Raw genomic sequence first — 57,671 nt, 5'->3', positions numbered from 1 at the left:
ATATAAGGCCATAAACGAGCAATACAATATATAAAAGGAAAAAAAGAAGAAAGGTTACACGCCAAATTCCTTTAAATACTTTTTTGTATTGTATTTCCTCTTTAAACTTCCAATGAATAATAACAAATAACATGCCAATCAACAAGATAAATATCACAATATACAATAAGAGCGAAGTATACCAGATGGATTGAATAAGAAAATGGACAGAAACAATAAAAAAGATGGTACTTATATCTAGGGCTAGATGTATAGATAGACGGTGCTTTTTTGTAATCAACTTACTAATAACAAAAACAATAAACAATGTAAAGATAGGAAAAACCACGAGAAAACTAATGAGCTGTGAAGTTAGATTAATCATGGATAAACACCTCTCTTTCTCGTTCTTTTCCTTTAATCATCCGATAAACCACCTTTGCAATAGGCACACTCTGCTTTTTCTTTTTTGCTTCCTCTATTATGTATCCTAAAATTGCATCTATTTCCGTAGGCCTTCCCGCCTCCATATCCTTTAGCATCGAAGATTTATTTAAAGCTGTTTTTCGTATGACTTCCAAACAATACTCTCGATAAATTTCTTTATCAGCTTCATTTATCGTTAAAACATCTAATACCTCATTCATAAACATAGTCATCACTTCAGAATAATAAGCGTTTTCCAGCAAAACACCATTTGGCACCTGCAAAATACTAGTTAAACTATTTACAAGACAATTTACGACTAATTTTTTTTGCAGCATTATTTCATAATTATGCTCCATTATAAATAAAAAGTCTTTATTGGTCGCTGTTGTGAGCTTGGTAAGTATATCGTCCATTTCTCCTTTTAAGCAAGCTATTTTTATTGCTCCTACACCAGTATGTATGACAGTTTGCTCATCTTCCTTCATCGCTCCATGTTCGACAATTCCTATCAATATATTAGCAACTCGCGAATTCCTAATTGTCTCTATGTGTCCCATTCCATTTTGTAAAAAGCACATTGCCTTTATTTTATCACCCATTTTTTCCATCTTCTCGTAAATGGACGATAATTGATATTGCTTCACTGCCACGATTGTCAGCTCTTCTAGTCCATTCCACTCTTCAAAAAACCGTACGTGTACTGTTCGATTTTTCTTTTCGTCATTTACTTTATAATATATTCCTTCCTCTAAGATTCGCTCGTATTGCTTCTTTGACCGAACATATAAGGTGATATCATGCTTTTCCTTTAACTGGTATGCACATAATAAGCCAATTGCCCCAGCTCCAATAATTGCAATTTTCATCAGAAGCTCCTTTATCGTTTCAAGTTATCGTTAGTTATATATTAACATTTTCTGAAATGTTTGTAGTACGAAAATCACAGCAATAGAAAAAAATAAAATATTATTCTTGCCCTAAAAAACGAAACGAAAGCTAAAAAACGAGTGGAATCACACAGTTATTGAAAGATAATCTATAAAAGAGATTTTTTAAGGTTTAATAGTATAGAAGGAATAAAATTAGAGAAGAATGTGACAACTTTAATGGGGAAAACGCGGTATTATACTCACAAAATCAAATTGATTTTGTTTTCTTTACATAGGGAGATTTTGATGGTTTATATAAAGCAGCCGCTCATATTCTCCTTGGGAGTCAAGTGAATCCATTGATTCTCCTCTGCCTCACCTTTTATATACAGGAGTTTTGAGCGGATGCTTCCTAACTGACAGGATTCCTCCTGCAATATAGAATATTTATTTGATCTAATTATTATAGAAATAGATGCCATTAGCATTTCAGCTAAAGAAAATCTTACTTATACCTTGGGAAGTTTATCCTCATCTTTAAAAACCACCATTTGTCTTGCTTTTTCCATCAGCTCCACTAATGCTTTATAAGCACCTTCCATGGAATCTAATTCACTTTGCAGTTCTTCATTTTCCTTCTTTAATAACGCTAGCTTTTCCTCTAATTCTTTCGTTTTCTCTTTAACGGTGGAAGAGTCTATATTTTCTTGTTCCCACTTAGTTGCTTTATCATATAAATCTTTTAAATATATCATCATTTCATCAAATTGATTCTGTATAGGAGTTGGAGATATAGCAGGCTGGCCAGTTACTTCTTCTTGAGAAAACTCTTCTGCTACATTTGTCTTTTTCAATTGCTTTCTTTGTTTTTTGGCAAGTTCTATACCAGATTTATATTGTTTGCGTACATATGAATTCCAGCGAAATCCACATGCTGCACTTGTTCTTGATAATAACTTCCCCACTTCTTCAAATGCTTGAAGCTGTGTACCGCCTTCTCTAATATGACGAAGAACAATTTCAGCAAGTAAAATATCTTCATCTTTTGACCAAGCATCTTGTCTTGTTGTTGTCATCAGTGTACCCTCCTAGTGTTTTTTATTCATACATATGCATCTACTAGAAAAGATAGACTGATTTATTCATATTACAGAAAGAAAAATTAATGGCACGCAAAACTGCTTAAAGATCTATTCAAGAAAATAATTCGTCTTCCGATACCACTTTGATACCGTTTCTTCTTAAAAGCGCTGTGGTTACACCCACACCGTCCATTCTTGTGCCATCAAAGCTCCCTGAATATATACTACCACTACCACAAGAAGGACTATTTTCTTTTAAGACTACCATTTCTGCCTCCAAGTCTTTAATAAAAACTAACGTTTTATTAGCCCCTTCGATATACATTTGTGTCACATCATTTCCTTTAGCATCTTTAACAAACGCTCTTCCATCGAGAACATCATAACCATCCCCTCCGACTATCTCGGCTGGCTCCCTCGGAGTAGAGAAGCCTCCCAATAATTCCGGACAAACCGTTCTTATGCTTTCTTTTTTTATAAACGCTTCTATGTTGGCATCTAAACAATCCGTCCCATTATACCGAACTTTCAGACCAGCTAAACAAGAACTTACGACAATCATTGCTCAACACCTCATTAATATGTATTTTCTTCTAACTTTCAAAACTTCCTTTTATTTTACCTCAGCTATTTTATAAAAATAACGATAACATGGAAAAAAGCACAAGAACTTAAGTTCTTGTGCTTTTAATCAACAAAAAAGATAATTAGTTGCTTACAACTTCTTTCCCTTTGTATGTTCCGCAAGCGCTGCATACACGGTGAGCAAGTTTCATTTCACCACAGTTAGGGCATTCTACCATACCAGGCACTTGTAATTTAAAATGTGTACGACGTTTTCTCTTTGCAGTTTTAGATGTTCTTCTAAAAGGTACAGCCATTCGTCCCACCTCCTTAAAGAGTATTAAGAAAGTAATGAGAAAAGATATTTCCAATCTCACATTTTTCTTTTGCATAATTAAATATGAGTTTATTTACTCATTTTCAAAAAACTTAGCAAGTCCTGCAAGACGAGGATCAACTTTCTTCTCCTGTAAATCTTGCTCTTGGATTACTTCCCAATCATTTCCTGATTGCGGAGCTCCCTCTTCTGTTACATCTTCACAGAAGACTTGCATCGGTACCTCAAGTAAAAGTATTTCGGCTATAATTGGCTTTAAGTCAATTACATCCCCTTTCACCTGATGAACTTCCTCTTCGTCTGTTTCATATTCCGAAACTTTTAATAGGAAGGTTTCTGTTGTTTCAACATTAATTGGATAATCCACGTCTACTAAAGTACGAGAGCAAGGTAGCACGAGCGATCCTTTTATATTTAAATGAAAAGTCACTTTCGTTGAATCAATATCCGTACGTCCTGTTATATGAATAGGAGATACTTTTCTTATGGTTGGATCTGTTTCTTTGATCTCATCCATATTTATTGTTTCATCAATTGGCAATCCCTTACTTCGAAATTTTTGTAACTGGCTTAACGTCCATTTCATATATATCACCCCAAGGCAACAAAGGTAATTATAGCTTTCATATAATTATTTGTCAATATTTTTTCTTTACAGTAAATAATAAGAGATATGTCCTGAATCACGACCATATTTCGTGATTTCTTTTCTATTCTACCCATATTCATCAGAATTGCAACCAAAACTTCCTAAATGATTTTTATTTCTCTCCCCTTTGCTTTCCATTTAAGCTATTAGCAAAGCTTTACCTTCTAAAATTCGTAGAATAGAAACTATATTAGAAAGTAGACAGCCCTATTAAAACCTCGGTTCTATTAAAACAAGCAAATCATATAGGTTTCTCTTTTATAACCACTATTTTTAGGATAAACTTTTATTAATACAACCATAAAGAAACTAGTTAGGGAGAATGTGATGAAAGCAGTTGGAATAGTAGTAGAATATAATCCATTTCATAATGGACATTTGTATCATATCCAAAAAGCGAAAGAACTAACACAGGCAGATATTGTGGTTGCTGTTATGAGTGGTCCTTTTCTGCAGAGAGGAGAACCTGCCCTTGTTTCTAAGTGGGCTCGAGCAGAAATGGCTTTGGAAAGTGGAGTAGATCTTATTGTGGAGCTTCCTTATGCTTTTGCCACACAGCATGCTGCCGTATTTGCTTCTGGCGCTGTTGATATTTTGCAAAGCTTAAGTTGTAATTTCTTATGTTTTGGCAGTGAATCAGGCAGCATTGATGCTTTTCATCAGATTTTTACCAAGCTGCAAGAGCAAAAGACAGAAGAGGATTTACTTGTTAAGAGATTTATGAAACAAGGAATAAGCTATCCGAAAGCTAAATCATTAGCGATAAAAGAATTAACAAATAGTGATGATCACACCACGCTAAATCTTAGTATGCCAAATAACATCTTAGGATATGAATATTATAAGGCGGTGCATACCAATAAGTATCCTATGGAAATTTGCACAGTTGCCCGCATGAAAGCAGACTATCATGACAAAACATTTACTTCGGATACGATAGCTAGCGCAACAAGCATTCGTGAAGAATTATTGCATGCCAAGGGAGACATAAAAAAAATAGAACCCTTCCTCCCCGCAAGTAGTTATCAAATACTACAGCAGTATAAGGAAACATACCTCGCTTATCATACTTGGGAGAATTACTGGCACTATTTAAAATTCCGTCTCCTTCAGTCAACAGCAGAAGAGCTAGCTACCATATATGAGATGGAGGAAGGTTTAGAGTATCGCTTCCTCAAATATGTAAAAACAGCATCCTCTTTTCAGGATTTTATTCGTTTAGTAAAAACGAAAAGATATACATGGACAAGGCTGCAAAGAATTTGCGTACATATTTTAACAAACACCAAAAAGGCAGAAATGCAGTCTTCATTGAAGCCAAGTTTTATTCGTTTACTTGGTACAACTGTAAATGGCCGTCTCTATTTAAAAGAAAAAAAGAAGCAGTTTCAGCTGCCAATTATCAGTAAGCTTTCTGCTTTTGATAAAGAAAAAATCGCATTAGATATTCGCGCTTCGCAAATTTATGCTTTAGGTGTTCCTAATCTTGTTCAGCATCAACTATTAGAGATGGATTACACCAAACCTCCAATCATGAAATAATTCCTATGCAAGGACTAGTTTATTGGTTGGAGTTCTTTATAAACAGCTTAAAGATTAAAGGCCCTCCACTGTAGTAAATCGAGAACCTTTAATCTTTATTTGTTTACTCTATTAATTCTTTTTTTCCTTCTTTCTTTTTTTCTGATTTCCTTTTTAATCCCTTCTATATATCTTCTCGTTTCTGTTTCCCCTATTTTAATAATTTTCTCCAAATCAGTAAATGCCTTACTATTAAACATTTCAACAGGCGGCTTAATCATCACATCACTTGCTACCTCGCGTGATTCTACTAGTTCCATTTGCATGATATCTAATGAACGCATAATTACATCATAAATATTAGAAATATCTGTATGAATGTTTACTTTTGCTACATCGACAGCAATTACAATATCTGCTCCCATTTCCTTCACAACTGAGACAGGAACACGATCGATTACTCCTCCGTCTACAAGCAATCGCCCGTCAATTTTTTCTGGAACAAATATGCCTGGAATAGAAATACTTGCCCGAACAGCATCAGCAATGGGCCCTTTTGTAAAAACTACTTTTTCTGCTGTTAACAAATCTGTCGCAACAATGGCAACAGGGATATCTAACTCCTCTAAATTTTTTCCATAGGTAAACAAATGAATTAATTCCTTTACACGGTTCCCAGCGATAAACCCCATTTTAGGCACAGTAAAATCCAAATAGTATTTTCTTTTAAAGAACTTGGATAAAGTGTATAATCGCTCAATATCGGATCCTGCTCCATATAGACAGCCAACTATAGCACCTATACTGCTACCAGCAATATAATCTATTGGGATGTTCTCTTCTCTAAGTATTTTTATTACACCAATATGTGCAAATCCTCTCGCTCCACCTGACCCTAACGCTAATCCAATTTTTGGGCGTTCCATATTGTCCCACCTATTCTTATCAAAATAATAATCTATATATTCTTATGGTCTTTTTTTTTATGTTATGAGTATATTGATTGGTAGAGGGATATTCTTCAGGCTGTTTGTGTACAAGTATTCTTTTTTATTAAATATGTTTCTTAAACAGTCTTTCTTCTATAAAAAAGAATACTTACCTACTATTTTCTATTTGAAGGGGGAGCAATATAATTTGTTACGCTCAAAATTTAAGACAATCGTACTCGCTTTATCTGCGTCCCTATTAGCTCTTGCTCTAATTTCTTTTCCAGGAGTTGCAGTTGACGCTTCCAAAAATGGACTAAACACATGGTGGACGATTGTTTTTCCTTCACTTCTTCCTTTCCTTATTTTATCCGAAATTTTAATCGGTTTTGGTGTAGTTCGTTTTATTGGTGTTTTATTGGAACCCATTATGCGACCTCTCTTTAAAGTTCCAGGTGTAGGTGGATTTGTTTGGGCAATGGGCATGGTATCAGGCTTTCCTACTGGAGCAAAATTAACAGCAAGAATGCGTGAAGAAAAACAATTAACAAGAACAGAAGCTGAAAGACTCGTTTCTTTTTCTAACGCTTCTAATCCAATGTTTATTATTGGTGCAGTTTCAGCTTCTTTTTTTCATAGTCCCAAACTAGGACTACTTCTTGCCTTTTCTCATTACTTAGCCAACTTTACAGTAGGACTTTTTATGAGATTTCATGGCAAGGACACAGAAATAAAGAAACAGGAGGCAACTGAAAAAGCCTCTATCAAAAGAGCATTACGGGAATTACATCAAACTCGATTAAAAGACAAGCGTCCGCTTGGCAAATTAATGGGTGATGCCGTTACTTCTTCAATTCAATCATTATTAATGGTCGGTGGCTTCATTATTCTTTTTTCCGTTATTAATCGATTACTATTTCACTTACATATTACTTCTTTTGTTGCTAAATTGTTAGAATCTATTTTCCAGCTATTCACTTTTTCTGGCGAATTAACGATTCCATTCATTGCTGGGATATTTGAAATTACATTAGGAAGTCAATTAACAAGTGAGGTAGAAACTTCTACCCTTATGCATCAAGCAATCCTAACTAGCTGTATTCTCGGCTTTAGTGGTTTGAGTGTACAAGCGCAGGTTGCAAGTATTCTAGCACAGACAGATATTCGCTTTAAACCATTTTTTATAGCAAGAATAATGCAAGCAATCTTCTCCGGTATTTATACATTTATCGCTTGGGATTTCTTTAACAAAACCTTTTTGGCAAAAGATGCTCCAACGATTGCAATTCCAGGATTAAAACAGGAGGGAGCTTTCTTTCAACAAATATTTGAAAATATTAGCACATGGGGTCCAATTGTAACGATTATTTCCTTGACAATTTATTGTTTTATCTTAGTAAAAAGATTATCTCCAAGAGAAGAAGTATAAAAAAGACTTATTGCCATAAAGATATAAAAATCTTTTAGGCAATAAGTCCTTTTTTATTCATATTACTGGAGAGAAAGCGTTAGGGACGATTTTTATGAAACTTTGCTCTTAACGCATCATGAACAATCTTTGGGACAAGCTCCGAAATGTCACCATCATACTTACTGACTTCTTTCACTATACTTGAACTTAAGAAAGAATATTGATTATTTGTCATAATAAAGAATGTCTCAATATCATCTGATAAAACTCGGTTCATAGAGGTAATCTGCATTTCGTATTCAAAGTCTGATACAGCTCGTAACCCTCTAATAATTGCATTTGCATTTACACTTTTTGCATAATCAATCAAAAGCCCTTCATAGGACGACACAGAAACATTTTTAATATCTTTTGTTACTTCTCTAATTAACGCTAATCTTTCCTCTACTGAAAAAAAAGGTTTTTTGGCAGAATTATTTAATACACATATGTATACATGGTCAAATACCTTTGCTGATCGTTTAATAATATCAATATGACCGTACGTTATCGGATCAAAACTACCTGGGCAAACTGCTATACTAGCCATTTCTTAGTCCTCCATACCATTTTGTAAGGAATAAATAGAAACCGCAATTATTCCATATTTTTCATGTTTCACTTGTTGAAGTCTGCTAACTGCCTCAGGCAAAGAAATTTCCGAACCGTGTTCACAAACAATAACTCCGTCTTCCTTTAAGAGACCTGCTTCATCAATAAATGTTAGCATTTTTTCCAACTGCTGCTTTTTATATGGCGGATCTAAAAAAATATAATCAAATCTTTTTTCTCTTTTTTGTAATGCTTTTAAAGCACGATCCGCATCGTTGCGATATACCTCTGCTTGGCTATCTAATTTGCATATAGAAAGATTTTCTTTAATCGTATGTATCGCTTTTCCTTCTTTGTCTACAAAAATAACAAGATCCAATCCTCTACTTAAAGCTTCAATACCTAGTCCACCACTCCCAGCAAATAAATCAAGGCCTTCTCCTCCTTGAAAGTAAGGACCTATCATGTTAAAGATGGCTTCTTTGACTTTATCTGTAGTAGGTCTAGTCGAGTTACCAGGCACTGCCTTCAATGGAATCCCCTTATTTTTACCGGAGACAACTCTCATTTCAATCACCACAACCCTAATTTTACTTTAACTGCTTTTACCTTCCCTATCCTACCATAAACCTTATAGCGAGCCAACATTTTAAAGATTTTTTACTATTTATACCATGAATAGTTTTATTCCACCTATTAACTAAAAAAGAAGACTATCTTACTTTATCCAAAAAAATTATTTTGATTAGGTATAAGTGTTCCATGGTTGGGGATAATGTAATTAACAGCATCTATTCGAGGATGTTGTTGCCAACCGCGGAGAAGACTTACGTTTCCCCTAAGTTTTCCTCCGGTTTCTCCTCTCCCTTTACCTTCTTTCCTTATGAATAATAAGGATGTGGAAGGAGCCTGCAGGTATTTGCCTGCAGGCTTTTTTTACTCCCCTTCCCAATTTAAATGGAATTATATTAAAGAAAAAAACAGTATGGATGATGACTTAGTCGCAGAAGTTAATCCTTCTAACTAAGCTTCGTCCATACTGCTCTTATTATCTTTTAAGCAGCTATTAAATTCCCATTTTATAATCATATTCTTTCGCTTTATCTGGCCGCGAATTTTCAAATTCCATTTTTAAAAATGGTTTATAGGAAGGTTCTACCTTTTTAACAAAAGAATGAGCATTTATTTTTTCCATTATGCTTTCTACGTCACTTTGGTTTGTGTAGAGCACAACATATTTTAACCTTTTGGAAATAAAATGAACATTCCCATATCTTCTTAACATTTTTGCTTGTTTTAGTGAAAATAACCAAACAATAATCCCTTGTCGTTGCCCTAGCATAATTTAACCCCTTTAAATACCATTATTTATCATAATAGCATAGGAAAAGAAAATAGAAAAGCAATGATCATCTAGGATCATTGCTTTTAAGTATATTATGCAGAACAACTACAGCTTCCACCACTACCACAACCTCCGGAGCAGCCAGAAAGTTCATCAAAAAATGGATTACCTGTTGGTACTTTAATGAAAGTAGAAACAGAACGTCCAATAATAACACTAACATCATCTAAAAGCTTTTGTAAACCATTCTCAGCAATTTTAAATGCTGCTACATTATCATCTAAATCCATCTCGCGTTTAAGCTGTCTTATTTCCATCATCACTTTTTTATATTCAGGATGATATTTTCCAAAACGCTGAACTTCTTCATATAGCTCTTTCATTTTGTTAAAAGAATGAATTTTCCGCTGTGTTTCCTTATTTGATTGTATATTGGCCAAACAAATACGGTATTGTTCTGCAACATCTGATTCTAATATCATTTCAGCAATCTCTTCTGCTTCCTCTTGAATAAGGAGTATTTCAGTTGTCGCAAGCACGTATTCGCTCACCTCCACCTCTTATTCTACATGAAAGACACTAGAAAGAAAAGGAATGTGATATCCTTTTTTATCTAACTTTTAATCATTACTTGAAATGACTTCTGATATTGCATTTCCTTACTTGCTGCATCTATAACAGAAAGATTAATCGTATGCTTTCCTGCTTTCAGTCCTTCAATTACAAAGGCAGCAGAAGAATATTCATACTTCTGACCATCAACTTCTAAAACTATTTTACCTAATTTCCCCTGGCTATCTTCTCTGAATGAATAGTCCTTTACTCTGCATTCTACAAATACTTTATTTCCCTTCACTAAATGATGCACAGCCATCTTTTCTGTATCTCTATAAGTAGTAGAGGCTTGTACAGCCATATTTGATGAGATTACACCATTTACTGCTTCCTTATGAGGTTTTACTTTTGGATCAGGTATATCATGGCTACACCCAGTTAAAAGGAGAAAAGCAGGAATACAAATCAATCCGAATTTTTTCAACATAAACACTCCTGGTAATTTTAATAATGTTTTCGTTAGTATTACCATTCCTGTTTGTTTTACTCAAAGTATTTATTGACTTCTAAAGACCTAAGATTGTGCATTCATTGCCTGAAACATGCTAACCATCATAGACGCCATTTGTACACCATTCGAAAACTTTTCCACATGATCTGGGATGGTTTTTTTATAATAATGAAGGGAAGCAATCTCAAAGACTTCTAACTGATTTGGATTTCTGCTTAATTCTCTATACCATTGTGGCTGTTCTCGTATAAACTGTTGCAATTCTGTATTCTGCGCAATATATTCTTTAATATTCTGTCTCATATAATCCTCCTATTTAATCTTTCCTAAAAGAAAATGGTCCAGAAGGTTTTTGTTCTGTTGGCGCAGATGTTCCACTAGAACCACTATTGGGAGCGAATTGAGAGATAACACCTTGCAACGTACCTAAAGCTTGGTTTAAGTTTGCCAAGTATCCTTGGATTTGATTTTGGTCCATATTCTTTAATGTATCAACAATATTAGACATCCATACAGTCCGATTACCTGATGCCTCTTCTTTCTTTTGGGTGGACTCAGCACTACCTTCTAATAAACCATCCCATCTAGTATCATTTGGACCTAATAAATACCAATCCTCATATAATTCCTGTAATGTCACATTCCCACTTCTTGCCTCTTTCAATATTTTAGGGTTTGCTTTTACAAATGCTTTAAATTCTTCTACAGAAGGATGAAGTTTTTTATCAGCCATCATTATTTCACCTCTAATTTGATACATCTGCCTATATTACTTTATGACAGCTTTGTAAAAAGTGTGCATTTCTCTTCATATTTCCCTAAAACCCTGTAACTAATAAGATTGGTTAAAGATAACCAAATCCTGCTATGTAATTATCCCTACCATACACCAACAACTCAGATAAAAAAAACAGCCGACCACTCCTCCGCTGAGTTTGCCGACTGTTTCTTTTTCTACTCTTACCATTTTTCGATAAAATTTTGTGTATAGTATTTATCAAATACTCCTACTCCAAGATGTGTAAATTTCTCATTTAATAAACATTCTCGATGCCCTTTGCTATTTAGCCAACCTTCCATTACTGCGGGAGCATCTGAATACCCTGCAGCGATATTCTCCCCAGCAACTTGATATAAGATGTCACCTGCTTTTAAGCGGTCCTCTAAATCACCATACTTCTCAGATGTATGAGAAAAGTTTTCGGTATCAAACATATCCTTACTATGGCCTAATGCTACTACCGCAGTAGGCTGATCCCATTCAACTGTATTTAACTTGAATCTTTTTCTTAATACATTTGTCATATCTAGAATTTGTCGCTCGTTTCCTTCTTGTATTGCTTCATTATTCTCCACATTACTCTGTGTCTCTAATAGTTCTCCCCGATAAACTAATTCATATGGTCTTAAATGAAGTAACGTTCGGGCATCCATATACCGAATACTTGATAGAGTACCATTAAATTTATCAAAGTATAGCTGTGCATAATAATCTCCAATTTGAATAAGTGGGCGGTTATTTATTTCATCCTCCGATAATTCAAAACGGTAGGAGGAATTTTCGTAGTTAAAGCTAATATTGGTTTCAATTGGAGTCATTGTATAAATATCTCCAACTTCTTGTCCAATTTTATAAGGCGTAACATTCACTGAGCTGCCAATTGCATAAATGGTAACTACTTTGTCATCAAGAATACCAGCTTGAAAATACTTAGAGTCATCCTTATTGAATATCCACCAGTCATATTCATAAGCGGAAGGATCAATTCTCGCTGGCTTCCCATACTTCTTTTTGAGTTCACTTGTACTCTTACCGATTAAGCTCCCTAACCCCTCTTTAGGAGCTGGCAAAACTTGCGTATTTTTACTTGCTTCTTTGAGATTATCCTCTACTTTTTTAGGATTATCACCATTTTCAACTAATACATCTGGCTGATTATTATCATCTGCTATACTAAAATAGAATCCAATCGCCGATAATATTGCAATAATTATGACAGTTCTTAATAAAATTTTCAGAGGATTCCCCCCTCTCTAGCATTGTTTCTATTAATATATGTGGCTTTCTTACTAAATAGTATAACTTAATTTAAATAATTTTAATAGAAGAAGTAGTTTTTCAATTATGTAAATAAAGTTACATTTAAAACCATCCATTTCGCCATTAGAAACCAATAAAAAAAATGCTTCTGTTTTTTAGAAGCATTTTTACATGTTATTTTTAAAAACCTAATATTGCTTTAATAACAGATGTCGTTTCTCCTCCATGATAAAAAACATAGAGTAGTAAATAAACCGCTGTTCCTGTAATAGCTGTAATAAACCAAATAATACTTGTGATCGGTCCTAACTTTCGGTGCTTTGCATATTGCTGCTTATAACCTGTATACAACATAATAATTCCTAATACAGCACCTATTGTGGCCAAGGTGATATGAAAGATAAGAAATATAGTATAGTAGATCTTAATATCATCTGGTCCTCCAAAAGAAGTGTTACCAATAAAAATCGTTCTTGATGCATAAATGACGAAAAAGATTACCGCGAAAATCGCTGCAAATAACATGACAGTCTGGTGTTGTTGTCTTTTTTTCTGCTTAATTAATCCCCAACCAATCGCTACAAAAATCGCACTTAAAATAATAAACGTAGTACTAATTGTCGGCAATATCGGTAATGTAAATTCCATTTAGCTACCCACTCCATAAAGTATTTACCTCTTTGTTTAACAAACTCCCAAAATTCCCTTTTCAATAAGACTGGTTCGCAAATTTAGTGCCGTTAACCAGGCAACACCCTCGACCTTTCTGACGAAAGCGAGCCTTGCTCGGTCTCCTCTGTCTCACTAATCCCATCGAAGTCTATATGTATTCAGACTGCTCCAAGTTTCAGGATATTAATGTTTCTTATCGGAAAAAGCATCAAGCTTTAACCAATAAGAAATCAACCATTATTCTCCTTGAAATGTTCTCCCCTATAAACAATTCCTTTTTAGAATAATGTAAATACTACCATTGAGACAAATAATATTGTTAAATATTGAATGGAATAAATGAACATTGCTGTTGCCCATTTGTATTCATCTTCCTTTTTACTTGCTCGTATCCCCGTAATAACCCACCCGATATTTAATAATGTTGCTAATATTAAAAATGGAATACCGATTTGGTATAACAAAAATGGCAGCGGAAATAAAGCAATAATCCATATATACGTATGCCTTTTTGCTACCTCAAAACCTTTAACAACAGGGAGCATTGGAATTCCTGCTGCTCGGTACTCTTCTGCTCTTCGAATTGCTAAAGAATAAAAATGTGGCGGCTGCCAAACAAACATAATTAAAAACAAGCTCCAAGCCATCACATGGAGGCCAGGATCAATGGCAGCCCATCCAATTAGTGGTGGAAATGCTCCTGAAAAGCTTCCTATTACGGTGTTAGATACTAGTCGACGCTTTGTCCACATAGTATAGACAACGACATAGCTAAATGCACCGATTAAAGCAATGACAGTTGCAGTTATTGTTGTTAATAACAGGAATAAAGTACCAATGAAGAGAAAACCAAAACCTAAAACAGCAACTTTTGCAGGCTTCACTTTTCCTGTTACTGTTGGTCTGGACTTCGTTCTTTCCATTAATGGATCAATATCACGATCAATAAAATTATTTAAAACACAGGAACCTGCCATAATTAATCCTGATCCGATTAAAGTATATAATACCGTATCAATTTGCTCTAGAAACTTTGCATCTGTGAAGACTATTGCAAGCCAGATACCGGTAAACACGGTGATTAAATTTGAATTTACGATTCCTATTTTAATTAATGCGAGAAAATCCTTCCAAGCACTTGTTTCTGATTGTTGATTCGTCAATTTGGCTTCAGGATAAACGCGAGAATTAGCCATTTGATCATATCTCCCCTTTCATTACATACAAAAAGATATCATACTATATAAAATACCGTTCATTTTATTGTGTCATTATTCACATTTAACATCATAGCAATGTTAAAAAAAGACTCTTTTGCTATTAAACCATATTTTCATGAATATTTCTCTCTTTTTACACTAAAAACTTCAGTTGTCACATTATTGGTAAACTTTAACATTTATCACAACTTCCTCGAGAGCGTTTTACAAATAAAAAGACACTCTATTCATTATAGCCTTTTTTAGCAAGGAAGCAAATGAATCAACCTGTTTTCTTAGTATTACTTCTATAAACAAAGATAAAAAAACCAAAATCAGATACGAAATGCTTTAATATCTTCGTATCATGGTTTTGGTTTTTCTTTAGCTGGAAAACTTATATCCCAGCCATTTTATTGAATTGTTTAAAAATGACGGTTTGGTCGAACAAAACTGGAAGTAGGCTGTTTCTTCACTGCTATATCTGAAACATTCTCTTCTTTCGGCTTATAAACTCTTTCATATTTCACGAACATGGAAACATTGACAAGAATCCCCATTCCAATGGACAATTGTAATAAAGATGATCCTCCGTAACTAATAAAAGGTAACGGGACACCTGTTAATGGTATTAATCCAGAAACTCCTCCAATATTGATAAAAGCTTGGATTCCTATCATACTGGAAATACCGATTGCTAATAAGCTCCCAAACGGGTCTTTACACTTTAATCCTGTATAAATGCCTCTTAAAACAATATAGCTGAGCCCTACCACTACAAATCCGACACCAAAAATACCCAGTTCTTCAGCAATTACTGCCATAATAAAATCAGTATGGCCATCTGTTAAGTAACCCAGTTTTTGGACACCTTGTCCCAAACCTACCCCTTTTAGACCACCAGATCCAATAGCGATAAGAGAGTTACTCATATGGTAACCAGATTCTTGTACAACATCTTCAGCAAAAGGCGAATCTAGAAAAACGAAAATTCTCGCCATTTGCTTTTCTGTAAAAATACTCTTTCCTGCAAGCTGGAGGATTAAAACAAGTAATAATAGAAACGCCAAGCCAATCAGCATCAACTTGGACAAGTTTTTCCAGTTCATTCCTGAACATAAAATAACCGTAGCACCAATCATAAATATAATCGCTGCTGTACCAAAATCCGGCTGAAGAATAATCAATGCACAAACAATAACCAAATATGCTAGCGGGGGAACAACGCCTCGATTAAATTCATTTATATACGCCTGTTTTTTAGAGTAAATTGCCGATAGATAAATAATCACACCCAATTTAACAAACTCAGCTGGCTGAAGACTTGCTGTTCCTACTTTATACCAGCTTTGCGCATTTCCAAAAACACTACCGAATAAAAAGATTCCACTTAAAAAAATAATAGAGCCAAATACCATTGGTACTAATATTTTATTGCTTAACAATGCCTTATATGGAAAAATTGCCACTATCACAAAAGCAATCCCGGCAATGATAATATATTTTAGTTGTCTTTTATAAAAAAAATCACTACTGTCTTCTCCATAATATTGGACTGCTGAAACCATGCTAGCACTATAAATCATAATCAATCCAAATAGAATTAATAATACCATTGCTATAATTAATGTATAATCATACGATTTTAATATCTTCTTTATCATTCAACCGCATCCCTTATTCAATCTCCTCATTTAGAGTATTCGTTGTGTCTTATCTTTTTCCTGCTGAAAAGGATAAACTTCTAATTTTCATTCTCATAAAATATTGGGCCGCTTTCTGTTATTAATCATAACAAATTGCTTATTCTTATCCGCTACTTACTCTACATCGGATGTTACTTACAAGCTTATGGGCTCAAGTGAGCTTATAAATTGCCAAAAGATTTGCCTTTGTTCGTATGTACTTCCCTTATTTACAAATAATACACATAGCCACTAAAAAAACTCAAACAATACATGCTTTTGTTTGAGTTTACTTTTTATTTTCTTATAGATGCTTCGTGCAAAATCGATAGCTCTTTTTCCAATTCATCTAAAATTTTCTTACCAACCTGTTCTTCTACTAAACCTAATCGAATAGCAAAATCTATCTCTTTAGACAATCCATACATTTGCGTATCCAAAACCTCTTCATATAGAGGGCATTGTGGCATTGTTAAATTATCCATCTGAACTTTAATTAGTTTTAATATTTTTTCAGCATCTGCTTTCAATAACTCATTTGCTTTTTCTTTATGATTAATAATCATTTCAGAAGTCAATCTTATCCCCCCGTTTCCGAGCGATTATCCTATCTATAAAGTTTAAACTCAACCTAGAAAAATTGCAAGAACAATCCCTTTTAAAAAATTTAAAAGTTTGCGTTCTATCATCTCGAATGACAGAAAGACAAGAAAAAGCTATACTTAACATAACAACTGTTTTAATCTGCCAATTAAAATTTAGCCAATTTAAGATATTTTCTTTTAGAAGCAATACTAATTTGCAGAACTTTTATACATAACAAAGAACACACATACGGAGGAGATATAAAAATGAATAGTATTATTCAAGTTTCTGGGTTGGTAAATTTTCCGATTACTATTGATCCTACTGTCTGGATCTTTGATGATCGAAAACAAACAGCTGATACTGTATTTGCCCCAGTTGAAGTAAAGGACGAATTAGAAGCGTATACAAAAGAAGCCTCCAAGCACTGGGATCAAGAAATTACAGAAGGAGCGAAAGCCCCAGAACAATCCACAAAAACCTATAAAAAAGTGGAAATGCTAACCGGAACCTTCTATATGGCTTTAGCTCCCTTTATAAAAAATGCAGAACCGCAGGAAGAGGCAAAAACTCTTTTAATCACAACAGAAGAAGAAGAATATGCGATTCCTTTAGAAGAAATCGGTTCGATCTTCTTATTATTTTGCGTAAAAGGAAAACCGCTTACAGAAGATGGTCCTGTACATATTTTCGATCAAACAAAAGGCCCAGAACAAACTCCTATCAAAAATGTCAGAGCATTTAAAATTACATAATGTTATTCATTCACACATACGCCATCTAGCTATTAACAGATGGCGTATCATTGTTTCCCGTTAAATTATAATAAATCTGCGGCAAGCTGAGCTAAAGAAGATCTTTCTCCCTTAACTAATTTTACATGACCTGCTATCGGTTGGTCTTTAAAACGTTCTACTACATAGCTTAATCCATTATTAAAAGCATCTAAATAAGGATGATCAATTTGTTCAGGATCTCCCATCAAAACAATCTTACTACCTTCTCCAACCCTTGTTAAAATCGTTTTCACTTCATGCTTCGTTAAGTTCTGGGCCTCATCAATAATAATAAACTGGTCTGGAATACTTCTTCCTCTAATATATGTTAATGCCTCTACTTCAATAGATCCCATTCCCGCCAGAATTGCTTCTAGTTCTCCTGGTTTCTTTGTATTAAACAAATACTCAAGATTATCAAAAATAGGCTGCATCCACGGTCGTAATTTTTCTTCCTTTTCTCCAGGAAGAAAACCTAAATCCTTTCCCATCGGGACAATCGGTCTTGCCACTAATAATTTTTTGTAGTCTCCAAAATCTTCTGTCTGCATTAATCCAGATGCTAATGCCAATAGTGTTTTTCCTGTACCTGCTTTTCCTATTAACGTCACTAATGGCATGTCTTTTTTTAATAGCATTTCAATCGCCATCGTTTGCTGCACATTTCTTGGACGGATCCCCCAAATATGCTCATGATCAAACACTAGCTTTTTAACAAACTTCCTCGATGAATCTACAATAGCTAATGCTGAAGAGGAAGATCCCAATACATCCTTTAAAATAAGAAACTGATTTGGATAATAATTTCCATTCCCAATTTCTGCAATCGGGAGTTGACCATTTTCATAAAAGTTATTCAATATATCTATGGTTACTTGTACATCCATAAAACCAGTATATAAATGTTCATTTTCTACTACTCGATCACTTAAAAAATCCTCACTCTTCAAACCAATTGCATCTGCTTTTACACGGACGAGTGTATCTTTACTAACAAGAATAACGGTTCGTCCATTTTCTTTTTTACTTTCTTCTATTGATAAATTTTTTGCGACTGCTAGTATGCGATTATCATTTGTTTTTTCGACAAATATTTCTTGCAGTTCGTGAAAAGAACGGTGGTTTAATTCTATCCGTAAAGTTCCACCATTCTCCAATGGAATTTTATCGTGCAACTTTCCTGACTCTCTTAAGTTATCGATCAATCTAGATATTTGTCTTGCGTTCCTTCCGATTTCATCCATGTACCGTTTTTTGCTGTCTACCTCTTCTAAAGCTACTGCTGGAATTACTACATCATTGTCACTAAAAGAAAAAATAGAATAAGGATCCTGTAACAAGACATTTGTATCCAATACGTAAATTTTACTCAAACCGATGCCCCCTGCTCTAAAACGTCATATATTGCTGCACTTATCCGTGTAACGGAAAGAACCTTGGTAAAATATATGTTTTATCGAATAAAGATAGAAGATATTTTGCACAATAAAGAGAGAGGAAGTGTAAAAAATCGTAAAAATGCTCATTTCCATCTACAAATCAGGGGAAATGTACACTTTTAATTGTAGGTTTCAATATTAAAGGAGGGAATTTTATGAAAAAATGGTTTTTCTTCATCGCAGTCCTTTTTCTTCTTACAGGATGCACAAATAATAACGCAGAAAATAGCCAGCAATCTGAGAATAGAGAAAACAGCCCTCAAGTTACAAATGTAAAAAATTCTACCAACCAAAGGGTTGACCGGAAGACTGGACAGGATATCGCCAAAAGGCTCGTAGCTCTTGCAACAAGCATTGATAATGTTAATGATGCAACAGCGGTAGTAATCGGTAAATATGCGCTCGTAGGGGTTGACGTCAACGCTGACCTAGATCGTTCTGAGGTTGGTTCAATAAAATACGCAGTAGCCGAGAGTTTAAAAAATGATCCTGATGGCGCCAATGCAGTTGTCATTGCCGATCCTGACATTAATGCAAGACTGAAAGAAATTGGGGAAGATATTCAAAATGGAAAACCTATTCAAGGTATATTCAATGAACTAGCTGATATTAGTGGAAGACTTATCCCAGAGGTACCAGCGGATATGATTCGAAATGAGCCAGATAGAGATCTCAAAAAATCAAATGAAAAATTGAATGATAAAGAAGAAAAAGAGCTGAAAAATAACCAAGATGAACAATCAAATAATCATATAAGAGATTAAAATTCGATTTTCTATACGATTATATATTATAATGTGCCTATAATCTATTTTATGATTAGAGGTGCAACTATTGAAAGTTAAATGTGTGATATGTGATAAAATTGAAGATATAGACGAAAACTCCTTTCAGGCAAAACGACTACGAAATCGGCCAATCCATACGTATATGTGTAATGAGTGTGATGATAGAATCGCCAAAAACACAAAGAAAAGAATCGATTCGGGTAACTTTGTTCTTTATCAAAACAAAACTCAAGAAGATGATTGGTAAGTAGACAAGCATTATAAATAAAAAGAAGATCTTTTAGTAAGGTCTTCTTTTTTATATGCTCTTCTCTTTTAATGGTATCATTAAATCAGGCATTATCTCTTCACTTTCAATAACGATGGCTGTTAAGCTAATATCTGTTTTCGTTTCATGCCATTCCTCTTTATCCCAATACACCGCCTCTCCACTTCTAACTTGAAACCTTCATTCTTTTCTCCTCGAACATAGCCTATGCCGCTAACAATTAACAGAAGTTGTGGTATTACAGCTTGATGTAAACCAATAATCCCATTTTCTTCAAGATACATACATCCAATATATGCTTCTTTCTTAGTTTCCAGGATGCGATTCATAATAAAACAGGAATTAAATTGAGTGATTTGCTTTCCAGACTCTTTATTAAATCGAAAAATTTTCATTTCCCATTCCTCATTTTCCTTTATTTACTAATTATAAGTTTAGAGGTTGGTTGAAGAATACAACTAATTTATTTTTGAATATGTGCTTCTATTACGATTAGAGATTGGGTTTAACTTATGAGAGCTACGAGAGATGGTCTCCATGACCTTTCACTCTGATTTCTTTGTCCTCATGCAAAAAGTGACTTTCATTTCCTTGATGAACGCCATTTTCTGCACTCTCCATGTTGATTGTGGCTTTCATTCCCTCGATGAACACCATTTTCTACATTCCCAATGCTGAATGTTGCTTTCATTCCTTCGATGAACACCATTTTCTACACTCTCCATGCTGAATGTTGCTTTCATTCCCTCGATGAACACCATTCTCTACATTCCCAATGCTGAATATGGCTTTCATTCCTTCGATGAACACCATTTTCTGCTCTCCCCATACTGAATATGGCTTTCATTCCTTCGATGAACACCATTTTCTACACTCTCTATGCTGAATGTGGCTTTCATTTCCTCGATGAACACCATTTTCTACACTCTCCATGCTGAATGTGGCTTTCATTTCCTCGATGAACACCATTTTCTACATTCTCCATGCTGAATGTGGCTTTCATTCCCTCGATGAACACCATTTTCTACATTCCCAATGCTGAATGTGGCTTTCATTCCCTTAATGAACACCATTCTCTACACTCTCCATGCTGAATGTGGCTTTCATTCCTTCGATGAACACCATTCTCTACATTCCCAATGCTGAATGTGGCTTTCATTCCCTCAATGAACACCATTCTTCTGCTCTCCCAATGCAAAAATGGTGTTCATTTCTCCATGAACTCCGTTTCCCTCTCTCACAATTCAAAATAATGAACACCATTCTTCCAACTTCCTTACAGTCACAGAAGACTCTTCTTTGTTCACAATCACTTAGTTTCCTTGCTTGCATTCTCAGTTAAAGCCTATACCTCCACTTCACTCAAAATAAAAAAAAGAAGCCATCAACAGATGACTTCCTTATCTATTATTATTCAGCAGATTTTTTCTTCTTGCCAGCTCTTTCACGTTCTGCTTTATTTAAGATTTTTTTGCGTAAACGAATTGATTCAGGAGTTACTTCACAATACTCATCATCGTTCAAGTATTCTAAGGATTCCTCTAAAGTCATAATTCTTGGTTTTTTCATTGTTGCCGTTTGGTCTTTGTTTGCTGAACGGATGTTTGTTGCTTGTTTTACTTTTGTGATATTAACAGTGATGTCATTTTCACGAGTATGTTCCCCAACAATCATTCCTTCGTAAATTTCAGTCCCAGCTTCAACAAAGATAATTCCACGATCTTCTACTTGCATAATTCCATAAGTAGATGATTTTCCAGACTCCATGCTTACTAATACACCTTGGCGACGTCCACCAACTTGACCTGATGCCATTGGTTGATAACTATCGAATGTATGGTTGATGATACCATAACCGCGTGTTAATGTTAAAAATTCAGTTGTATAACCAATAAGTCCTCGAGCAGGTACGTTAAAGATTAAACGAACTTGTCCATTACCGTTGTTGATCATATCTAACATTTCACCTTTACGAGCACCGATCGATTCCATAACTGAACCTGTATGCTCTTCAGGAACATCGATTTGTACACGTTCAATTGGCTCACAACGAACTCCATCAATAGTTTTAACGATAACTTCAGGTTTTGACACTTGAAGCTCGTAACCTTCACGACGCATATTTTCAATCAAGATAGATAAATGAAGTTCTCCACGTCCTGATACCGTCCATGCATCTGGTGAGTCTGTATTTTCAACACGTAAACTTACATCTGTTTCTAATTGTGCACGCAATCTTTCTTCAATTTTTCTTGAAGTTAAATATTTACCTTCTTTACCTGCAAAAGGAGAGTTATTAACTAAGAATGTCATTTGAAGAGTTGGCTCATCGATACGTAAAACTGGTAGTGCATCTTGATGTTCAAATGGACATACTGTTTCACCAACGTTTATATCTTCCATTCCTGATACTGCGATTAAATCTCCAGCGTATGCTTCTTCAATTTCTTGACGTTTTAATCCGAAGAAACCAAAGATTTTTGTTACACGGAACTGCTTCACTGTTCCATCTAATTTCATTAACGCTACTTGTTGACCAACCTTCATCGTACCGCGGAATACACGACCGATACCGATTCTTCCAACATAATCATTGTAATCTAAAAGAGCTACTTGGAATTGTAAAGGCTCTTCGCGATTGTCAACTGGTGCAGGAATATGATCTACAATTGCATCATATAATGATTGCATGTTTTCATCTTGTTTTTCAGGGTTTGTGCTAGCTGTACCATTAATAGCTGATGCATAGATAACAGGGAATTCTAATTGTTCTTCTGTCGCATCTAACTCAATAAACAAATCTAATACTTCATCAATAACCTCAGCAGGACGAGCAAAGTCACGGTCAATTTTGTTAACAACAACAATTGGAGTTAAGTTTTGCTCTAAAGCTTTTTTTAATACGAAGCGTGTTTGTGGCATACAACCTTCATATGCATCAACAACAAGTAGAACACCATCAACCATTTTCATGATACGCTCTACTTCTCCACCAAAGTCAGCATGTCCTGGTGTGTCTAGGATATTAATACGTTTATCTTTATATTGAATAGCAGTATTTTTCGCTAATATTGTTATTCCACGTTCTCTTTCTAAATCGTTGGAATCCATTGCACGTTCTTCCACATGTTCATTTGTACGGAATGTGCCGGATTGTTTTAACAGCTGGTCAACCAAAGTTGTTTTCCCATGGTCAACGTGAGCAATAATAGCAATGTTACGAATATCTTCTCTAATTTTCAAAAATTTCACTCCTACCTAAATATGTCTATCTGGATTAATTTATTTTTTTAATAATATTATAACTGAGTCATTATATCACATAATTTCACAGAAACCTAAAACCTTTTATCAAAATAACAAATGTAAACGTTATTTTGATAAAAAAATTTATTTTATCATCATTTTATGCTTGAATATAACAATTTATTTACATTATGGCTGTTCTTTCCATTCCATAACATAGTATGATAGAGGAGACACGGTTAAAAAATACCCACAACATTTCGCTGTGGGATTTCTTTACTATCATACGCTATTAATTTTGATAAATATAGACCATAATAAAGGAAGATAAACATGAATTTTGATAATTATCCATATTTTTACTATAACGTTTATGGGGCATCTAGTTTTATAAGCATCGGAATATGTATTTTAGAAAAAACATTAGCTGGTACTCTTATTTGTTTTTGCCTATTCTGTGGAATTTGGTTCTTAAAATCCCATAAAAAAAAGAAAGTTCTTCATGTAACCGAAAACTAGCCTTAACAACTCTTACCAGTTTCCATCTTTTAGATATTTTTGAAGTATTTCATCATGTAATCCAGGTTTGGATGCAAAAAAAGATTGTTGCGTTAATAAATCAAGCGGTTCGTTTCTTAAAGTTGTTACCTTGCCGCCTAGCTCTTCAACCATTATCTTACCTGCTGCATAATCCCAAGGCGATAATCTTAAGGTTAAATAAGCATCCATTCTTCCGGCTGCTATGTACGCTAATTCTAAACAGGCAGATCCAAAAGATCTCGTTCCTCTTGATGCTTTTACAAGTGGTTCTAAGATAGTCGGATCAATCCGTTTATTTTTTGTTACCCATGTAGCATTTAATCCGATAATAGCCTCATCCACGGCCGTATCTTTTAAAGGTAATAGCTTTAAGTCATTCATAAAAACACCATTTCCCTTTCGAACATGGTACAGCTCGTCTGCCACTACATCATATATTAAACCAATCTTTCCTACTCCATCTTCATAAATTCCAATAGAGATGGCAAAATCCCGCTGCATATGGACAAAATTCATCGTTCCATCAATAGGATCAATAATCCAGACTATCCCTTTCAAATCTTCTAGTGCCTCACATACTCCCTCTTCGCCTAAAATACGATGGGAAGGAAAAACTTTATTGATCTTATTAATCAAAAATTCTTCTGTCCCCTTATCTATTTGGGTGACCAAGTCATTTTTATTTGATTTCGTTTGAATAATGAGCTCAGAAGAAAAAGACTTGATAATTCTTGCTCCTGCCTCTTTAATCCATTCTTTCGCATATTTATCGATTTCCAGCCAATTTGTCATCTTCTCAACCCTTCTTTACATTCTTTTTTTCATCGTTTCCTATATTTTAGCTTAGATCATCCCTAAACATACTTCTAAAAATCTATCCTTCTTCTATATAGTATCATAAAATAAGAAAATTCTATGAATACAGGTTCTTTGGATAATATTATGTATTTTCTTCTTAAAGTCTATTACTAAGAGCCCAGCCTATACCCCCTTCCCTTTCCATCTCTCTTCGTCAATGCGGTGACAACGTCCATTTAAGCTAAACAATATTTCCAAAGCTCATTTTTCTATTGGTATGCAAAATCATGCAGCTGACTTTATAGGAATGAAAGGTTGCTTCCTATAGAGTCAGCTGCATGATTACCTATCAGCTTATTCATTAGTTATAATGCTTTAAGTCTTAGAAGTTCCTGCCTAATTCTTTCTAACTTTTGCTTACTTAATTTTTTTTGTTTTTCATCCTTTTCATTCATCGCATCGAATAAGGTAGCCAATTCATAATCCATTTCTAGACGAAGAACAGCTTTTTTTTCCTTTTCCACTTCCATTTTCTTCGCTAAATTCATCAATTGTTTCACTGACAGAACACCCCTTTCATCGACTTGCATTTCTGTTGATTTCATATATATTATGTGGAAACTAATTAGCTTGCTCCTATTTTGTGCTATAACCCAGCGCAATCCAAATTCCTTCATAATATTATTTATGTATGCTACAATATTTGCGAAAAGGCTAGCTAAGTTGAAGCTACATTTTAAGTGACTAAATAGCTTACTTGATTTTATATACAGTATTTACCCGTAAACAATGGAGATAAACTAAAAAGGAGATAAGAAATAATGGCATTCACTGGTTTTACACAAAAAGATTTTGATACCTTTACAATTGATGGACTAGATGCTCGAATGGAAGCGATTCAGGAAAGAATTCAGCCAAAGTTTCGCGAAATTGGCACACAGCTTACTGAAGAGCTGTCTGGAAAGCTTGGCATGGAAATGTTTCTACATATTGCAAAACATGCAAGACGAACAGTTAACCCGCCGAAGGATACTTGGCTTGCCATCGCAAGTAATAAACGAGGCTACAAACAACATCCACATTTCCAAGTCGGCTTATTTGATGACCATGTCTTTATATGGTTAGCATATATATATGAACTTCCAAAAAAGAAAGAAATCGCTGAAGGTTTTTTGGCAAATTATGAGATTCTGCAGTCCACTTTGCCACAAGATTATGTTCTATCCATGGACCATATGAAAAAAGATGCAGTTAAAATTGGAGAAACAAACTTAGAAGCAGCCTTAACAAGATTCCGTGATGTAAAAAAAGCTGAATTTTTAGTAGGTCAGAAAATCGCTGCTGGAGATTCTATTCTATCAAATGGAGAAGAACTGCTTGCATTAATTGAAAAAACTTATGATACCCTGCTTCCCATTTATAAATTATCATTGGAGTATTAGATTTGGATTAACTATGAAAAAAGAGGCCGTTATACAGCCTCCTAGACTGTAAGCAAACTAAAATCAGCGGTTTGTTTACAGTTTTTCATTATCTTTTTGTAAAAAGTTACAAGCAAAATATTTTATATCACCTATCATGACATCTTTATTCTACTATCATCCGAAGCTTCTTTCGCCTTTTTGATGGTTCGATAGGTTGAATAACCACTTACTTCTTCAAATTCATCACATACTTTTTTTTCTTGCGCTTTTCCTGGGACAATTTTTTTAAAGGCACGGTATTGCTCCATTAATTCTGCCTTCTCTACCCCTTTTTCATATGCTTTTTCAATGCATTCAAAAAATTTAACGACAGTAATAATTTCATCCGTTGACCAATCAATATCGATTGGGTATTGATAATCCATATTTCCACATCCTATTAATTGAAGTTTTTCAGATAAAAACTATTGTAATTTAAGTAGCTAAGAAAGTAAAATATTGATTCTTTTCCCAAGTTCCTTTCCTCTGCTAGCTAAACTGAAGAAAGAAAAAATAGAGAAAAAAAATAATTCTTTTTCCTATAGTGAAAACTAATTGTATGCAAAGAAAATAAAAAATGCTATAATTCTTTTGTTTTCTGATTTTTATATTTTGAGATTAGGGTAAAACTTGTTAAGAGTAATGAAATTAAAGACAGAATAGCGGCAGCAATGTACAATAAAATTTTTAGATGTACATAAGAAATTTAAATAAAGTTCGCTTAAAATTGCATAAAAATACTAAATAAAGAGGTGTGGTAATAAATTGTCACAACACGAAACACCGTTATACCACGGATTATTGGAACATGTTAAAAGGGATCCGATTCAATTTCATATACCCGGTCATAAAAAAGGGAATGGAATGGATCCAGAATTTAGAAACTTTATCGGAGAAAACGCCCTTTCGATAGACCTTATTAATATTGGTCCTCTTGATGATCTTCATTATCCAAAAGGGATGATTAAACATGCACAGCAGCTTGCTGCTGAGGCATTTGGAGCAGATCATACTTTCTTTTCCGTTCAAGGCACAAGTGGTGCTATCATGACGATGATCATGAGTGTTTGTGGCCCAGGAGATAAAATTATTGTTCCTAGAAATGTCCATAAATCTGTTATGTCTGCCATAATATTTGCTGGAGCAATTCCAATTTTCATCCACCCTGAAGTAGATAAGAATCTTGGAATTTCTCATGGAATCACCGTCGAGTCTGTTCAACATGCTTTAGATATTCATCCAGATGCTAAAGGGCTTTTAGTTATTAATCCAACTTATTTTGGCATCTCTGCTGATTTAAAGACGATTGTAGATTTGGCGCATTCCTATGATATCCCTGTCCTTGTAGATGAAGCACATGGAGTTCACATTCATTTTCACGAGGAACTGCCTATGTCTGCAATGCAAGCCGGAGCAGATATTGCCGCAACAAGTGTGCATAAACTCGGTGGGTCGATGACACAAAGCTCTATTTTAAATATGAGAGGCGACCTTATTAGCTATAAACGTGTACAATCTATTTTAAGTATGTTGACAACAACTAGTACTTCCTATTTGCTGCTAGCCTCTTTAGATGTTGCCAGAAAGCGTCTTGCAACAGAAGGAAAAGAGCTGATTGATAAAACGATTAATCTTGCACAATACATTCGAAGACAGATTAATGACATAGAACATCTATATTGTGTGGGCGAAGAAATTCTGGAATCAGATTCTGCTTTCGATTATGACCCAACAAAACTCATTATATCTGTGAAAGACCTTGGCTTAACTGGCCACGATGCGGAAGAATGGCTTCGGAAACATTATCGCATTGAAGTAGAAATGTCCGATTTGTATAATATTCTGTGCATTATTACACCAGGGGATTCCGAAAGAGAGGCCAATATTTTAATTGACGCCTTAAAAGCTCTTGCAGTAGAACGAAAAGATAAGGCTTCAAAAGTAGAAGCACGAGTGATGCTGCCAAACATCCCTTTACTGGCACTAACGCCGAGAGATGCATTCTACTCAGAAACTGAATTAATCGATTTTGATGATTCAGTGGGAAGAGTAATTGCGGAGTTTATTATGGTATACCCTCCAGGAATCCCTATTTTCATTCCTGGCGAAATTATTACAGAAGATAACCTTGCTTATATAAAAAGAAATATGGAGGCAGGATTGCCTGTTCAGGGGCCTGAGGATTACGATTTCAAAAAGCTTCGTGTTATTAAAGAGCATCGTGCAATAAGATAAATAAATTTTGGAGAGCAGGGATGCCATATATAGGGTATTCCTGTCTTTAATTTGGAGATAAATGAAAAGACAGCATTTGTTTATTGTATATAGAAAGATTGGAGTTTTCCTTTTTGAAAAAATATATTGTTATCATGATTATCAGTTTACTAATTAGCCTAGTTTCTCCGTTTATTTTTAAAAATTATGTGGCACAAAAACCTGAACAATTAGAACAGGCTTTCCATTTCGGTGGTCCAATCCCATTTGCTGAACAAAAAAAGCTGCTGCCCACTTCCGTTGAGGCATACCCTTTAGAAATTACATTCGAATCGCCGGTGCAATCAAAAACTATTTTCCATCCTATTCCGTTTATTTTTAGTTTTCTTGTATTTTTCTTATTAATTCTAGCGATTTCCACCGTTTTTAGTAGCTTTTTTGGAAAAAAATCAACAAAAAGGAGATTATAACTACTTAAGAATTTAGTTGTATTAAAAAATGCCTTTATTTTTAGATTAAGGCATTTTTTGTGCTGAATATTTGTATAGGAGGAATTTCATAATGAGAAAAAGTCTGCTCTTTTCGCAATATTAGGTTAAAGAGAACTGTTTTCTTCTTCACTTCTAAAGAAAGACTATATTTAAAATAAATCATAGTGTTATGTTTATATGATTTATACAACTGATATAATTGTCATAATTAAATGAAAAGAACCGTAAATGGATAAACTGATCATGGTGGCTAGCATTGTTTTTCTTGTTGATTTTATAATTGTATTTCCTATGATAATCGCTAAATAAAAGAACACACCAAACATAAACACCTTATATAAAATTAAATCATATCTTGATAACCATTCAATAATAGAAAACCCACTCCAAATGATTAGCTGAAATAAAATTGCTGTATAAACCTTCAAGAAAAACACCACCTTTCCTCCATTAACAATTAATACTAGTATATGTACCAATCTTTTGTTTTATTTTATAATTATTTCATTTCAAAAAACAGTATTATGTCTAAATTCTACTAGCTAATTTTCTTCCCTAAAACTAGATTAGATACAAAAAAAGTTTTCTCGAATCGTTTTTAAGATAAAAAAAAGAAGCCCTCGGGACGAGGACTTCTTTTTTTTAATTAGCGTAAGATATGAATTGGGCTGCCAATTGCAACTTCCGCTGCTTCCATTGTTACCTCACCTAAAGTTGGATGAGCATGGATAGTCATAGCTAAATCTTCAGCTGTCATACCAGCTTCGATTGCTAAGCCTAATTCAGCGATCATATCAGATGCACTTGGACCAGCGATTTGCGCACCGATTACAAGACCATCTTCTTTACGTGTAACAAGCTTCAAGAAACCTTCAGCATCGTTAAGTGCTAACGCACGACCGTTAGCTGCAAATGGGAATTTAGCAGCTTTCACTTCGATACCAGCTTCTTTAGCAGAAGCTTCTGTGTGACCAACAGTTGCTAATTCTGGCTCAGAGAATACTACTGCAGGAATTCCTAAATAGTCGATTTCTGAGTTATGTCCAGCAATAACCTCAGCAGCAATTTTACCTTCATAAGAAGCTTTATGCGCTAATGGAGGACCAGAAATAACATCACCGATAGCAAAGATATTGCTTACAGTTGTACGGCATTGCTTATCTGTTTTAATGATTCCGCGTTCGCCTAATTCAATACCAACTTGTTCTAAACCAAGTTCGTCTGTATTAGGTTTTCTACCAACCATTACGAATACATAATCAGCTTCCACTGATTTTTCTTCGCCTTTAACTTCATATTTAACAACAACGCCAGTGTCTGTTTCTTCCACACCTTTAGCCATTGCTTTTGTAATGATTTCAGCACCTTTTTTCTTAAGGTTGCGAGTAACTAATGAAGACATTTGTTTTTCGAAACCACCAAGAATTTCATCAGCACCTTCAAGGATTGTTACTTGTGTACCAAAGTTAGCATAAGCTCCACCTAACTCAGTACCAACGTATCCTCCACCGATTACTACAATTTTCTCTGGAACTTCTTGAAGTGCAAGTGCACCAGTTGAGTCAAGAACACGTTTAGAGAATTTGAAAGTAGGAATTTCGATTGGACGAGATCCAGTTGCGATAATTGCATTTTTAAAAGTATAAGTTTGAGATGATTTTTCATCCATTACTTTTAAAGTGTTAGCATCTACAAAATATGCTTCACCGTATACAATATCAACTTTGTTCCCTTTTAATAGACCTTCAACTCCACCAGTAAGCTTTTTAACAACACTGTCTTTCCAAGCTTGAACTTTAGAGAAGTCAACTGTTACGTTTTCAGTTGTAATACCCATGTCTGCAGAATGTGCAGCATGCTCGTAACGGTGTCCAGCAGAGATTAAAGCTTTTGAAGGAATACATCCAACGTTTAAGCAAACTCCACCTAATACGTTTTTCTCAACAATTGTAACTTTTTGTCCTAATTGTGCTGCACGAATTGCTGCAACATATCCACCAGGACCCGCACCAATGACTATAGTATCTGTTTCAATAGGAAAATCTCCAACTACCATGTTTTTACGCCTCCATTAACAATAGTTCTGGATCGTTCAATAAACGTTTAATATGATTCATTGCATTTTGAGCAGTAGCTCCGTCAATCATTCTGTGGTCAAAGCTTAAAGAAAGTGCTAATACAGGAGCAGCGACAATTTCTCCATCTTTAACGATAGCTTTCTCAGCAATACGACCAATACCTAAAATAGCAACTTCAGGATGGTTGATTACTGGAGTAAACCATTGTCCACCAGCAGATCCAATGTTAGAAATTGTGCAAGAAGCACCTTTCATTTCAGCTGGAGCTAATTTACCGTCTCTTGCTTTAACAGCAAGTTCATTAATTTCGTTAGAGATGTTAAAGATACCTTTACGATCAGCATTTTTAACAACAGGAACTAATAAACCTTTTTCTGTATCAGCAGCAATACCGATATTATAGTAATGCTTATGAACGATTTCGCTTGTAGCATCATCTAATGATGTGTTTAAAGCTGGGAATTCTTTTAATGCGCTTGTTAAAGCTTTTACTACATAAGGTAAGAAAGTTAATTTGATACCTTTTGCAGCAGCAACTTCTTTATATTTCTTACGGTGTGCAACTAATTTTGACACTTCTACTTCATCCATTAATGTTACGTGAGGAGCAGTGTGCTTAGAATTTACCATTGCTTTAGCAATAGCTTTTCTGATTCCGCTCATTTTCTCACGAGTTTCTGGGAAGTCACCTTCTGGAATAGCAAGCGGCTTAGGAGCTTCCGCTGCTGTTTCTGCTGGAGCAGCTTCTGCAGCTGGTTGGCTAGCAGGTGTTGCACCACCATTTAAGTAAGCATCAATATCTTCTTTAGAAATACGTCCGTTTTTACCAGTACCAGAAACAAGTTGAATTTCTACACCTTTATCACGAGCATATTTACGTACAGAAGGCATTGCGATAATACGTCTGCTTGGATCAACTTCTGCCTCTTGACCTTTGCTTTCTTCAACAGCTTCAGGTTTTGCTTCTTCAGCAGCTGGAGCTTCATCACCATGATCGCCTTTGAACTGAAGGTTTTCATATCCAGGAGCATCAAATGTAATTAAGATATCTCCTACTACTGCAACAGTTCCTTCTTCCACTTTCACTTCTTCTACAGTACCTTCAACTGGGGAAGGAATTTCTACTACTGCTTTATCATTTTGAACTTCACATAATACATCATCTTCTTGAACTTTATCGCCTGGTTTAACAAACCATTTTACGATTTCGCCCTCGTGAATACCTTCACCAATGTCAGGTAATCTAAATTGAAAAGCCAATGTGACAACCTCCTAATATCTTATGAAAAAATTTTCTTCTTTTAACTAACTTATCTTCTAATTCTTGTGCGAATATTATTCGGTTTTAATTAGAAAGTTAGAACTTTTTTAGCTGTTTCAATAATATCTTTAAAGTTTGGAAGCCATACAGTTTCAGCTTGTGTAAATGCAAAAACAGTATCTGGTGCAGTTACACGTAGAACTGGAGCTTCTAAGCTTAGAATTGCACGATCATTGATTTCAGCAACAACATTAGCTGCAATACCAGCTTGTTTTTGTGCTTCTTGAACTACCACAGCTCTACCTGTTTTTTCAACAGATCCAATGATTGTTTCGATATCAAGTGGGCTTACAGTACGTAAGTCAACTACTTCCACTGAGTATCCTTCTTTTTCTAATTCTTCTGCTGCTTTAATAGACTCTTGAACCATTGCTCCATAAGTAATGATAGAAAGGTCTTTACCTTCACGTTTTACATCCGCTTTTCCAAGAGGAATAGTATACTCTTCTTCTGGAACTTCTTGACGGAATGAACGGTATAATTTCATATGCTCTAAGAAGATAACCGGATCGTTATCACGAATAGCAGAAATTAATAAACCTTTAGCATCATAAGGAGTTGATGGGATAACAACTTTAAGACCAGGTTGCTGTGCCATTAATCCTTCTAAGCTGTCGGCATGAAGTTCAGGAGTATGAACTCCACCACCAAATGGAGAACGAATAGTTACTGGTGCGTTGTAGCGACCACCTGAACGATAGCGCATACGAGCCATTTGTCCAGAAATACTATCCATTACTTCATAAACGAAACCAAAGAATTGAATTTCCGGTACTGGACGGTATCCTTGAAGTCCTAAACCGATTGCTAAACCGCCAATTCCAGATTCAGCTAATGGAGTATCAAATACACGATCTTCGCTGAATTCTTTTTGAAGACCTTCTGTCGCACGGAATACACCGCCGTTTACACCTACGTCTTCTCCAAATACTAATACGTTTGGATCATTACGTAATTCTGTGCGTAACGCATCAGTGATTGCTTGAATCATAGTCATTTGCGCCATGGCTTACTTCGACTCCTTTGCTGCATAAATTTCATATTGTTCTTTTAAGTTAACTGGTAACTCTTCATACATGATGTTCATTAAGTCAGTAACTTTTTGTTTTGGAGCTTCATCAGCAATTTTGATTGCTTCTTTAATTTCTTCTTTAGCACGCTCGATAACTGCATTTTCTTTCTCTTCATTCCAAATGCCTTTGTTTTCTAGGAATTTACGGAAACGAACTAATGGGTCTTTCTTTTCCCATTCACTATCAAGATCAGCAGTACGGTAACGAGTTGGGTCATCCCCAGCCATTGTATGTGGACCATAACGGTAAGTTAAAGTTTCGATTAATGTTGGACCTTCACCGTTGATTGCTCTTTCACGAGCTTCACGTACAGCAGCGTAAACTGCTAATGGATCCATTCCATCTACTTGAATTCCAGGGATACCTGCAGCAACTGCTTTTTGTGCAATTGTTTTCGCGGCAGATTGTTTCTCAACTGGAGTAGAAATTGCAAAACGGTTGTTTTGTACAACGAAAATTGCAGGAGCTTTAAATGCACCAGCAAAGTTAATTCCTTCGTAGAAATCACCTTGTGAAGCCCCACCATCACCTGTATAAGTGATTGCAACAGATTTAGCACCACGTTTTTTCATTCCTAATGCTACACCAGCAGTTTGGATGTATTGTGCACCAATAATGATTTGTGGAGAAATTACGTTTACACCTTCAGGAATTTGGTTTCCTTGGAAGTGACCACGTGAGAATAAGAATGCTTGAGATAAAGGAAGTCCATGCCAGATAATTTGTGGAACATCACGATATCCTGGAAGAATAAAATCTTCTTTTTCTAATGCGAATTGTGAAGCCAATTGTGAAGCTTCTTGTCCTGCAGTAGGTGCATAGAAACCTAGGCGACCTTGTCTGTTTAAGGAAATAGAGCGTTGATCAAGAATACGAGTATAAACCATACGAGTCATTAATTCTTGTAATTGCTCATCACTTAAATCAGGCATTGCAGATTCGTTTACAACTTCGCCCTCTTCATTTAAAATCTGAAGTGTTTGAAATTGGTTTGCCACTTGTTCAAGCTGTGCTTGCACATCAAATTGTGCCTTCTTTGTTTTAGAAGCCATTAAAGCCACCCTTTCCTTTCATATTAAAAGACTTTTTTCTGTAAAAACAAATAGATGTTTACAATGTGTTGCCATGTGGTAAACACTTAGTTGGGTAACGCTTTCTATTCCTTAAAGCATATCGCTCTAAGCAACAAAAAAAACCATACTTAAACAGTTTTCCACAAAATACGCAAGAAAAAACGTCTTATAAAATTAATTCGGTTTCCGTATAGACTGTATCAATTATTTATATGTAAATATTAATACAACTGTTCAATACATTTATAAGTTTAATATACTTAAATATTATCCGTCAATCTTTAAGCTCGAAGTTTTTATTATTTTTTTACATGAAATTAATACATCTGTATTATTTGCAACACAACATCTGTATCATACAGAAAACACTATTTGCAACTGTTTTATAATAACTTGCCAAAGTGTCGAAAAATCATTTCTTTTCTATTATGAACTCCTTGTATGTTTTGAATACTGCATGTTACAAAGCACCTCCTACATTCTGAAATAGAATCCCACAAAAAAAGCCACAAAACAAAGTGTGTCCAAAGAAGCGAAATTCATGCTCCGTTTGTCCTCTCTATTTTGTAACTTATAAAAATTTTAATGGGATAGATAAAAGGAATAATCAAGTAATAAATATTACTTCAGACTGTAGACAAACTCCTGTATTTTGGAAATAGAAGTTTGAGTAAAGTATTTATTAATCTCTTTGAATTTAGACGTTACTTTCCGCTCCGGGGGTTCGCTTTCCGTGGGGCTCGCGCTAAGCCGCTTCGGCTTACAGCCTGCAGGGTCTTAGACTGTCTCGCTAATCCCACAGGAGTCTCACCCCCTCCACTCCAAGCAACGCATGAAAATGCATTTTTACTTCTCCAATATCTTTTTGTCGACAAGCTACAAGTAATAAATATTACTTTATTTTTCTTCTTCCTCTTCATTCATTTTGATTTTTATGCCGGCTTCTTTATAGAAGTCTACTTTCAAATCATTATATTTCTTCGTTAATTCATTAAATGTTTTGTTATTTTCATAAACCTTCTCATACGTATCATTGATTTTTTTTACCTGTTTTTCTAAATCATCCATATTCACATCTTTATCTTTAAACATTTCATAAAGCTTTTTATCACTATTAAGCCCTTCTATGTAATTTGCGTATAATTTATCATGTTCTTTATAACGGGCCATCATTGTTTGGTATAGATTATCCGCTTTATCCTTTAATGATTTTTCCTCCTTTTTTTCTAGTTCTTCTATGTCTGTTGTTATTGTTTCAAACTTTTCTTGTGACTTTTTTATACTATCTGCTTCTTTATCCATATATTCTTTTCTTTTGGAAATGGATTCTAGAGCTTCGTCCGATAATTTTGTAATTTCATCCATATCCTCTAATCCAAGACTAATTATTTTAGAATAAATATCTTGTTCCTTCTTTTCTAATTTGACAAGAGGATCTTGCTGTTCTTCAAAACCACTTTCAATCTTAACTACTTCTTCTAGTTTGTCATACATTTTCTCACTTGGAGAATTAAAATTGCACCCAGCAGCAATTATCGTAAATAGCATAATTGTACTAATTAAAACACTTCGTTTCATTTGTTTCCTCCTCACTTTCTTATTACTATATCGATTCTTCTGTACTTTGACAATAATGGTTCCCTTCGTCTTAATCATCTAGACTGTTTTAAGAATCTAATAAAAACTCCATTCTTCCCTGCGTAATTGTCCGTTTCCAATTTTTTTAACAGGCAGCACTGATGACTTTAGAAATATTTTTATATTATAAACATATTAGCTTGTCCTATAATATATTATAGGTATATCTAATTATCTTCTTGCATAAAGTACTATTCTCATTTATTAACTTTTTATTCTATCTCTGTTAGACTACTTTTATAAACAGTTAGATACAAGGAAGTGATTATTTTGATAACAATGACAGATATTATTCGCGATGGCCATCCGACATTGAGACAAGTGGCAAGCGAAGTTATCATGCCACCAAGCGAAGAGGAAAAAAACATTCTAAAAAGCATGATGGAATATTTAATAAATAGCCAAAATCCCGAATTAGCAGATAAGTATGGATTAAGAGGCGGGGTAGGCTTAGCTGCTCCGCAAATAAATGTTTCCAAAAGAATGATTGCTGTGCACGTTAAAGATGAAAATGACAAGCAATACAGCTACGCTTTATTCAATCCTAAAATCATCAGCCATTCCATTGAAAAAGCTTATTTAACAACTGGCGAAGGCTGCCTTTCTGTCGATGAAACCATTCCAGGTTTCGTTCCAAGGTATGCAAGAATTACTTTGAAAGGGATTGATTTAGAAGGAAAAGAAGTAAAATTACGCCTTAAAGGATTACCAGCAATTGTTTTCCAACATGAAATTGATCATCTAAACGGCGTGATGTTTTATGATCATATCAATGAAAAAGATCCTTTTCTTCCTATTGATAACGCAATACCTATTGAAAGATAACTTTTTATAGAAAGAAACGGTTCGATCATTACTATTCGAGCCTCTTCTTCTTTCCCTTCTACTTCCCTGTTTTATACTAAATAAGGTTTTATCCTGCTACAGAGGATCGCTCTCCATTCAGCCTATTTTACAATTACCAACATTATCCATGAGAATCTTACAAAAATATTCATATACTATTTATATAAAAGGCTGTTTTCATAGAAAATAAAAGGAATGCTTATCGTCTCTAAAACATGTCTAGTTCTATTAGCTTCACACTAAGTTAGAAAATTGACGCTTCCTAAATACTCTTATCTAACGACCCACTATGAAATTAGCCAAATAAAAGGAATAAACCATTCTTTCGTATCCAAATAATGTAAAACCGCCTTCAATTTTGAATGATCGGATTGAAAAAACACCATTTAATAAACTATTTTTTTACAAAAAGAAATATAAAATGAGAAGATGACTTTACTTTGTACAAGAATGGTTTAAAATAGAATTAAGGAGATGATCCACTATGTTAAAGAAGCTAAGAAAGAAGCTTTTAAAACAGTGGAAAGATTTACTTCGCAAAAAAACAATAGCTTAAAAAATTGAAGGGTATTTTTATGGTCTGGCCAATACCACGCTTAGTTAAATATAGTGGTTATTATACCGCTATACAAACCAAGCATTATGGTATTGAGTCTGACCTTTTGTTTTAATAACGATTTCATAAGAATGATCATACATAAACTTATGTAATATTAATATGTTTCATAATAATATATAGAGGGTAAATATCTTTTTCCATCCATCAGTTTCACATAAACTCACTGAGAAAAGAACCTTTCTAATATAATGGCTATTAAAAGAAAAAACATGAAAACCATGTTATTTTTTTATATAATAAATTTCAGAAACAAATGATTAAGGAGCGATTTACAATGATATTTAAAGTATATTTTCAAGATTTAAAAACAGAGGTACCAGTAAGAGAAAATACGCGAACTATTTTCGTTAAAGGTTCATCAGAAAGAGATGTTCGAACAAAATTAGCAGAAAAACCATATAATATCGAGTTTATTACTGGCGTAGAAGGTGCATTCTTAGAATATGAACAACAAAACGAAGACTTTACAGTATTGGAGATTGAATAATGAAATTTGTAAAAAATGATCAAACTGCTGTATTTGCCCTAGGAGGATTAGGGGAAATCGGTAAAAATACGTATGGTGTCCAGTTTCAAGATGAAATTATTTTAATTGATGCTGGAATTAAATTTCCTGAGGACGAGCTTTTAGGAATTGACTATGTTATTCCTGATTATACTTTTTTAGAGAAGAATGTAGACAAAATTAAAGGCTTATTTATCACGCATGGTCACGAAGATCATATTGGTGGTATTCCTTACCTTTTAAGACAAGTTAATATCCCTCTTTACGGAGGCAAACTGGCATTAGCACTTGTTCGTAACAAATTGGAAGAGCATGGATTATTGCGCCAAACAACGATGCATGAAATTCAAGAAGACGATATCATTAAATTTAGAAAAACATCGGTTTCTTTCTTTAGAACTACTCATAGTATACCTGATTCCTATGGGATTGTTGTCAAAACACCACCTGGGAACATTGTACACACTGGAGATTTTAAATTTGACTTTACGCCAGTTGGGGAACCTGCCAATTTAACAAAAATGGCTGAAATAGGGAAAGAAGGCGTTTTGTGCTTATTATCTGATAGTACAAATAGTGAAGTTCCTAATTTTACTATGTCGGAGAAAAAAGTCGGAAAAAGCATCCATGATACTTTTATAAAGGCGGACGGTAGATTGATTTTTGCTACTTTCGCTTCCAATATTTATCGCTTACAGCAAGTAACAGATGCAGCCGTAGAATTTGGCCGCAAAATAGCTGTTTTTGGACGCAGTATGGAAGCTGCTATTAACATCGGTTTGGAACTTGGCTTTATAAAAGCACCAAAAGAAACTTTTGTTGATCCGCAACAAATTAACCGACTGCCAGCTAATCAAGTGGTCATACTTTGTACAGGAAGCCAAGGTGAACCAATGGCAGCTCTATCAAGAATTGCTAATGGTACGCATAGACAAATCCAGATTATCCCTGGTGACACTGTGGTATTCTCTTCCAATCCAGTACCAGGTAATACATTAAGTGTTAATAAAACAATCAATCAACTTTACCGAGCAGGTGCGGAAGTAATTCATGGACCACTTAACAATATTCACACTTCTGGTCATGGTGGTCAACAAGAGCAAATGCTAATGCTTCGATTAATTAAACCTAAATTCTTTATGCCAATCCATGGTGAGTTTAGAATGCAAAAAACACACGCTCAAACTGCTGTTGATTGTGGCGTCAAAGAAGAGAACTGCTTCATTATGGATAATGGTGAAGTATTAGCACTTTCAAGCGATTCAGCACAGGTTGCAGGTAAAATTCCATCTGGAAATGTATATATTGACGGAAGCGGAATTGGCGACATTGGAAATATTGTTTTACGTGATCGTCGAATTCTTTCAGAAGAAGGCTTAGTGGTTGTCGTGGTGAGTATTAATATGACTGATTTTAGAATCGCCGCTGGACCTGATCTTATTTCAAGAGGATTTGTGTACATGCGTGAGTCTGGTGATTTAATCAATGATGCACAAACACTAATAAGTAAACATTTAAATAAAGTAATGGAACGCAAAACGACACAATGGTCAGAAATAAAGAATGAAATAATTGATACTATTTCTCCATTCCTATATGAAAAAACAAAACGTCGCCCAATGATCCTTCCTATTATCATGGAAGTATAAATAAGTAAAAAGGAGCTATTTGTTCTATATCGAACAAATAGCTCCTTTTTCTTGTTAAGACATAACCTTTTTCTCAAAACGATTAATATCCGAGTCAGCTCCAATTACAATTAAGATATCCTTTTCTCTAATTGATTCTGATGCTTGAGGAGAAACGATAATTTCCTTCCCTCTTTTTATGGCAACAATAGTGATTCCATATCTGGCACGAATATCTAAATCAATGATCGAACGACCATCTAATTTATGACTTGCTTTAATTTCCACAATACTATGCTCATCCGATAGCTCTAAATAATCAAGGACATTGTTAGAGACAATATTATGAGCTATTCTCTTGCCCATATCCCTTTCAGGATGAACAACTGCATCTGCTCCAATTTTACTTAGTACTTTCTCATGATAATCATTTTGGGCTTTTACCGTTATATTTTGCACACCTAATTCTTTCAGCATTAAAGTTGTTAAAATACTTGCTTGGATATCTTCCCCTATTGCAACAATAACATGGTCAAAATTACGGATCCCAAGACCTTTCAATACTGTTTCATCTACCGCATTACCTACCACTGCATGCGAAACTAGATTTGCGTATTCATTTACTTTTTCTTCACTTTTATCAATGACCATTACATCCATACCTAGTTCGGTCAATTCCTTGCAAATACTACCACCAAATCTTCCAAGGCCAATAACCGCAAATGCTCTTTTCACAATAAAATCCTCCAACAATTATAAAAATTTCACCTAAATAAATCGTCCTTATTATAACATTAAACCACTTGATTAATATATAAAAGCTAATGATTGTTTTCCAGCCAGTTATTGTTGATTATTTATGACACGGTTGATACGTGTATTTAACATTTTTAAATTAGTTCCGCCCGCCTGGTAGTACCGCAGCTTTCTTTCCCTATCAAATAAATAGTAGGAGGGAACATATTCATTCGAAAATGCCTTGGCTAGCTGAAAATCATGATCTACATAAATGGACTGTGTCATACTATACGTCTTGGCAGTCTTTTTTATTAAATCAATATCTAAATCTCGCTCTGTTCGAGGGAAATGCACAGATATTATTAGAAGATTATCTTGATATAACTCCCTATATTGGTTTAATTCGGGCATAGCCCTTTTACAAAAATAACAACTTACAGACCAAAAGTGCATTAAAATCAGCTTATCGCCTATTTCATTTGTAAGCTTTGTTTCCCCGTTAATCCATATGGTCGGAGTATTCCAGTTTGGAAGTTGCTCACCTATTTTCAATGATTCGTTACCTTCTTTCTTTTTATTCCTATACGCATATTTTTTGCTGAACTAATCACATAAAAAGTTAGTGAATCATGTCTCCCCGCTTTTAGATAAACAGAGTATCCTTATTTGCAAATCTATCAAGTAACTAACTTATCCGAAGCTTAATAGATCCATCTCCTAGTTTATCAAATACTTTAAAGGGAATAAAAAGAAAAAACTTATTTTTCATTAAAAGGAGTACAATTTCTAATGATTTATGTTGATAAACTAAAAACGTATATCCAAAATATAGAATGGGGAGATTTCCTTCTAGAATCTTCTCTATTAGCGTTAAAAATTATCTTGATTCTGTTAAGTTATATTTTCATCAAAAAGATGGCTAAAAAGGTAATAAATAAATTATTCGAAACTTATATTCAAAAGCATTCTATCTCACGTGGCAGAGCCTTCACTTTAGAAAGCTTAACGAATAATCTAATTACCTATGTATTATTTTTTATACTCATTATTACTATTCTTCAATTGCTAGGAATTGATGCAACAGCCATATTAGCTGGAGCTGGTATTATTGGATTAGCAGTTGGTTTTGGTGCACAAGGTTTAGTAAGTGACCTAGTATCAGGATTCTTTTTGTTATTAGAAAAACAGTTAGATGTGGGGGAACTTGTATCGATAGGGGATTTTTCAGGTACTGTCGAACAAGTAGGGCTGCGAACAACACAAATTAGAGGTGCTGATGGAACATTGCACTTTATTCCTAATCGAGAAATCACACAGCTTAGTAACCATTCTCGGGGAGAAATGCAAGCTTTAGTCGATATAGAAATTTCTGTACATAATAATATACCAAAAACATTAGAAATTTTAAAGGCTCTATGTGAACATATCGCCAAAGAAAACACAGTCATTACGGATGGACCAGATGTGGTTGGCATACAAAACATGGGACCAAATACTCTTACTATTAGAATACTAGCCAAAACAATCAATATGGAGCAATGGGGTGTCGAACGATTAATCAGACAAGAAGTAAAAATCGCACTTGATGAAAATGGTATTAAACTTCCAGAAACTCCGATTATAGTAGATAAAAAGAGTTAAAAAAAGGCTTACTGTCCATTTTGCAGTAAGCCTTCTCTTTTATATAAAACAGAGTTCCTCTATTCTTAATTGCCTTTTTTGGTTAAATACGCTGTTAATACATTTACAGCCAACTGTAAAGCATCCTCTTTCGGATTAAGCTTGCTATGATGTAATCCAAAGGTAGAGTCAACTCCTAGCCAAAACATAAATCCTGGGATTTCCTTTAACATATAACCGAAATCTTCCCCTGTCATGGCTTCTTTACATTCAAATAAGGTTGCTTCTGTTTCCTCTATAATAAAATCCATAAACTCTTTCGTTAATAACTCATTATTATAGACTTGATAATAACCACTTCCGAAATCAATGGTGCATTCACAGTCATAGGCGATTTCAGTTCCTTTTACTAAAGATTGAACGCGTTTTTTTACTTTTTCCATTGCTTCACTAGAAAGCGTACGCATCGTTCCTTCTAGCCTTGCTGTTTCGGCGATAACATTTTGAACCGTTCCGCCTGTGATTTTCCCAATCGTTACAACAGCACTTTCAAGTGGATTTATATTTCTAGACACGATGGACTGTAACTGGGATACTAATGTACATGCAGCAACAACCATATCATTTGTTAAATGAGGATAGGCTGCATGTCCCCCTTTCCCTTTTAAATCAATAAAGAGTTCTGATGTATTCGCAAATAATAAGCCAGGCTTAATCGCAATCGTCCCTACAGGATATTCCGGAGCAACATGAAGAGCTATTATCATATCTGGCTTCCATGCTTGGAGCTCCTCACTTTTCAACATCGGTTCAGCACCGCCTGGTCCCTCTTCTGCAGGTTGAAAGATAAATACCACATCATCGTTAATTGGATTATTAATAATATTAGTTAGCACACCTAATGCGATCGTCATATGAAAATCATGACCGCAAGCATGCATTTCAGTCGGATGCTCTGATACAAAGGATAATGATGTTTCTTCCACAATCGGTAATCCATCCATATCAGCACGATAGCCAATCGTTTTTGTTGGATTAAGTCCATTCACTTTTACGATAATCCCAGTCTTCCATGTTTTCACTTCTACACGTTCATCTGCGACGCTTTGAATCATCTGTAGTAAATATTGCTGTGTTTTAAATTCTTTAAATCCAAGCTCCGGAATTCTATGCAGCTGTCTGCGAATAGTAACTAAATCTATCGTATTCCCCATATAGCTCCCCTACTCTTCCTTTTTTATACAATTTTACATAGCTCATTAGATTACCTACAAGAAAAGCGCGGAAGTTTCTCCACGCTTTTCATCAAAATTATAATTGACGTAACTCTTGCATAATTTCTGTTTTTGATTTTGTTTTATCATCAATTTCTTTTACTACTCGTGCAGGAGCTCCTGCTACTAATGTATTCGCTGGAACATCTTCTAATACGATAGCTCCTGCAGCAACTACAGACCCTTTTCCTACAGTTACACCCTCTACAATAACAGCATTTGCACCAACCAATACATCATCTTCAATTATAACTGGTTTAGCAGATGGAGGCTCAATTACACCAGCTAATACTGCACCTGCTCCAATATGACAGTTTTTACCGACAGTAGCTCGTCCACCCATAATAACTCCCATATCAATCATTGTGCCTTCGCCGATAACAGCACCAATATTAATAACAGCACCCATCATAATAACAGCATTATCACCAATATCAACTTGGTCACGAATAATTGCGCCTGGCTCAATACGAGCTTTAATATTTTTTAAATCTAATAAAGGAATAGCGGAATTTCTACGATCATTTTCAACTACATAATCTGTTACTTTATCCTTATTAGCTTCAATTACACTTTGAATGTCTGTCCATTCTCCAAAAATCACACCAGAATTCCCGCTAATAAAGGTTTGGATATTCTCACCAAATTCAACAGCTGATAAATCCCCTTTTACATATACCTTAACAGGTGTAGATTTTGTACTATTTTGAATAAATGAAATAATTTCATTTGCATCCATCATTTTCATTTCTTTACCTCCAGTTATGTATAAATTACAATATAAAAATTACTTTACCAAACAAAAGTTATGAAAACAAGCAATTATTATTATAATATTAAGGATTAATTGCTTTCACTTTTTCTTCTTCAAGGTATTCATTGACAATCTCTATGAACGCTTGAACTTGCTTTAATTGAAAATTCGCTTCATAGCCAATTAACCAAGTCCCTCTTGTAATAGGTTTATTATTATCATTAAATAATGGTATTCTTGATAGTGACTCATCAGCTTTTCTTAAGGCAATGGAAGGTAAGATACTATATCCAATGCCATTAAAAGAAAGCTGTTTACATGTTTCAATTTGATCTACAACAATAGTATTCTTAGGAGGCATTTGCAAATTCTGATGCCACCAAACTTGTATTTCTTCGTAATAGTTAGAATCACTTTTAAACTGGATAAACGGTCGATCAGTTAAGGCAATATCTTCTAACTTAGCAATTTCTCGATCCACTAAATAAAGTGGATCATCGAATAAATGCATTTTTATCCCTTTCCAATCAGATGCACCTCTTATGATACCGATATGCATATTATCCTCTGAAACTGATTTCATCATATCGCTGCTCCAACCAGTTACTAATGATACTTTTGCTTGTGGATAGCGCTCAACAAATCGTTTTAATACTTCTGGAAGCCAATTTTGTCCAACTATACTTGCGACAGCTATTTTTAATGTTCCATATACTTCTTCTTTAAATGCATGAATGGATTCTTTTACTTCTTCTTCTTTTTTTAATGTTTCCCTTGCAAATGTCGTTACTAATTCGCCAGCTGCAGTAAGAGAAAGGCCTCTTTGTGACCTAATAAATAACGGGGTTCCCCAGTCTTTCTCAATATTTTGCAGCCTTTGAGAAAGAGCTGGCTGGGTGACAAATAATCTCTCTGCTGCTTTGCGCATATTCATTTCCTGTGAAAGTACAGTTAATAGTTGTAATTCAGAAATCGTTGACATGACATTATCCTCATAAAATAAAAATTGTTATCAAAAGAGGGATACATCTCTAATGAAGAGGCAGACAAGAGCGGTAGCCGTAGATGAAGGAATATTACTTTTAGCGTTCATTTTGATTGAGTTGATGCAAATAAATATTAAGTCGCATTAGTATGGATCTTCTTGTTAAAATTCCATCAAAATAGCCATCGTCTGTTTCCACGCAAATAAAAGGATGGTCTACTAAATATTTTATCGTATGTAATACAGAACTATTGCTCTTCACTCTTGGTATTACCTTATTCATAATTGTTTCCACTTTTATTTCTTCAAGCTTCTCAAATTCAATTCTTTCTAAGCCTAATATGCTATCCATGATGAGCGGAGTGCTGACTAAGCCATGGAGTTTATAATGAGCATCTAATACTGGTATTGCTGAGTATCCACTTTTTGTTAAGACAAGCAGAGCGTGTTCTAAACTATTTCCTATCTGCACATGTGCTACTCGTTCAGATGGAATTAATAAGTCCTGTAAAGTAATGTTTAAAAACTCTTCGCTGTGCATACTTATCATAGCCGAAAACTCCTCACAAAATATATTTATATCTCATTTTATCATAGTTCTCGGCATTATGCTCTTTTAACCCTTACTCGTTTTTATATTCCTTACAAGCAGTTGACAATGTGGGCATCGAAAAATCACATTTTGATTAGATTGAGCAGTTAAGACATTTTCCAGTTTTTCTTCCTGTGAACATTCTGGACAAATAACCATTGGCATCATGTTTATCACCTCAACCATTAGTATGGATTCTCATGTTTTTTTCATGTAGGAAATATTTTCAATCTTTAGAGCTTTTTATCCTAATATTGATTAAATTCTCCTGAATTACTAGCTGTTAGTACTAAAAACTAAAAAAACCTTCAGCAAAATGGACTGTTCCACCTTGCTGAAGATTTTTTTAAATAAGATTACTGAATTAAATCAAAAATCTCAATCGTAATCATATCAACATTATCAAATTGATATCTTTTTGGTTTTTCCTTGTCATTATATACTTCTAGTTCAAACGTCTCAGTTTTCGGATGAAATGTTACTTGACACTTTCTCTCTCCATTTACCTCAAAGAAACGTTGAGTTGGTTCTCCCCCAGTTGCCTGCTCTTGTAGATTTTTCAATCTTGTTAATATGCCTTGTAATTGTGACATGCTCTCTCTCCTTTCAAACAAACCTTTATTAAGCATAGGTTTCACTATTAGCATGTTTCTATACACTTTCTTCGTTTAATTTAGTTACAATTCGCCTCTTGTGTAAAATGCCAATACTAACAGAATAAAAGATTGTCGAGAGTTTGTCCAAGTAAAACTGAAAAAAACTCGGTGTTTTTTTATTATTTATTTCCTCTGAATATTCTTACCATTTCACAAATTAACATACACACTTTCCTTAGGAGCATAATTTCTTGCTAAAATGATGACAAGAACTTCTTTTATCACTCAAAAGAATTGCATGATAATAACTTTCTTTGTATGATTTTAGTTAAAGATAAAAGTAGGAGGAGCATTATGCATCAAATCACATTGTTTACTCAACCAGATTGTCCCCCTTGCGAATATTCAAAGCTATTCTTAAAAGAACATGGTTTTGATTTCGAAATGAGAGATATTCAAAAGGACCCTCATGCCAAAAAAGACTTAATAAAGAAATATCAATCTTTTTCCACTCCAACATTCGTAATTGATGGAACGGTCATTTATGGATTTGATTTGGAAAAGCTAAAGGAAGCTTTGAATCTTTCTTAATACTTATTGTGGCGTACAGCACCTAATGTGCGCCATAAACTTTAAAATGATTATATTAGAGATGATTTGTGTTGACATCATTATAGTTTTTATTCTCATTCTTTATATAAGTAACTTGATTATCAATGGAAAATAACGGCATATACACTAAAGTACTATAGTTTTTTTCTTTACTCTTTAAAATGGACCTTACCTCTTTATCTGAAAACATATTTGTTATAAGCCATTTATTATTCAATTTTCTGATCAAAATCCCTTCATAAGAACCTTCATATACTTTTTCTCCAATAACAATTGGTTCATAATATTCATATAGGAGTATACTATTCTCTTCTTGTTCTACAAAAGTTTGTTCTGATAATTGATAAAAAGGTAGATAATATTTACCAAATTCATTACCATATGTAAAAAAGTTCCCTTGTTCTCCCTTCAGGTTTTCATTAAGAAATAAATAAATTAGTTTGTCTGAAAAATAAGGCGTTAAGATTTCTTCTATCTCCTCCATTTCTCTCGCTTCTTTACTTAATGATACTTGTGCCCGGAATGCCTTTTCTACAAAAGCGAATACTTCCTCTCTACTTGTCAAACGGCTGGCGGCGTCAATGGAATACGGAAAAACACTCCACATAGAAATAATCAATAAGATAAAGAAGCTTTTTTTCATCAAATCCTTCCCTTCTCTAATTGCTCTACCACTTCATTACTCTTCCATACCCTTTCTATTCCTAATAAAACAAGCTGAAGAGAAAATCTCTTCAGCTTGTTGTTAAGGAAGCAATAATTTCATTCGATCAAGATAATTATAGGATAAATCAATAAATAAATATTCTTTTGAATTTAACGGATAAGAATACGTCCTAACCGTTTCGCCGGTTTCAATATCACTGTATAGATCAGATAATATCCCTTTTTTTTCATTTCGCATCTTCATAATATTTTCTAAAAAATATGGTCTCCAACTCCAATTTTTATGTGCATATTCAGGTTGTATAAGCCAATCATTCTCATATTTAATAATATTGGCAGATTTCTGAAACCCATCTTCATCACAAACATACATTCGAAAAGCAGCCTCTGTTAACTCAGCTGACAATAATTTTAATAACTCTTCATAGGAAGAATATTTCTTGTATTTGACAAGCAATGCTTGTAATTGACCTTGAAACTCTTCTGTTAAATCATAAATCGTCGCTAATTTCTTCTTTTCTGAAAGGATAAATTCATGAAACATGTTTCTCAATGTTTCTTTTCTACTATTACGTTCAACGAAATTCTCCTCTGGATAATGTAAGTAATACCCTTGATAAAATCTTCCTCCATTTTTCCAAGCGAATTGAAGCTGATAAACCATCTCGATATTTTCAAATAATAAAGTAGCACCAATCTTTCGAGCAAGCATAGATAATGAATACAATACATCTTGATAAGTATGTGAGGTGGACGTAGACCGCAAAGCCAATAGATCAATTTTCAAAATATCAGGCCCTAAATCACTTAGACGGTCAAGATAACTGCTATCGCTTCCCATTTTATCAATCGCAATCTTTATACCATATGTGCGATAGTAAATTAGTAAATGATCTAAATGATCAAATTGTCCTTGATAATTTCTTTCGGATAGCTCTAGAACGATTCGATTCAGCTTGATACCTTTCCCTTCGTACTCCAATAAGGTATCTAAAAAGGCTTCTCCATCATCCTTCATCAGCATTTCAGCATCTCTATTGATAAAAAGCAATACGTCCTCATCAAGAGATAAAGCTTTATCTAAAGCTTTTGTCAAAATAACTTGATCTACTTCAAGCTTGTATTCATCTGGAATTCCTTCATCTGCAAAAAAGTCACCAAGACTTTCCGCTCCATCTTGCCCATTATATCTACCTAATACCTCATATCCAATAACCCGATGTTCATCAGCGCTAAAAATAGCTTGAAAATAAGGGATGACATTTTCTAAATCAGTCAAAATATCCAAAGCATCCATATTTTGATCGCCTCCCTATAAGAAAAGCAAGCTCCTTTGCATATCATAATTAAACTTTGTCAAATCGACGCTTTTCAAATAAAAAACCCCTATACTTAAATGGATTTATTAATTAGTTAGCAAAGGTTCTTCACTTTATATTAAGAAATTTAAATAAGCCTAATTATATCATATAAACTCCTAGCTTTCGAAATAATGATAGAAAATTCTTTCTATTCAACCCTATCATTATGGATGAAGTCTAAATTTGAATCAACTTAATTTAACCTTTTTGGTAATAATATGCCCTCATATTTTGATGAGAATTTCGTATGATAACGTTAGGAGTTGGCAAGAAAGAGGCAGTCATATGCAGTTGTTGAAACTATTACTTTTGCTCGCTCCCTTTTTTGGTTCGGAGCAAGTTTGGGAATACTTCCATATTGATGACCATCCAAGACAAAAAAGCGAAATAGTAAGTCAAGTATCAAGCTCCTCTAATAAAATACTATTAGATGTTCCTTTGGTAAAACAAAATCCAGAATTACGATATGGATGTGAGGTAACAAGTTTAACCATGGTCTTAAATTATGCTGGTGTTAAAGTAACGAAAATGGACCTTTTTAAAGACATAGAGAAGGACTTAGATCCATTAGTCCGAAAAAACGGAAATATTATTAAATGGGGAGATCCTTCTACTGGATTTGTTGGAGATATGACTGGGAAAAAGGCTGGTTATGCTGTGTTTGATAGACCGATGGAAGACCTTGTTAACAAATTTTTACCTGAAAGAGCAGTTAATTTAACAAATTCCTCTTTTCATGACTTAGAGAAACATGTTGAGAATGGTTACCCAATTGTCGTATGGACGACAGGGGATTATCGTTTACCTGATAGATGGGAATCATGGGAACATAATGGAAGAACAATTAAAACGCCATTAGATTTACATGCAGTTGTTTTAGTCGGGTTCAGTAAAGAGCATGTTTACTTAAATGATCCCTTATCTGGTAAGAAAAACGTCAAGGTAAATAAAAAAAACTTTATTGACTCCTGGCATGCTTTAAAGTCAAGAGCAATTAGTTATCGGTAAAGCCAAAAAGTTTTTTTCACTTTAATATTGGTTAAAGCTGAATAACTCTTAGTGGGCTGACTGATTCCCTTTGTTATTTGCTGCAAGTAATAAGCAAGCAGCTTGAATACACTTTACTTTGTATGCGGGCAAACACCGGTATGAGTCTTCTTGACGCGCTTAGGATCGTGTATTCAGGCTGGCTTACTCTCCTCCCTATTATTCCTAATAAAAATCCAGTCTTAACTATACACTTAAATTATAATGGCAAATTTGCCAACCATCCTTCCCTCCTAAAAGTTTATGTTCTCCGCTCATCAATCATGTTTAAAACTGCCTAAGAAATTGTTCTGCGTCTTCACAAGTCAATGGCTTTGAATAATAATAACCTTGTGCTTTCTGACAATTTGCCTTCTTTAAAAAATCTTCCTGATCTTTATTTTCGACACCTTCTGCAATTACTTCCATTCCTAAGTTTTGACCTAAGTGAATAATAGTGGTTGTAATGGCAGCATCCTTTGCGCTTGTCACAGCATCTTTAATAAAAGACTGGTCAATTTTTAACACATCGATGGGAAATTGCTTTATATAGCTAAGAGAAGAATAGCCGGTTCCAAAATCATCAACAGAAATAATAACACCCAACTCCTTTAAATTCCGCAAAATAGGAACTGCTTCTTTAATATTCTCCATAACCCCTTCTGTAATTTCCACTTCTAAGAGGAATGGCTGAATGTTATATTTTTTGATAGCCTCGCGAATCACTTCTACAAAATTAGGTTGTTGAAATTGCTTGGGAGAAATATTCACAGCGATTCTGACATCTAGATTGTAAAGTGACTTCCAAATTTTTATCTGCTCACACGCCGTTTCAATAACCCAATTGCCAATCGATATTATGAGACCCGTATCCTCCGCAAGGGGTATAAAGTCATTGGGAGCAACCAAGCCTAAGGAGGGACTCTCCCACCGTAATAGCGCTTCAAAGCTATTGAAAGTATAATTGTTCAAATCAATTTGCGGCTGATAATACAATTTCAGTTCATTCCTTTGAACAGCTTTTCGCAATTTTGTTTCAACTGATACTATATTAGTTAAAGCTGTTGTCATATCGGAACGATAAAATTGATAGTGTGCTTTGCCTCTTTCTTTTACTCGAAAAAGTGCCTCATCAGCATTTTTAATCAATATTTCAATATCTTCTCCATCCTGTGGATACATACTAATTCCTATACTGGGACTTATATAATATTCCTGAGAATCTAGATAGAAAGAATTAGCAAAGGTTGAAAGTATTTGTTGAGCAATACTTGCTACTTCTTGTCTATTCGTTTGCGAAAGAAGAATATTAAATTCATCTCCTCCTTGACGATACACATGGCATTTGTAATTATTAAACTCTAATAAGCGTTCCGCGACTTTTACAAGAATTTGATCGCCAACAATATGACCAAATGTATCATTAATATATTTAAATCTGTCTAAATCAATGGTCATTAAAGCGAAAGCAGCTTGGTCTGTTTCCGCTCTTTTTATTTCAAGGTTTATAGCCTCCATTAGAGCCCGTCTATTATAAAGTCCTGTCAGCTGATCATGAAAAGACATAAACTGAATCTTTTCTGCTGTCTTCTTCTTTTCTGAAATATCTCTTAAGATGACATAAATCCCCTTAATGGTATGATTCACTATAATAGGTACGAATTTCGAATGAACAGATAATTCGTTTCCATTTTTACTTATTAATTTACAATCAACTGATTGTGATGTTTTTGTCAGTTTACACTTTTTAAAACTACCATAAAAAAGTGTATTCTCCTCATCTATTAGATCATAAAGCGAAAAAATCGTTTTAGCTTCGTCACTAAAACCAATTAATTTCAACCCAGCAGGATTCACCTCCTGTATAACGCCATCTAAATTGACTGTGAGAACAGCATCTAAATTATTCTCTACTAATGAACGATATCGTTGTTCACTTTCATATAATAAAAGTTTTTCCTTGATGGATTCTGTAATATCTCTCGTTATAGAAACAATGTATTTCACCTCATCTTTATCATCCTTTATAGGCGTTAAAACAGATTCTGCATAGATAAGCTCTCCATCATTAAGCTTGATTTGATCTGTATAACTATGATTTTCCTTCCTCTTACACACTGTAGAATATTCCTTTTGTAATCTAGCAGATATGTACGCAGAATTAACATCTTGGATTTTTTTCCCTATAAAGTTGATTGGTAATTTAGCGAACAAGAATGCAGCTTCATTTACAAAAATATAGCGAAAAATTTCCCCTTTCTCTACTTTCATGATAAAGACCATATCTTTAATATACATAAAAATAATTTCAAAAATAATATTCTCTATATTTGATTTGGATTGAGCGATTATTTTCTTACTTGTGCTATTCTCATTATATTTGTCCATCCATCTCATTCCTTACATGCAGCAATATAATAATTTGTTCTAAAAAAATGTACACAACCTATCAACTTTTCTTTTACTACTATTATCGGCATGTGAATCCATTTCTGTACTCAAATAGATAAAAAATTATGTCTATTCTTAAAATAAAATTTATCTTAACCTTGCTTCAGGAGCACACTTGATAGACAAGATATTTCTTTTTTATTTCCTTCTTTCGCAAAAAATAGTATAATAACTTGTACTAAACAATAGAAGGGAGAGTTAAAACAATTGAATAAGCAGCAACAATATCCGCCGCCAATACAACCTACTGTTGTAAATCTTCTTCAAGCAATCTCAGTTGTAAACCGTCATGCAAAAACTGCTCCAAACCCAAAGTTTTTATATAAATTAAAGCATGACAGTTTACATAAACTATTAGCAGAAGGAAAAGCAAAGAAAATCGGTCTACACTTCTCAAATAATCCAAAATATAGTCAACAACAATCAGATTTATTGATTGCGTGTGAAAACTATACATTTCATTTGCCTCCGACTAAAAAGGATTTTGAGGAATTGCCACATTTAGGATCTCTCAATCAAAGTATTCGAAATCCCAAATCTACTCTTTCCTTAACACAGTCTAAAAAGCTTTTATCCACTTATACTGGATTAAAAGAAGATACGCCACCTAATCATTCAATCCGCAAAAAGAAATACCAAAAGCCTGTTTTTAAAAAACTTGGTGAAAGCTATTAATTTTTAATGTACCTTGAATGAAAACGGTAATCCCCTCGATTATATCAACTAAAAGAGAGCAATTAATACTATAATGCAGCTAGGATACATTTCACCTAAGAAACAGCCACCCCATACATAAGTTGGAATGATGGGGTGGCTGTTTTACGGTATAAAAAGGGTGTTTCAAAAAATATTGTTACGTAAACCGTAACCCGAATAATAATATTTTATTTACGGCTATCTTAATGTTTGTTTAGTCTCCACACATATAACTTATGATAAGGTAATACTATAAAACTATTTTAAAGGAGAGGTATTATGCGTAAATTTGGTATTAATTATGAATATAAACAGACGGAGAAAAAAAACGGAGACAGGCTCATATCTGTAAGGGATATTGGCGAAAATGCCCTTCTAGAAGTTGAGAAAAAGGGTAATATGGTAGAAATCATTACTAATTGGCAAAACTTTAAAACAACTAAATACTCCCTACCAGTAGAACTATTTGAGAAAATACATAAAGATATTATGCAAAATAATAATGCATAATATAATGCTTGATTTGAATATAAAATAGTGAAAAGAATTTATTTGTAAAGAGGCTCCAGGAAATAATACAGGTATAGCCCATGAAAAGTGAAGTGTATTTAAGTCTGTGGTATTTACCACAAGCCTTCTTTCCTAAAAAGAATAAAAACCCAACCAATTATACGAAATCTTTATTAACCTCTCCGTATAATTGGTTGGGTCACCCATGTGCCAGTCTCTCAAAGTAGTTCTTAAAGACAAAGGAAGCTGGATTCGCTTCCCTTCTCTTAAGCAAAAAGGCAACTCCCATGCAGACTGCTAATTCATCAGCATTTATAATATGATGTTATCGATAATATGAATTAATTCATTAATCTCAGGTTTACTTACTTGAGCATTTGCTCCTACTACTTGACCTTTATGTCTTAAATCATCTGTGATTAACGAAGAAAATATAACAATTGGCAATGTTGCTAAGTTAGGATTGTCCTTTACTACTTTTGTTAAATGATGTCCATCCATTTGCGGCATTTCTATATCGGTAATCATTAATTGAGCCACTTCTTCAACCGAATGACCATCCTCTATAGTTTTTGTTAAATAGGCTAAAGCTTCACGCCCATTTTCGAAAAAGGTGATCTCCTGAAATCCAGCAGCATTTAAAGTATCTTCTAATAATTTTCTTAACAGGGCAGAATCTTCCACAACAATTAATTTCTTGTCACTTCTTTTTCTATCACCTAATTTTTTTACTTGTTGAACATTGATTCCCGACTCCGGATTAATATCAACAACGATTTTTTCAAAATCTAATAATAAAATCATTTCTCCCTTTAATTTTACTACTCCGATAATCTGGCTGTCCGTTCCATAGTACGTTTCAGATGGTTTTTCAATGTTTTCCCATGATATTCGATGAATTTGTGTTACATTATGAACATGGAAAATTATTTTTGTTTTATTAAATTCAGAAACAATATATTTGTCCTTTTCAGGAGTATCAGAAGGAGGATAACCAAGTACATTTGCAAGATTAACAACAGTTAATACTTCTCCCCTTAACTCCATAATCCCCTCTATATATGGGTGTGCGTGTGGGATTGGCGTGATTGGCACTGGATTAATGATTTCTTTAACCTTAATCACATTGATTCCAAAATGGTTCTTTCCTACGCTGAATTCTACAATTTCTAATTCATTTGTTCCCGTTTCTAAAAGTATCCCTTTATCATTTTTCATTTCTGTTTGTCCTTTCGCTCGCCTAAAAATTCACTTATTTAGCCAGACTACATCAAATTATTTATACCTATCTTTTATATCGGACTTTTTATCTACTCTTAAAGTAAGGCTCTTTAAATTTCCTAAATTTTGAGGTGAAGAAAAGTTATTCTACAACCTATAGTATTTTTAGTATCCATTTTTTTGAAAAAAAGGCTAATAAAAAGCTATTCATGAAAGAACAATATGAAAATATTCCACCTTCTCACGGAATATTTGCTTTTGTTAGCATTCATAAACAGCTTCGTTTTCCTCTTCTATTTGGAAGGAAGAAATCTTTTTTCCATCAGTCTTCCTTTATACGTGCATGAATCACTAATCCGATAATAGTTAGAATGATTAAAGAACTTAGCGCAAATCTACTTGCAATATTACCGTACTCAGCAAAAACCAATGTAATTGTCCCATATATTAAAGGACCGATAATAGATGATACTTTTCCAGAAAAAGCAAACAAACCAAAAAATTGTCCTCTTTTCTCTTCTGGGGTAATTTCAACGATATAGGTTCTTGTTGTTACCCACATACTTCCAAGCGCCACTCCAAATAAACTGCCAGCTACCCAGAATAACCCTTCATTTTTAGCAAGCGTTGCAATAATAATCGCAATAACTAACAGTATCCCCACATAACGAACAGCTCTGTATGCACCAACACTTTTCGTTATATATCCAAAAACAAAGGAACCAATAATACTTGCAATGGTTGACACAAGATAAAGAACAATAAATTTACCAGTATCTAATCCAATAACCGCATTGGCATATGCAGACATCGTCGCAATAGTAGTGGCTAATGCATCATTTAGAAAAAAGTAAGCAAGCATAAAGGTGAAAATTTTCCGATAACTTTTCATTTGTTTAAAAGTTTCTATTATTTCTCGATATCCAGAAAGAACAGATTGTTTTTGGATATTTTCTTTTGGTGTATCTTTAATGAAAAAAAATAATGGCAAGGATAAAAGTAAAAAAAGAATACCAGTTGGAATAAAGGATTGATTATATGCCCCTTCATCTATAAAGAGATAAACAGTTAATCCAATCAGTGTTCCAATATAACCGATGGCTACACCAAATCCAGAGATTAATGGAATCTGTTCCTTTGTTCCTAAATCAGAAATCATCGTATCATAGAACACTAAGCTAGAATGATAAGTAAATTTAGATAAAACAAAAAAGAGGATAACAAGTGCTAAGGATATCGGAATTCCAAATATTTGTTGTGTAGACGGGATAAAAGAGAAAAACCCCATAGCAATGGTTCCAAATACAGTTAATAATGTTAAAATAACAATATATTTTTTCTTTTTTCCAGTTCGATCCATCATTACGCCAAATAATGGTGTAAAGATAACTAACAGAAAGCTTGCTAATGCATTCGCATATGTAATAAAAGTCGAAGCAATCTGTTTGGTTACTTCATTCGAACCAACCATATCTTGTAAATACAAGGGGAAAAAGATTGTATTAATATTAGACGAAAAAATAGTATTAGCCGCATCATAAAGGGCCCATGATATTATGGGCAAAGTAAAATATAATGCCAACCCTCTTTTTTTCATTTCTGTTTTATTGGTTATCGGTTCCATCTATCAAGCTCTCCTCTCAAATAGCGGGTATGTAGCGATAAAATAACATACTCCTGTTTGTTTCCCTTAAGAACCATTTGGCTTATCCATAATGTTTGTCGTCTCACTCACATTATAGATAAGCCCACAGAGTTTATGAATTATTTTCTTACAACAATGGAACCTACAATTAAATCATGTAACGCTTGTTTTTTCTCCGTGAACGCTGCCAAAATAAAGCCAATTAATAAAATTCCTGAAAGGAGACTTGATACTATGTATCTTCCTAAACTTCTCCAGAAAGAAAGCTTATTTCCTTTCAAATCCTCTACCTTTAAACCTAATAATTTCTTTCCAATTGTCGCTTGCCATTTAGAAGCATGAAACAGTGAATAATAAAAAAGACTAATAAACATACATACTGCCATCGTTCCAAAAAAAGCGGTCATTATGGAGCCTAATAGAGATAAAATTTCAGAATCAGATAATGCATTTATACTTGCTGGATCCAACAATAATTCATTAGGTATTTCCATTGAACTGATAAATAAAGCAAAAATGATATTAGAAAAAAATAATAAAGGAATACCTAAAATGATACTATCGATTGCCCATGCTCCAAAACGAATCCAAAATCCTGCATATTGAGGATGATTTTCCTTTTCTTCTATTTGTATAGTTGTTACCATTTATTTTCCCCTCCTTCTAATATGATAAATGGTATTTATTTTCTAAACAACCTTTTTTATGAAATGACTGGTACTGGTTGAATTACAATTAATAAACATTAGAAAAACCATCCTGCTTCTTTGCTTAAAAAGTTCATAAAATGTTTATTTGTTTTTTTCTAATTTGTGAAATATCAAACAAAAACCTAGACGATTTTATGTTATTAGAATACGCTAATAGTGTAAGTTGTGAAGGAAGAAAACCGTAAATTATTTAACTAATTAAAGAGAGGACGAGTACACAATGAAGGGTACTGCAATTCTTTTTCACGATGACTTAACGGTAACTTTTCTAGAAAATATCGATTTAGAGATATGGAAAAAAACAGATAAAATGGACAATCGGAAACAGCCTTTAGAAAATCATCTGAATCAATCAAACCATGAACAACTTTTATTAATGGAGGAAGACGTTGATTGGGATTATGGTTACTAATTAAATATATATTAGAGCAAGCTTGGAGCAGGGATAGATTCTTC

64 protein-coding genes and 1 pseudogene (1 of these 65 running past the window's edge) are annotated in these 57,671 nt (G+C 34.2%); 17 read left to right on the top strand and 48 right to left on the bottom strand.

Annotated features, from left to right (window positions below):
• The 6 genes from NiCM35_RS00325 to NiCM35_RS00300 all read right to left on the bottom strand — a co-directional run.
• Positions 1 to 364 carry the 5' portion of a DUF3397 domain-containing protein gene (locus tag NiCM35_RS00325; RefSeq protein WP_433778223.1) on the bottom strand. Its footprint begins 32 nt before the window's first position, so 364 of the gene's 396 nt are visible here — the first part of the coding sequence; its start codon is at positions 362 to 364; its stop codon lies off the left edge, out of view.
• Positions 357 to 1,274, bottom strand: a complete 918-nt coding sequence (locus tag NiCM35_RS00320) for a 2-dehydropantoate 2-reductase (RefSeq protein ID WP_095329081.1) — start codon at positions 1,272 to 1,274, stop codon at positions 357 to 359. Before NiCM35_RS00320 ends, NiCM35_RS00325 begins: the two co-directional genes overlap by 8 nt.
• A 512-nt stretch (positions 1,275 to 1,786) precedes the next feature.
• Positions 1,787 to 2,353: an RsfA family transcriptional regulator gene (locus NiCM35_RS00315; RefSeq protein ID WP_095329080.1), complete on the bottom strand. Its 567-nt coding sequence runs from the start codon at positions 2,351 to 2,353 to the stop codon at positions 1,787 to 1,789.
• Positions 2,354 to 2,471: 118 nt separating this feature from the next.
• Positions 2,472 to 2,921 (bottom strand): 2-thiouracil desulfurase family protein, encoded by a 450-nt coding sequence (locus tag NiCM35_RS00310; protein WP_095329079.1) that lies wholly within the window; start codon positions 2,919 to 2,921, stop codon positions 2,472 to 2,474.
• Positions 2,922 to 3,066: 145 nt separating this feature from the next.
• On the bottom strand, positions 3,067 to 3,240 hold the full coding sequence (gene rpmF / locus NiCM35_RS00305; RefSeq protein WP_016200993.1) for a 50S ribosomal protein L32: 174 nt from the start codon (positions 3,238 to 3,240) through the stop codon (positions 3,067 to 3,069).
• 93 nt (positions 3,241 to 3,333) lie between these two features.
• Positions 3,334 to 3,846, bottom strand: a complete 513-nt coding sequence (locus NiCM35_RS00300; protein WP_061796783.1) for a YceD family protein — start codon at positions 3,844 to 3,846, stop codon at positions 3,334 to 3,336.
• A 390-nt stretch (positions 3,847 to 4,236) separates the two neighbouring features.
• Between NiCM35_RS00300 and NiCM35_RS00295 the strand changes: the two genes are divergently transcribed.
• Entirely contained in the window at positions 4,237 to 5,451 is a 1,215-nt protein-coding gene (locus tag NiCM35_RS00295; RefSeq protein ID WP_095329078.1) for a nucleotidyltransferase, read from the top strand.
• Positions 5,452 to 5,546: 95 nt separating this feature from the next.
• Here NiCM35_RS00295 and NiCM35_RS00290 read toward each other — a convergent pair whose 3' ends face one another.
• Positions 5,547 to 6,356 carry a patatin-like phospholipase family protein gene (locus tag NiCM35_RS00290; protein ID WP_433778219.1) on the bottom strand — a complete coding sequence of 270 codons (810 nt, stop codon included), beginning with the start codon at positions 6,354 to 6,356 and terminating at the stop codon, positions 5,547 to 5,549.
• Between the two features lie 211 nt (positions 6,357 to 6,567).
• Between NiCM35_RS00290 and ylbJ the strand changes: the two genes are divergently transcribed.
• Positions 6,568 to 7,788: a sporulation integral membrane protein YlbJ gene (ylbJ, locus tag NiCM35_RS00285; RefSeq protein ID WP_341122764.1), complete on the top strand. Its 1,221-nt coding sequence runs from the start codon at positions 6,568 to 6,570 to the stop codon at positions 7,786 to 7,788.
• Between the two features lie 79 nt (positions 7,789 to 7,867).
• On the opposite strand, the gene coaD is transcribed toward ylbJ, so the two are convergent.
• The 12 genes from coaD to NiCM35_RS00225 all read right to left on the bottom strand — a co-directional run bounded on the left by coaD (position 7,868) and on the right by NiCM35_RS00225 (position 16,947).
• Positions 7,868 to 8,359 carry a pantetheine-phosphate adenylyltransferase gene (gene coaD / locus NiCM35_RS00280; protein ID WP_095329075.1) on the bottom strand — a complete coding sequence of 164 codons (492 nt, stop codon included), beginning with the start codon at positions 8,357 to 8,359 and terminating at the stop codon, positions 7,868 to 7,870.
• A gap of 3 nt (positions 8,360 to 8,362) precedes the next feature.
• The gene (rsmD, locus tag NiCM35_RS00275) at positions 8,363 to 8,929 is read right to left on the bottom strand and encodes a 16S rRNA (guanine(966)-N(2))-methyltransferase RsmD (protein ID WP_171509510.1); all 567 of its coding nucleotides are present in this window, start codon (positions 8,927 to 8,929) and stop codon (positions 8,363 to 8,365) included.
• 498 nt (positions 8,930 to 9,427) lie between these two features.
• Complete coding sequence (locus NiCM35_RS00270) at positions 9,428 to 9,703, bottom strand: YlbG family protein (RefSeq protein ID WP_047939889.1); 276 nt, start codon at positions 9,701 to 9,703, stop codon at positions 9,428 to 9,430.
• Between the two features lie 95 nt (positions 9,704 to 9,798).
• Positions 9,799 to 10,245: a YlbF/YmcA family competence regulator gene (locus tag NiCM35_RS00265; protein ID WP_047939888.1), complete on the bottom strand. Its 447-nt coding sequence runs from the start codon at positions 10,243 to 10,245 to the stop codon at positions 9,799 to 9,801.
• Positions 10,246 to 10,319: 74 nt separating this feature from the next.
• Entirely contained in the window at positions 10,320 to 10,748 is a 429-nt protein-coding gene (locus tag NiCM35_RS00260; protein WP_433778216.1) for a hypothetical protein, read from the bottom strand.
• An 87-nt stretch (positions 10,749 to 10,835) separates the two neighbouring features.
• Complete coding sequence (locus tag NiCM35_RS00255) at positions 10,836 to 11,075, bottom strand: YlbE-like family protein (protein WP_123257411.1); 240 nt, start codon at positions 11,073 to 11,075, stop codon at positions 10,836 to 10,838.
• Positions 11,076 to 11,088: 13 nt separating this feature from the next.
• Entirely contained in the window at positions 11,089 to 11,508 is a 420-nt protein-coding gene (locus tag NiCM35_RS00250; protein ID WP_249928583.1) for a YlbD family protein, read from the bottom strand.
• Positions 11,509 to 11,732: 224 nt separating this feature from the next.
• A complete protein-coding gene (locus NiCM35_RS00245; RefSeq protein WP_235973322.1) occupies positions 11,733 to 12,623 on the bottom strand; it encodes a CAP domain-containing protein in 891 nt (296 codons plus the stop codon).
• A 370-nt stretch (positions 12,624 to 12,993) separates the two neighbouring features.
• On the bottom strand, positions 12,994 to 13,461 hold the full coding sequence (locus tag NiCM35_RS00240; protein ID WP_123257409.1) for a DUF420 domain-containing protein: 468 nt from the start codon (positions 13,459 to 13,461) through the stop codon (positions 12,994 to 12,996).
• A 302-nt stretch (positions 13,462 to 13,763) separates the two neighbouring features.
• Positions 13,764 to 14,681: a heme o synthase gene (cyoE, locus tag NiCM35_RS00235; protein WP_095329068.1), complete on the bottom strand. Its 918-nt coding sequence runs from the start codon at positions 14,679 to 14,681 to the stop codon at positions 13,764 to 13,766.
• A 428-nt stretch (positions 14,682 to 15,109) separates the two neighbouring features.
• Positions 15,110 to 16,348, bottom strand: coding sequence for an FtsW/RodA/SpoVE family cell cycle protein (locus NiCM35_RS00230; RefSeq protein ID WP_123257408.1), 1,239 nt, complete (start codon positions 16,346 to 16,348; stop codon positions 15,110 to 15,112).
• 317 nt (positions 16,349 to 16,665) lie between these two features.
• Positions 16,666 to 16,947 (bottom strand): Fpa/YlaN family protein, encoded by a 282-nt coding sequence (locus tag NiCM35_RS00225; RefSeq protein ID WP_016200976.1) that lies wholly within the window; start codon positions 16,945 to 16,947, stop codon positions 16,666 to 16,668.
• A 273-nt stretch (positions 16,948 to 17,220) separates the two neighbouring features.
• Here NiCM35_RS00225 and NiCM35_RS00220 point away from each other — a divergent pair, with 273 nt between their 5' ends.
• On the top strand, positions 17,221 to 17,709 hold the full coding sequence (locus NiCM35_RS00220) for a hypothetical protein (protein ID WP_095329066.1): 489 nt from the start codon (positions 17,221 to 17,223) through the stop codon (positions 17,707 to 17,709).
• A gap of 65 nt (positions 17,710 to 17,774) precedes the next feature.
• On the opposite strand, the gene NiCM35_RS00215 is transcribed toward NiCM35_RS00220, so the two are convergent.
• On the bottom strand, positions 17,775 to 19,103 hold the full coding sequence (locus NiCM35_RS00215) for a PhoH family protein (RefSeq protein WP_123257406.1): 1,329 nt from the start codon (positions 19,101 to 19,103) through the stop codon (positions 17,775 to 17,777).
• 221 nt (positions 19,104 to 19,324) lie between these two features.
• Between NiCM35_RS00215 and NiCM35_RS00210 the strand changes: the two genes are divergently transcribed.
• Together NiCM35_RS00210 and NiCM35_RS00205 are read left to right on the top strand one after the other, a co-directional pair.
• Complete coding sequence (locus NiCM35_RS00210) at positions 19,325 to 19,933, top strand: YhcN/YlaJ family sporulation lipoprotein (protein ID WP_123257405.1); 609 nt, start codon at positions 19,325 to 19,327, stop codon at positions 19,931 to 19,933.
• 70 nt (positions 19,934 to 20,003) lie between these two features.
• Entirely contained in the window at positions 20,004 to 20,204 is a 201-nt protein-coding gene (locus NiCM35_RS00205) for a YlaI family protein (protein WP_047939878.1), read from the top strand.
• Between the two features lie 51 nt (positions 20,205 to 20,255).
• Here NiCM35_RS00205 and NiCM35_RS00200 read toward each other — a convergent pair.
• The 8 genes and pseudogenes from NiCM35_RS00200 to NiCM35_RS00165 all read right to left on the bottom strand — a co-directional run bounded on the left by NiCM35_RS00200 (position 20,256) and on the right by NiCM35_RS00165 (position 25,369).
• Positions 20,256 to 20,620: pseudogene (locus NiCM35_RS00200) on the bottom strand (cupin).
• A gap of 124 nt (positions 20,621 to 20,744) precedes the next feature.
• Positions 20,745 to 20,882, bottom strand: a complete 138-nt coding sequence (locus NiCM35_RS00195) for a hypothetical protein (RefSeq protein WP_433778209.1) — start codon at positions 20,880 to 20,882, stop codon at positions 20,745 to 20,747.
• A gap of 30 nt (positions 20,883 to 20,912) precedes the next feature.
• A complete protein-coding gene (locus tag NiCM35_RS00190; protein ID WP_433778207.1) occupies positions 20,913 to 21,038 on the bottom strand; it encodes a hypothetical protein in 126 nt (41 codons plus the stop codon).
• Between the two features lie 30 nt (positions 21,039 to 21,068).
• Entirely contained in the window at positions 21,069 to 21,194 is a 126-nt protein-coding gene (locus NiCM35_RS00185; protein WP_433778205.1) for a hypothetical protein, read from the bottom strand.
• 82 nt (positions 21,195 to 21,276) lie between these two features.
• On the bottom strand, positions 21,277 to 21,402 hold the full coding sequence (locus tag NiCM35_RS00180) for a hypothetical protein (RefSeq protein WP_433778203.1): 126 nt from the start codon (positions 21,400 to 21,402) through the stop codon (positions 21,277 to 21,279).
• A gap of 233 nt (positions 21,403 to 21,635) precedes the next feature.
• Positions 21,636 to 23,468: a translational GTPase TypA gene (typA, locus tag NiCM35_RS00175; RefSeq protein WP_095329063.1), complete on the bottom strand. Its 1,833-nt coding sequence runs from the start codon at positions 23,466 to 23,468 to the stop codon at positions 21,636 to 21,638.
• 534 nt (positions 23,469 to 24,002) lie between these two features.
• Positions 24,003 to 24,803: an inositol monophosphatase family protein gene (locus NiCM35_RS00170; protein ID WP_095329061.1), complete on the bottom strand. Its 801-nt coding sequence runs from the start codon at positions 24,801 to 24,803 to the stop codon at positions 24,003 to 24,005.
• A gap of 371 nt (positions 24,804 to 25,174) precedes the next feature.
• On the bottom strand, positions 25,175 to 25,369 hold the full coding sequence (locus NiCM35_RS00165) for a YkzI domain-containing protein (RefSeq protein ID WP_047943020.1): 195 nt from the start codon (positions 25,367 to 25,369) through the stop codon (positions 25,175 to 25,177).
• 261 nt (positions 25,370 to 25,630) lie between these two features.
• Between NiCM35_RS00165 and NiCM35_RS00160 the strand changes: the two genes are divergently transcribed.
• Positions 25,631 to 26,251 carry a YktB family protein gene (locus tag NiCM35_RS00160; RefSeq protein WP_123259636.1) on the top strand — a complete coding sequence of 207 codons (621 nt, stop codon included), beginning with the start codon at positions 25,631 to 25,633 and terminating at the stop codon, positions 26,249 to 26,251.
• A gap of 134 nt (positions 26,252 to 26,385) precedes the next feature.
• On the opposite strand, the gene NiCM35_RS00155 is transcribed toward NiCM35_RS00160, so the two are convergent.
• Positions 26,386 to 26,658 (bottom strand): UPF0223 family protein, encoded by a 273-nt coding sequence (locus NiCM35_RS00155; protein ID WP_095329059.1) that lies wholly within the window; start codon positions 26,656 to 26,658, stop codon positions 26,386 to 26,388.
• 379 nt (positions 26,659 to 27,037) lie between these two features.
• Here NiCM35_RS00155 and NiCM35_RS00150 point away from each other — a divergent pair, with 379 nt between their 5' ends.
• Entirely contained in the window at positions 27,038 to 28,507 is a 1,470-nt protein-coding gene (locus NiCM35_RS00150) for an aminotransferase class I/II-fold pyridoxal phosphate-dependent enzyme (RefSeq protein WP_433778199.1), read from the top strand.
• Between the two features lie 113 nt (positions 28,508 to 28,620).
• A complete protein-coding gene (locus NiCM35_RS00145) occupies positions 28,621 to 28,956 on the top strand; it encodes a hypothetical protein (RefSeq protein WP_095329057.1) in 336 nt (111 codons plus the stop codon).
• A 203-nt stretch (positions 28,957 to 29,159) separates the two neighbouring features.
• On the opposite strand, the gene NiCM35_RS00140 is transcribed toward NiCM35_RS00145, so the two are convergent.
• From NiCM35_RS00140 to NiCM35_RS00115, 6 genes are all read right to left on the bottom strand, one after another.
• Positions 29,160 to 29,414 carry a hypothetical protein gene (locus NiCM35_RS00140; RefSeq protein WP_371000611.1) on the bottom strand — a complete coding sequence of 85 codons (255 nt, stop codon included), beginning with the start codon at positions 29,412 to 29,414 and terminating at the stop codon, positions 29,160 to 29,162.
• A gap of 209 nt (positions 29,415 to 29,623) precedes the next feature.
• Positions 29,624 to 31,033 carry a dihydrolipoyl dehydrogenase gene (gene lpdA / locus NiCM35_RS00135; protein ID WP_047942998.1) on the bottom strand — a complete coding sequence of 470 codons (1,410 nt, stop codon included), beginning with the start codon at positions 31,031 to 31,033 and terminating at the stop codon, positions 29,624 to 29,626.
• A 4-nt stretch (positions 31,034 to 31,037) separates the two neighbouring features.
• Positions 31,038 to 32,315, bottom strand: coding sequence for a dihydrolipoamide acetyltransferase family protein (locus tag NiCM35_RS00130; protein WP_095329055.1), 1,278 nt, complete (start codon positions 32,313 to 32,315; stop codon positions 31,038 to 31,040).
• 89 nt (positions 32,316 to 32,404) lie between these two features.
• Positions 32,405 to 33,382 (bottom strand): alpha-ketoacid dehydrogenase subunit beta, encoded by a 978-nt coding sequence (locus NiCM35_RS00125; RefSeq protein WP_095329054.1) that lies wholly within the window; start codon positions 33,380 to 33,382, stop codon positions 32,405 to 32,407.
• A 3-nt stretch (positions 33,383 to 33,385) separates the two neighbouring features.
• Positions 33,386 to 34,501: a pyruvate dehydrogenase (acetyl-transferring) E1 component subunit alpha gene (gene pdhA / locus NiCM35_RS00120; RefSeq protein WP_095329053.1), complete on the bottom strand. Its 1,116-nt coding sequence runs from the start codon at positions 34,499 to 34,501 to the stop codon at positions 33,386 to 33,388.
• Positions 34,502 to 35,419: 918 nt separating this feature from the next.
• Complete coding sequence (locus NiCM35_RS00115; protein ID WP_163188092.1) at positions 35,420 to 36,100, bottom strand: YkyA family protein; 681 nt, start codon at positions 36,098 to 36,100, stop codon at positions 35,420 to 35,422.
• 330 nt (positions 36,101 to 36,430) lie between these two features.
• Here NiCM35_RS00115 and def point away from each other — a divergent pair, with 330 nt between their 5' ends.
• From def to rnjA, 3 genes are all read left to right on the top strand, one after another.
• Positions 36,431 to 36,985 (top strand): peptide deformylase, encoded by a 555-nt coding sequence (gene def / locus NiCM35_RS00110; RefSeq protein WP_095329048.1) that lies wholly within the window; start codon positions 36,431 to 36,433, stop codon positions 36,983 to 36,985.
• A 914-nt stretch (positions 36,986 to 37,899) separates the two neighbouring features.
• On the top strand, positions 37,900 to 38,112 hold the full coding sequence (locus NiCM35_RS00105) for a DNA-dependent RNA polymerase subunit epsilon (protein WP_095329047.1): 213 nt from the start codon (positions 37,900 to 37,902) through the stop codon (positions 38,110 to 38,112).
• Positions 38,112 to 39,779: a ribonuclease J1 gene (gene rnjA / locus NiCM35_RS00100; RefSeq protein WP_095329046.1), complete on the top strand. Its 1,668-nt coding sequence runs from the start codon at positions 38,112 to 38,114 to the stop codon at positions 39,777 to 39,779. Before NiCM35_RS00105 ends, rnjA begins: the two co-directional genes overlap by 1 nt.
• A 54-nt stretch (positions 39,780 to 39,833) precedes the next feature.
• On the opposite strand, the gene NiCM35_RS00095 is transcribed toward rnjA, so the two are convergent.
• On the bottom strand, positions 39,834 to 40,493 hold the full coding sequence (locus NiCM35_RS00095; RefSeq protein ID WP_095329045.1) for a potassium channel family protein: 660 nt from the start codon (positions 40,491 to 40,493) through the stop codon (positions 39,834 to 39,836).
• A gap of 108 nt (positions 40,494 to 40,601) precedes the next feature.
• A complete protein-coding gene (locus NiCM35_RS00090; protein ID WP_095329044.1) occupies positions 40,602 to 41,048 on the bottom strand; it encodes a TlpA family protein disulfide reductase in 447 nt (148 codons plus the stop codon).
• Positions 41,049 to 41,285: 237 nt separating this feature from the next.
• On the opposite strand from NiCM35_RS00090, the gene NiCM35_RS00085 reads away from it, so the two are divergent.
• Entirely contained in the window at positions 41,286 to 42,137 is an 852-nt protein-coding gene (locus NiCM35_RS00085; protein ID WP_095329043.1) for a mechanosensitive ion channel family protein, read from the top strand.
• A gap of 65 nt (positions 42,138 to 42,202) precedes the next feature.
• Here the strand turns inward: NiCM35_RS00085 and NiCM35_RS00080 are convergent, their stop codons facing one another.
• The 5 genes from NiCM35_RS00080 to NiCM35_RS00060 form a co-directional block, all read right to left on the bottom strand.
• Positions 42,203 to 43,330 (bottom strand): N-acetyldiaminopimelate deacetylase, encoded by a 1,128-nt coding sequence (locus NiCM35_RS00080; RefSeq protein WP_095329042.1) that lies wholly within the window; start codon positions 43,328 to 43,330, stop codon positions 42,203 to 42,205.
• 97 nt (positions 43,331 to 43,427) lie between these two features.
• Positions 43,428 to 44,138 (bottom strand): 2,3,4,5-tetrahydropyridine-2,6-dicarboxylate N-acetyltransferase, encoded by a 711-nt coding sequence (gene dapD / locus NiCM35_RS00075; RefSeq protein WP_095329041.1) that lies wholly within the window; start codon positions 44,136 to 44,138, stop codon positions 43,428 to 43,430.
• An 88-nt stretch (positions 44,139 to 44,226) separates the two neighbouring features.
• Positions 44,227 to 45,126 (bottom strand): transcriptional regulator CcpC, encoded by a 900-nt coding sequence (ccpC, locus tag NiCM35_RS00070; protein ID WP_095329040.1) that lies wholly within the window; start codon positions 45,124 to 45,126, stop codon positions 44,227 to 44,229.
• Positions 45,127 to 45,226: 100 nt separating this feature from the next.
• Positions 45,227 to 45,679 carry a cyclic-di-AMP-binding protein CbpB gene (gene cbpB / locus NiCM35_RS00065; protein WP_095329039.1) on the bottom strand — a complete coding sequence of 151 codons (453 nt, stop codon included), beginning with the start codon at positions 45,677 to 45,679 and terminating at the stop codon, positions 45,227 to 45,229.
• A gap of 398 nt (positions 45,680 to 46,077) precedes the next feature.
• Positions 46,078 to 46,314, bottom strand: coding sequence for a YkuJ family protein (locus NiCM35_RS00060; protein WP_016200943.1), 237 nt, complete (start codon positions 46,312 to 46,314; stop codon positions 46,078 to 46,080).
• A 357-nt stretch (positions 46,315 to 46,671) separates the two neighbouring features.
• Here NiCM35_RS00060 and NiCM35_RS00055 point away from each other — a divergent pair, with 357 nt between their 5' ends.
• Positions 46,672 to 46,908 (top strand): glutaredoxin family protein, encoded by a 237-nt coding sequence (locus NiCM35_RS00055; protein ID WP_095329037.1) that lies wholly within the window; start codon positions 46,672 to 46,674, stop codon positions 46,906 to 46,908.
• A gap of 55 nt (positions 46,909 to 46,963) precedes the next feature.
• Here the strand turns inward: NiCM35_RS00055 and NiCM35_RS00050 are convergent, their stop codons facing one another.
• Entirely contained in the window at positions 46,964 to 47,572 is a 609-nt protein-coding gene (locus tag NiCM35_RS00050; protein ID WP_123257401.1) for a DUF3993 domain-containing protein, read from the bottom strand.
• Positions 47,573 to 47,674: 102 nt separating this feature from the next.
• Positions 47,675 to 48,892, bottom strand: a complete 1,218-nt coding sequence (locus NiCM35_RS00045) for an EAL domain-containing protein (protein WP_163188179.1) — start codon at positions 48,890 to 48,892, stop codon at positions 47,675 to 47,677.
• A 349-nt stretch (positions 48,893 to 49,241) separates the two neighbouring features.
• Here NiCM35_RS00045 and NiCM35_RS00040 point away from each other — a divergent pair, with 349 nt between their 5' ends.
• A complete protein-coding gene (locus tag NiCM35_RS00040) occupies positions 49,242 to 49,964 on the top strand; it encodes a C39 family peptidase (RefSeq protein ID WP_123257399.1) in 723 nt (240 codons plus the stop codon).
• A gap of 306 nt (positions 49,965 to 50,270) precedes the next feature.
• Here NiCM35_RS00040 and NiCM35_RS00035 read toward each other — a convergent pair whose 3' ends face one another.
• The gene (locus NiCM35_RS00035) at positions 50,271 to 52,370 is read right to left on the bottom strand and encodes a sensor domain-containing protein (protein WP_433778189.1); all 2,100 of its coding nucleotides are present in this window, start codon (positions 52,368 to 52,370) and stop codon (positions 50,271 to 50,273) included.
• A gap of 270 nt (positions 52,371 to 52,640) precedes the next feature.
• Between NiCM35_RS00035 and NiCM35_RS00030 the strand changes: the two genes are divergently transcribed.
• Together NiCM35_RS00030 and NiCM35_RS00025 are read left to right on the top strand one after the other, a co-directional pair.
• Complete coding sequence (locus NiCM35_RS00030) at positions 52,641 to 53,108, top strand: YkyB family protein (RefSeq protein WP_095329033.1); 468 nt, start codon at positions 52,641 to 52,643, stop codon at positions 53,106 to 53,108.
• 300 nt (positions 53,109 to 53,408) lie between these two features.
• Complete coding sequence (locus NiCM35_RS00025) at positions 53,409 to 53,639, top strand: hypothetical protein (RefSeq protein WP_217279723.1); 231 nt, start codon at positions 53,409 to 53,411, stop codon at positions 53,637 to 53,639.
• A 312-nt stretch (positions 53,640 to 53,951) separates the two neighbouring features.
• On the opposite strand, the gene NiCM35_RS00020 is transcribed toward NiCM35_RS00025, so the two are convergent.
• The 3 genes from NiCM35_RS00020 to NiCM35_RS00010 all read right to left on the bottom strand — a co-directional run bounded on the left by NiCM35_RS00020 (position 53,952) and on the right by NiCM35_RS00010 (position 57,152).
• Entirely contained in the window at positions 53,952 to 54,857 is a 906-nt protein-coding gene (locus tag NiCM35_RS00020) for a chemotaxis protein (protein WP_095329032.1), read from the bottom strand.
• A gap of 325 nt (positions 54,858 to 55,182) precedes the next feature.
• On the bottom strand, positions 55,183 to 56,484 hold the full coding sequence (locus NiCM35_RS00015) for an MFS transporter (protein WP_095329031.1): 1,302 nt from the start codon (positions 56,482 to 56,484) through the stop codon (positions 55,183 to 55,185).
• Between the two features lie 140 nt (positions 56,485 to 56,624).
• On the bottom strand, positions 56,625 to 57,152 hold the full coding sequence (locus NiCM35_RS00010; RefSeq protein ID WP_095329030.1) for an RDD family protein: 528 nt from the start codon (positions 57,150 to 57,152) through the stop codon (positions 56,625 to 56,627).
• A gap of 283 nt (positions 57,153 to 57,435) precedes the next feature.
• Here NiCM35_RS00010 and NiCM35_RS00005 point away from each other — a divergent pair, with 283 nt between their 5' ends.
• Positions 57,436 to 57,627 (top strand): hypothetical protein, encoded by a 192-nt coding sequence (locus tag NiCM35_RS00005; protein ID WP_095329029.1) that lies wholly within the window; start codon positions 57,436 to 57,438, stop codon positions 57,625 to 57,627.
• The last annotated feature ends 44 nt before the right edge of the window (positions 57,628 to 57,671 follow it).

The organism is Niallia sp. M35, from assembly GCF_050971705.1.
In the GTDB taxonomy this organism is placed as follows: domain Bacteria; phylum Bacillota; class Bacilli; order Bacillales; family Cytobacillaceae; genus Niallia; species Niallia circulans_A.
This window is presented reverse-complemented; position numbering and strand designations above follow the sequence as displayed.

Bases quoted from the DNA above. Each gene is read 5' to 3' on its own strand.
- NiCM35_RS00320 (WP_095329081.1), bottom strand. From the start codon at position 1,274: ATGAAAATTGCAATTATTGGAGCTGGGGCAATTGGCTTATTATGTGCA.
- NiCM35_RS00315 (WP_095329080.1), bottom strand. From the start codon at position 2,353: ATGACAACAACAAGACAAGATGCTTGGTCAAAAGATGAAGATATTTTA.
- NiCM35_RS00310 (WP_095329079.1), bottom strand. From the start codon at position 2,921: ATGATTGTCGTAAGTTCTTGTTTAGCTGGTCTGAAAGTTCGGTATAAT.
- rpmF (WP_016200993.1), bottom strand. From the start codon at position 3,240: ATGGCTGTACCTTTTAGAAGAACATCTAAAACTGCAAAGAGAAAACGT.
- NiCM35_RS00300 (WP_061796783.1), bottom strand. From the start codon at position 3,846: ATGAAATGGACGTTAAGCCAGTTACAAAAATTTCGAAGTAAGGGATTG.
- NiCM35_RS00295 (WP_095329078.1), top strand. From the start codon at position 4,237: ATGAAAGCAGTTGGAATAGTAGTAGAATATAATCCATTTCATAATGGA.
- NiCM35_RS00290 (WP_433778219.1), bottom strand. From the start codon at position 6,356: ATGGAACGCCCAAAAATTGGATTAGCGTTAGGGTCAGGTGGAGCGAGA.
- coaD (WP_095329075.1), bottom strand. From the start codon at position 8,359: ATGGCTAGTATAGCAGTTTGCCCAGGTAGTTTTGATCCGATAACGTAC.
- rsmD (WP_171509510.1), bottom strand. From the start codon at position 8,929: ATGAGAGTTGTCTCCGGTAAAAATAAGGGGATTCCATTGAAGGCAGTG.
- NiCM35_RS00270 (WP_047939889.1), bottom strand. From the start codon at position 9,703: ATGCTAGGGCAACGACAAGGGATTATTGTTTGGTTATTTTCACTAAAA.
- NiCM35_RS00260 (WP_433778216.1), bottom strand. From the start codon at position 10,748: ATGTTGAAAAAATTCGGATTGATTTGTATTCCTGCTTTTCTCCTTTTA.
- NiCM35_RS00255 (WP_123257411.1), bottom strand. From the start codon at position 11,075: ATGAGACAGAATATTAAAGAATATATTGCGCAGAATACAGAATTGCAA.
- NiCM35_RS00250 (WP_249928583.1), bottom strand. From the start codon at position 11,508: ATGATGGCTGATAAAAAACTTCATCCTTCTGTAGAAGAATTTAAAGCA.
- NiCM35_RS00240 (WP_123257409.1), bottom strand. From the start codon at position 13,461: ATGGAATTTACATTACCGATATTGCCGACAATTAGTACTACGTTTATT.
- cyoE (WP_095329068.1), bottom strand. From the start codon at position 14,681: ATGGCTAATTCTCGCGTTTATCCTGAAGCCAAATTGACGAATCAACAA.
- NiCM35_RS00230 (WP_123257408.1), bottom strand. From the start codon at position 16,348: ATGATAAAGAAGATATTAAAATCGTATGATTATACATTAATTATAGCA.
- NiCM35_RS00220 (WP_095329066.1), top strand. From the start codon at position 17,221: ATGAATAGTATTATTCAAGTTTCTGGGTTGGTAAATTTTCCGATTACT.
- NiCM35_RS00210 (WP_123257405.1), top strand. From the start codon at position 19,325: ATGAAAAAATGGTTTTTCTTCATCGCAGTCCTTTTTCTTCTTACAGGA.
- NiCM35_RS00195 (WP_433778209.1), bottom strand. From the start codon at position 20,882: ATGGTGTTCATCGAGGGAATGAAAGCCACAATCAACATGGAGAGTGCA.
- NiCM35_RS00190 (WP_433778207.1), bottom strand. From the start codon at position 21,038: ATGGTGTTCATCGAAGGAATGAAAGCCATATTCAGCATTGGGAATGTA.
- NiCM35_RS00185 (WP_433778205.1), bottom strand. From the start codon at position 21,194: ATGGTGTTCATCGAGGAAATGAAAGCCACATTCAGCATGGAGAGTGTA.
- NiCM35_RS00180 (WP_433778203.1), bottom strand. From the start codon at position 21,402: ATGGTGTTCATTGAGGGAATGAAAGCCACATTCAGCATTGGGAATGTA.
- NiCM35_RS00170 (WP_095329061.1), bottom strand. From the start codon at position 24,803: ATGACAAATTGGCTGGAAATCGATAAATATGCGAAAGAATGGATTAAA.
- NiCM35_RS00160 (WP_123259636.1), top strand. From the start codon at position 25,631: ATGGCATTCACTGGTTTTACACAAAAAGATTTTGATACCTTTACAATT.
- NiCM35_RS00155 (WP_095329059.1), bottom strand. From the start codon at position 26,658: ATGGATTATCAATACCCAATCGATATTGATTGGTCAACGGATGAAATT.
- lpdA (WP_047942998.1), bottom strand. From the start codon at position 31,033: ATGGTAGTTGGAGATTTTCCTATTGAAACAGATACTATAGTCATTGGT.
- NiCM35_RS00125 (WP_095329054.1), bottom strand. From the start codon at position 33,382: ATGGCGCAAATGACTATGATTCAAGCAATCACTGATGCGTTACGCACA.
- pdhA (WP_095329053.1), bottom strand. From the start codon at position 34,501: ATGGCTTCTAAAACAAAGAAGGCACAATTTGATGTGCAAGCACAGCTT.
- NiCM35_RS00115 (WP_163188092.1), bottom strand. From the start codon at position 36,100: ATGAAACGAAGTGTTTTAATTAGTACAATTATGCTATTTACGATAATT.
- NiCM35_RS00105 (WP_095329047.1), top strand. From the start codon at position 37,900: ATGATATTTAAAGTATATTTTCAAGATTTAAAAACAGAGGTACCAGTA.
- rnjA (WP_095329046.1), top strand. From the start codon at position 38,112: ATGAAATTTGTAAAAAATGATCAAACTGCTGTATTTGCCCTAGGAGGA.
- NiCM35_RS00085 (WP_095329043.1), top strand. From the start codon at position 41,286: ATGATTTATGTTGATAAACTAAAAACGTATATCCAAAATATAGAATGG.
- NiCM35_RS00080 (WP_095329042.1), bottom strand. From the start codon at position 43,330: ATGGGGAATACGATAGATTTAGTTACTATTCGCAGACAGCTGCATAGA.
- dapD (WP_095329041.1), bottom strand. From the start codon at position 44,138: ATGAAAATGATGGATGCAAATGAAATTATTTCATTTATTCAAAATAGT.
- ccpC (WP_095329040.1), bottom strand. From the start codon at position 45,126: ATGTCAACGATTTCTGAATTACAACTATTAACTGTACTTTCACAGGAA.
- cbpB (WP_095329039.1), bottom strand. From the start codon at position 45,679: ATGATAAGTATGCACAGCGAAGAGTTTTTAAACATTACTTTACAGGAC.
- NiCM35_RS00060 (WP_016200943.1), bottom strand. From the start codon at position 46,314: ATGTCACAATTACAAGGCATATTAACAAGATTGAAAAATCTACAAGAG.
- NiCM35_RS00055 (WP_095329037.1), top strand. From the start codon at position 46,672: ATGCATCAAATCACATTGTTTACTCAACCAGATTGTCCCCCTTGCGAA.
- NiCM35_RS00050 (WP_123257401.1), bottom strand. From the start codon at position 47,572: ATGAAAAAAAGCTTCTTTATCTTATTGATTATTTCTATGTGGAGTGTT.
- NiCM35_RS00045 (WP_163188179.1), bottom strand. From the start codon at position 48,892: ATGGATGCTTTGGATATTTTGACTGATTTAGAAAATGTCATCCCTTAT.
- NiCM35_RS00040 (WP_123257399.1), top strand. From the start codon at position 49,242: ATGCAGTTGTTGAAACTATTACTTTTGCTCGCTCCCTTTTTTGGTTCG.
- NiCM35_RS00035 (WP_433778189.1), bottom strand. From the start codon at position 52,370: ATGGACAAATATAATGAGAATAGCACAAGTAAGAAAATAATCGCTCAA.
- NiCM35_RS00025 (WP_217279723.1), top strand. From the start codon at position 53,409: ATGCGTAAATTTGGTATTAATTATGAATATAAACAGACGGAGAAAAAA.
- NiCM35_RS00020 (WP_095329032.1), bottom strand. From the start codon at position 54,857: ATGAAAAATGATAAAGGGATACTTTTAGAAACGGGAACAAATGAATTA.
- NiCM35_RS00015 (WP_095329031.1), bottom strand. From the start codon at position 56,484: ATGGAACCGATAACCAATAAAACAGAAATGAAAAAAAGAGGGTTGGCA.
- NiCM35_RS00010 (WP_095329030.1), bottom strand. From the start codon at position 57,152: ATGGTAACAACTATACAAATAGAAGAAAAGGAAAATCATCCTCAATAT.
- NiCM35_RS00005 (WP_095329029.1), top strand. From the start codon at position 57,436: ATGAAGGGTACTGCAATTCTTTTTCACGATGACTTAACGGTAACTTTT.